This window comes from Photobacterium sanctipauli (genome assembly GCF_003026495.1).
Taxonomy (GTDB): Bacteria; Pseudomonadota; Gammaproteobacteria; order Enterobacterales; family Vibrionaceae; genus Photobacterium; species Photobacterium sanctipauli.
In genome coordinates this window covers 1-57,671 of the sequence record NZ_PYMA01000022.1, presented here as the reverse complement: position 1 = coordinate 57,671, position 57,671 = coordinate 1, and the positions used below count along the sequence as shown (strand labels likewise).

General features: G+C 52.2%; 50 protein-coding genes, 5 tRNA genes and 1 pseudogene (1 of these 56 running past the window's edge). 26 read left to right on the top strand and 30 right to left on the bottom strand.

Annotation, left to right across the window (positions count from 1 at the left end):
* Positions 1 to 716, top strand: partial view of a sodium:solute symporter family protein gene (locus C9I98_RS23580; protein ID WP_036825976.1) — the end only. Its footprint begins 988 nt before the window's first position; the window shows 716 of its 1,704 coding nt (coding positions 989-1,704); the start codon falls outside the window, past its left edge; its stop codon occupies positions 714 to 716.
* 93 nt (positions 717 to 809) lie between these two features.
* Here the strand turns inward: C9I98_RS23580 and C9I98_RS23575 are convergent, their stop codons facing one another.
* From C9I98_RS23575 to C9I98_RS23560, 4 genes are all read right to left on the bottom strand, one after another.
* A complete protein-coding gene (locus tag C9I98_RS23575) occupies positions 810 to 1,589 on the bottom strand; it encodes a hypothetical protein (protein WP_036825978.1) in 780 nt (259 codons plus the stop codon).
* A complete protein-coding gene (gene parM, locus C9I98_RS23570) occupies positions 1,582 to 2,628 on the bottom strand; it encodes a plasmid segregation protein ParM domain-containing protein (protein ID WP_036825981.1) in 1,047 nt (348 codons plus the stop codon). Before parM ends, C9I98_RS23575 begins: the two co-directional genes overlap by 8 nt.
* A 120-nt stretch (positions 2,629 to 2,748) precedes the next feature.
* Entirely contained in the window at positions 2,749 to 3,942 is a 1,194-nt protein-coding gene (fliB, locus tag C9I98_RS23565; protein ID WP_036825983.1) for a flagellin lysine-N-methylase, read from the bottom strand.
* Positions 3,943 to 3,944: 2 nt separating this feature from the next.
* Positions 3,945 to 4,619, bottom strand: coding sequence for an OmpA family protein (locus C9I98_RS23560; RefSeq protein ID WP_425440732.1), 675 nt, complete (start codon positions 4,617 to 4,619; stop codon positions 3,945 to 3,947).
* Between C9I98_RS23560 and C9I98_RS26950 the strand changes: the two genes are divergently transcribed.
* The 3 genes from C9I98_RS26950 to flhA are packed head-to-tail and all read left to right on the top strand — an operon-like array spanning position 4,591 to position 8,033.
* A complete protein-coding gene (locus tag C9I98_RS26950) occupies positions 4,591 to 4,791 on the top strand; it encodes a flagellar biosynthetic protein FliR (protein WP_036828848.1) in 201 nt (66 codons plus the stop codon). The two genes, C9I98_RS23560 and C9I98_RS26950, sit on opposite strands and share 29 nt — an antisense overlap.
* Positions 4,788 to 5,915, top strand: a complete 1,128-nt coding sequence (flhB, locus tag C9I98_RS23550; RefSeq protein WP_036824554.1) for a flagellar biosynthesis protein FlhB — start codon at positions 4,788 to 4,790, stop codon at positions 5,913 to 5,915. The genes C9I98_RS26950 and flhB overlap by 4 nt, the downstream gene beginning before the upstream one ends.
* A 15-nt stretch (positions 5,916 to 5,930) precedes the next feature.
* Positions 5,931 to 8,033: a flagellar biosynthesis protein FlhA gene (gene flhA / locus C9I98_RS23545; RefSeq protein WP_107272543.1), complete on the top strand. Its 2,103-nt coding sequence runs from the start codon at positions 5,931 to 5,933 to the stop codon at positions 8,031 to 8,033.
* Between the two features lie 80 nt (positions 8,034 to 8,113).
* On the opposite strand, the gene C9I98_RS23540 is transcribed toward flhA, so the two are convergent.
* Complete coding sequence (locus C9I98_RS23540; RefSeq protein WP_107272542.1) at positions 8,114 to 11,587, bottom strand: hybrid sensor histidine kinase/response regulator; 3,474 nt, start codon at positions 11,585 to 11,587, stop codon at positions 8,114 to 8,116.
* Positions 11,588 to 11,703: 116 nt separating this feature from the next.
* Positions 11,704 to 12,870, bottom strand: a complete 1,167-nt coding sequence (locus C9I98_RS23535) for a 3-phenylpropionate MFS transporter (protein ID WP_036831653.1) — start codon at positions 12,868 to 12,870, stop codon at positions 11,704 to 11,706.
* A gap of 196 nt (positions 12,871 to 13,066) precedes the next feature.
* Between C9I98_RS23535 and C9I98_RS23530 the strand changes: the two genes are divergently transcribed.
* From C9I98_RS23530 to C9I98_RS23475, 12 genes are all read left to right on the top strand, one after another.
* Positions 13,067 to 14,875, top strand: coding sequence for a DUF294 nucleotidyltransferase-like domain-containing protein (locus tag C9I98_RS23530; RefSeq protein WP_173424728.1), 1,809 nt, complete (start codon positions 13,067 to 13,069; stop codon positions 14,873 to 14,875).
* A 47-nt stretch (positions 14,876 to 14,922) separates the two neighbouring features.
* Complete coding sequence (locus tag C9I98_RS23525; RefSeq protein ID WP_036831658.1) at positions 14,923 to 15,552, top strand: 3'-5' exonuclease; 630 nt, start codon at positions 14,923 to 14,925, stop codon at positions 15,550 to 15,552.
* A 251-nt stretch (positions 15,553 to 15,803) separates the two neighbouring features.
* The gene (gene acs / locus C9I98_RS23520; protein ID WP_107272541.1) at positions 15,804 to 17,753 is read left to right on the top strand and encodes an acetate--CoA ligase; all 1,950 of its coding nucleotides are present in this window, start codon (positions 15,804 to 15,806) and stop codon (positions 17,751 to 17,753) included.
* A 360-nt stretch (positions 17,754 to 18,113) separates the two neighbouring features.
* The gene (gene aroQ, locus C9I98_RS23515; protein ID WP_036831662.1) at positions 18,114 to 18,569 is read left to right on the top strand and encodes a type II 3-dehydroquinate dehydratase; all 456 of its coding nucleotides are present in this window, start codon (positions 18,114 to 18,116) and stop codon (positions 18,567 to 18,569) included.
* Between the two features lie 20 nt (positions 18,570 to 18,589).
* Complete coding sequence (gene accB, locus C9I98_RS23510) at positions 18,590 to 19,048, top strand: acetyl-CoA carboxylase biotin carboxyl carrier protein (RefSeq protein ID WP_036831664.1); 459 nt, start codon at positions 18,590 to 18,592, stop codon at positions 19,046 to 19,048.
* 11 nt (positions 19,049 to 19,059) lie between these two features.
* Positions 19,060 to 20,403, top strand: coding sequence for an acetyl-CoA carboxylase biotin carboxylase subunit (accC, locus tag C9I98_RS23505; RefSeq protein WP_107272540.1), 1,344 nt, complete (start codon positions 19,060 to 19,062; stop codon positions 20,401 to 20,403).
* Positions 20,404 to 20,606: 203 nt separating this feature from the next.
* Positions 20,607 to 20,888, top strand: coding sequence for a YhdT family protein (locus C9I98_RS23500; protein WP_107272539.1), 282 nt, complete (start codon positions 20,607 to 20,609; stop codon positions 20,886 to 20,888).
* On the top strand, positions 20,881 to 22,338 hold the full coding sequence (gene panF / locus C9I98_RS23495) for a sodium/pantothenate symporter (protein ID WP_036829827.1): 1,458 nt from the start codon (positions 20,881 to 20,883) through the stop codon (positions 22,336 to 22,338). The genes C9I98_RS23500 and panF overlap by 8 nt, the downstream gene beginning before the upstream one ends.
* Positions 22,339 to 22,463: 125 nt before the next feature.
* Positions 22,464 to 23,348, top strand: coding sequence for a 50S ribosomal protein L11 methyltransferase (gene prmA / locus C9I98_RS23490; protein WP_107272538.1), 885 nt, complete (start codon positions 22,464 to 22,466; stop codon positions 23,346 to 23,348).
* A gap of 165 nt (positions 23,349 to 23,513) precedes the next feature.
* A complete protein-coding gene (gene dusB / locus C9I98_RS23485; RefSeq protein ID WP_036831358.1) occupies positions 23,514 to 24,479 on the top strand; it encodes a tRNA dihydrouridine synthase DusB in 966 nt (321 codons plus the stop codon).
* Positions 24,480 to 24,501: 22 nt separating this feature from the next.
* Entirely contained in the window at positions 24,502 to 24,798 is a 297-nt protein-coding gene (fis, locus tag C9I98_RS23480; protein WP_005372656.1) for a DNA-binding transcriptional regulator Fis, read from the top strand.
* A 218-nt stretch (positions 24,799 to 25,016) separates the two neighbouring features.
* Positions 25,017 to 25,529 carry a fasciclin domain-containing protein gene (locus C9I98_RS23475; RefSeq protein WP_036831357.1) on the top strand — a complete coding sequence of 171 codons (513 nt, stop codon included), beginning with the start codon at positions 25,017 to 25,019 and terminating at the stop codon, positions 25,527 to 25,529.
* Between the two features lie 73 nt (positions 25,530 to 25,602).
* On the opposite strand, the gene ppnP is transcribed toward C9I98_RS23475, so the two are convergent.
* A complete protein-coding gene (gene ppnP / locus C9I98_RS23470) occupies positions 25,603 to 25,884 on the bottom strand; it encodes a pyrimidine/purine nucleoside phosphorylase (RefSeq protein WP_036831356.1) in 282 nt (93 codons plus the stop codon).
* A gap of 103 nt (positions 25,885 to 25,987) precedes the next feature.
* Positions 25,988 to 26,464 (bottom strand): Zn(2+)-responsive transcriptional regulator, encoded by a 477-nt coding sequence (gene zntR, locus C9I98_RS23465; RefSeq protein ID WP_036831363.1) that lies wholly within the window; start codon positions 26,462 to 26,464, stop codon positions 25,988 to 25,990.
* A 208-nt stretch (positions 26,465 to 26,672) separates the two neighbouring features.
* Between zntR and purH the strand changes: the two genes are divergently transcribed.
* Positions 26,673 to 28,265: a bifunctional phosphoribosylaminoimidazolecarboxamide formyltransferase/IMP cyclohydrolase gene (gene purH, locus C9I98_RS23460; protein WP_036831355.1), complete on the top strand. Its 1,593-nt coding sequence runs from the start codon at positions 26,673 to 26,675 to the stop codon at positions 28,263 to 28,265.
* A 213-nt stretch (positions 28,266 to 28,478) separates the two neighbouring features.
* Positions 28,479 to 29,768, top strand: coding sequence for a phosphoribosylamine--glycine ligase (purD, locus tag C9I98_RS23455; protein ID WP_036831353.1), 1,290 nt, complete (start codon positions 28,479 to 28,481; stop codon positions 29,766 to 29,768).
* An 84-nt stretch (positions 29,769 to 29,852) separates the two neighbouring features.
* Here purD and C9I98_RS23450 read toward each other — a convergent pair whose 3' ends face one another.
* Together C9I98_RS23450 and hupA are read right to left on the bottom strand one after the other, a co-directional pair.
* The gene (locus tag C9I98_RS23450) at positions 29,853 to 30,551 is read right to left on the bottom strand and encodes a DUF1481 domain-containing protein (RefSeq protein ID WP_036831351.1); all 699 of its coding nucleotides are present in this window, start codon (positions 30,549 to 30,551) and stop codon (positions 29,853 to 29,855) included.
* Between the two features lie 39 nt (positions 30,552 to 30,590).
* Positions 30,591 to 30,863: a nucleoid-associated protein HU-alpha gene (hupA, locus tag C9I98_RS23445; protein ID WP_036831349.1), complete on the bottom strand. Its 273-nt coding sequence runs from the start codon at positions 30,861 to 30,863 to the stop codon at positions 30,591 to 30,593.
* A gap of 228 nt (positions 30,864 to 31,091) precedes the next feature.
* Between hupA and C9I98_RS23440 the strand changes: the two genes are divergently transcribed.
* Positions 31,092 to 32,147, top strand: coding sequence for a CNNM domain-containing protein (locus C9I98_RS23440; RefSeq protein ID WP_036831347.1), 1,056 nt, complete (start codon positions 31,092 to 31,094; stop codon positions 32,145 to 32,147).
* Between the two features lie 109 nt (positions 32,148 to 32,256).
* On the opposite strand, the gene C9I98_RS23435 is transcribed toward C9I98_RS23440, so the two are convergent.
* Positions 32,257 to 32,844, bottom strand: a complete 588-nt coding sequence (locus tag C9I98_RS23435; protein ID WP_036831344.1) for a YjaG family protein — start codon at positions 32,842 to 32,844, stop codon at positions 32,257 to 32,259.
* Positions 32,845 to 32,944: 100 nt separating this feature from the next.
* Here C9I98_RS23435 and C9I98_RS23430 point away from each other — a divergent pair, with 100 nt between their 5' ends.
* Together C9I98_RS23430 and C9I98_RS23425 are read left to right on the top strand one after the other, a co-directional pair.
* Positions 32,945 to 33,856 carry a D-2-hydroxyacid dehydrogenase gene (locus C9I98_RS23430; RefSeq protein ID WP_036831342.1) on the top strand — a complete coding sequence of 304 codons (912 nt, stop codon included), beginning with the start codon at positions 32,945 to 32,947 and terminating at the stop codon, positions 33,854 to 33,856.
* Between the two features lie 13 nt (positions 33,857 to 33,869).
* Positions 33,870 to 34,460, top strand: a complete 591-nt coding sequence (locus C9I98_RS23425; protein ID WP_107272537.1) for a uracil-DNA glycosylase family protein — start codon at positions 33,870 to 33,872, stop codon at positions 34,458 to 34,460.
* Between the two features lie 119 nt (positions 34,461 to 34,579).
* On the opposite strand, the gene hemE is transcribed toward C9I98_RS23425, so the two are convergent.
* The gene (hemE, locus tag C9I98_RS23420; RefSeq protein WP_036817346.1) at positions 34,580 to 35,647 is read right to left on the bottom strand and encodes a uroporphyrinogen decarboxylase; all 1,068 of its coding nucleotides are present in this window, start codon (positions 35,645 to 35,647) and stop codon (positions 34,580 to 34,582) included.
* A gap of 228 nt (positions 35,648 to 35,875) precedes the next feature.
* Positions 35,876 to 36,643 carry an NAD(+) diphosphatase gene (gene nudC, locus C9I98_RS23415; RefSeq protein WP_036817344.1) on the bottom strand — a complete coding sequence of 256 codons (768 nt, stop codon included), beginning with the start codon at positions 36,641 to 36,643 and terminating at the stop codon, positions 35,876 to 35,878.
* 187 nt (positions 36,644 to 36,830) lie between these two features.
* Between nudC and C9I98_RS23410 the strand changes: the two genes are divergently transcribed.
* Positions 36,831 to 37,313: an Rsd/AlgQ family anti-sigma factor gene (locus C9I98_RS23410; RefSeq protein ID WP_036817342.1), complete on the top strand. Its 483-nt coding sequence runs from the start codon at positions 36,831 to 36,833 to the stop codon at positions 37,311 to 37,313.
* A gap of 223 nt (positions 37,314 to 37,536) precedes the next feature.
* On the opposite strand, the gene rpoC is transcribed toward C9I98_RS23410, so the two are convergent.
* The 16 genes from rpoC to murB all read right to left on the bottom strand — a co-directional run bounded on the left by rpoC (position 37,537) and on the right by murB (position 54,212).
* Positions 37,537 to 41,754: a DNA-directed RNA polymerase subunit beta' gene (gene rpoC, locus C9I98_RS23405; protein WP_036817339.1), complete on the bottom strand. Its 4,218-nt coding sequence runs from the start codon at positions 41,752 to 41,754 to the stop codon at positions 37,537 to 37,539.
* Positions 41,755 to 41,853: 99 nt separating this feature from the next.
* Positions 41,854 to 45,879 (bottom strand): DNA-directed RNA polymerase subunit beta, encoded by a 4,026-nt coding sequence (gene rpoB, locus C9I98_RS23400; RefSeq protein WP_036817336.1) that lies wholly within the window; start codon positions 45,877 to 45,879, stop codon positions 41,854 to 41,856.
* A 224-nt stretch (positions 45,880 to 46,103) separates the two neighbouring features.
* Positions 46,104 to 46,469 (bottom strand): 50S ribosomal protein L7/L12, encoded by a 366-nt coding sequence (gene rplL / locus C9I98_RS23395; protein WP_036817334.1) that lies wholly within the window; start codon positions 46,467 to 46,469, stop codon positions 46,104 to 46,106.
* A gap of 61 nt (positions 46,470 to 46,530) precedes the next feature.
* A complete protein-coding gene (rplJ, locus tag C9I98_RS23390; RefSeq protein ID WP_036817332.1) occupies positions 46,531 to 47,025 on the bottom strand; it encodes a 50S ribosomal protein L10 in 495 nt (164 codons plus the stop codon).
* A gap of 259 nt (positions 47,026 to 47,284) precedes the next feature.
* On the bottom strand, positions 47,285 to 47,989 hold the full coding sequence (rplA, locus tag C9I98_RS23385; protein ID WP_036817331.1) for a 50S ribosomal protein L1: 705 nt from the start codon (positions 47,987 to 47,989) through the stop codon (positions 47,285 to 47,287).
* Between the two features lie 4 nt (positions 47,990 to 47,993).
* On the bottom strand, positions 47,994 to 48,422 hold the full coding sequence (gene rplK, locus C9I98_RS23380) for a 50S ribosomal protein L11 (protein WP_036817329.1): 429 nt from the start codon (positions 48,420 to 48,422) through the stop codon (positions 47,994 to 47,996).
* Between the two features lie 124 nt (positions 48,423 to 48,546).
* Entirely contained in the window at positions 48,547 to 49,092 is a 546-nt protein-coding gene (gene nusG, locus C9I98_RS23375) for a transcription termination/antitermination protein NusG (protein ID WP_036817326.1), read from the bottom strand.
* A gap of 12 nt (positions 49,093 to 49,104) precedes the next feature.
* Positions 49,105 to 49,482: a preprotein translocase subunit SecE gene (gene secE / locus C9I98_RS23370; RefSeq protein WP_036817323.1), complete on the bottom strand. Its 378-nt coding sequence runs from the start codon at positions 49,480 to 49,482 to the stop codon at positions 49,105 to 49,107.
* 215 nt (positions 49,483 to 49,697) lie between these two features.
* Positions 49,698 to 50,882 carry an elongation factor Tu gene (gene tuf, locus C9I98_RS23365; protein WP_107272536.1) on the bottom strand — a complete coding sequence of 395 codons (1,185 nt, stop codon included), beginning with the start codon at positions 50,880 to 50,882 and terminating at the stop codon, positions 49,698 to 49,700.
* Between the two features lie 104 nt (positions 50,883 to 50,986).
* Positions 50,987 to 51,062, bottom strand: a tRNA-Thr gene (locus C9I98_RS23360).
* 12 nt (positions 51,063 to 51,074) lie between these two features.
* Positions 51,075 to 51,149 (bottom strand) — tRNA-Gly (locus C9I98_RS23355).
* Positions 51,150 to 51,189: 40 nt separating this feature from the next.
* Positions 51,190 to 51,274, bottom strand: a tRNA-Tyr gene (locus C9I98_RS23350).
* Between the two features lie 35 nt (positions 51,275 to 51,309).
* Positions 51,310 to 51,385 (bottom strand) — tRNA-Thr (locus C9I98_RS23345).
* Between the two features lie 96 nt (positions 51,386 to 51,481).
* Positions 51,482 to 52,213 carry a type III pantothenate kinase gene (locus tag C9I98_RS23340; RefSeq protein ID WP_036817194.1) on the bottom strand — a complete coding sequence of 244 codons (732 nt, stop codon included), beginning with the start codon at positions 52,211 to 52,213 and terminating at the stop codon, positions 51,482 to 51,484.
* Positions 52,213 to 53,175, bottom strand: coding sequence for a bifunctional biotin--[acetyl-CoA-carboxylase] ligase/biotin operon repressor BirA (birA, locus tag C9I98_RS23335; RefSeq protein ID WP_036817193.1), 963 nt, complete (start codon positions 53,173 to 53,175; stop codon positions 52,213 to 52,215). Before birA ends, C9I98_RS23340 begins: the two co-directional genes overlap by 1 nt.
* Entirely contained in the window at positions 53,172 to 54,212 is a 1,041-nt protein-coding gene (gene murB, locus C9I98_RS23330; protein WP_036817191.1) for a UDP-N-acetylmuramate dehydrogenase, read from the bottom strand. Before murB ends, birA begins: the two co-directional genes overlap by 4 nt.
* Here murB and C9I98_RS23325 point away from each other — a divergent pair.
* The 4 genes and pseudogenes from C9I98_RS23325 to C9I98_RS26945 form a co-directional block, all read left to right on the top strand.
* Positions 54,211 to 54,714, top strand: a complete 504-nt coding sequence (locus tag C9I98_RS23325) for a GNAT family N-acetyltransferase (RefSeq protein ID WP_245907229.1) — start codon at positions 54,211 to 54,213, stop codon at positions 54,712 to 54,714. The two genes, murB and C9I98_RS23325, sit on opposite strands and share 2 nt — an antisense overlap.
* Before the next feature lie 129 nt (positions 54,715 to 54,843).
* The gene (gene pssA, locus C9I98_RS23320) at positions 54,844 to 56,193 is read left to right on the top strand and encodes a CDP-diacylglycerol--serine O-phosphatidyltransferase (protein ID WP_036817188.1); all 1,350 of its coding nucleotides are present in this window, start codon (positions 54,844 to 54,846) and stop codon (positions 56,191 to 56,193) included.
* A 9-nt stretch (positions 56,194 to 56,202) separates the two neighbouring features.
* Complete coding sequence (locus C9I98_RS23315) at positions 56,203 to 56,832, top strand: nicotinamidase (protein WP_036817186.1); 630 nt, start codon at positions 56,203 to 56,205, stop codon at positions 56,830 to 56,832.
* A gap of 200 nt (positions 56,833 to 57,032) precedes the next feature.
* Positions 57,033 to 57,230, top strand: a pseudogene (locus C9I98_RS26945) (IS630 family transposase); the annotation flags it as partial.
* A 319-nt stretch (positions 57,231 to 57,549) separates the two neighbouring features.
* Here the strand turns inward: C9I98_RS26945 and C9I98_RS23310 are convergent.
* Positions 57,550 to 57,626, bottom strand: a tRNA-Asp gene (locus C9I98_RS23310).
* Positions 57,627 to 57,671: the final 45 nt, after the last annotated feature.

The following is a 57,671-nucleotide window of genomic DNA, read 5'->3' as shown; positions in this document are numbered from 1 at the left end:
GGGAAAAAACGGGCCTAGTGAGCTGGGAAGACAAGAACGGCGACGGCAAGATGTTCTACTCGGGCGATGAGCGCAACGAAATGAACATCAACCGCGACATCATCGTACTGGCAAGCCCAGAGCTAGCCAAACTACCAAACTGGGTCGTTGCACTACTGGCAGCCGGTGGCCTGGCGGCAGCACTGTCAACCGCAGCAGGTCTGCTACTGGTGATCTCGACCTCGATATCGCACGACTTGCTCAAGAAAGGCTTCAAGCCCGATATGACCGATAAACAGGAACTGCTCGCCGCCCGTGTCGGTGCTGCGGTAGCGATTGTCGGTGCCGGATACCTGGGTATCAACCCACCGGGCTTCGTGGCACAGGTTGTGGCCTTCGCCTTCGGCCTAGCAGCAGCATCGTTCTTCCCAGCGATCATCTTGGGTATCTTCTACAAGAAGATGAACAAGGAAGGGGCGATTGCCGGTATGGTATCGGGTATCGTATTCACCGCGGCTTATATCATCTACTTCAAGTTCATCAACCCAGCGGCAAGCACGCCGGATAACTGGTGGTTCGGTATCAGCCCAGAGGGTATCGGTACGCTAGGTATGTGTGTGAACTTCGTCGTCTCTATTGTGGTGAACAAGTTCACTGCCGAAGTACCGACCGAAGTACAAGATATGGTTGAGTCAATCCGCTATCCGAAAGGGGCGGGCCAAGCCCACGACCACTAATCGGTAAGCAGGTAGAACCGCTATAGGTTCAATCCATAGCCCATAAAAAAACGGAGCCGCCCTGGCTCCGTTTCTTATTGCGGCAAAGCTTATTTAGAACAAGCCTTTCTTCTTGATTTTCTGCACGCTGGCAATCTGCTCGCTCAGGTTAACTTCCGGTGCCTTGTCTTTGGCTGGCGCGGTGTTGGCCGCCTGGGACTGGTTGTGCTGTAGCGAACGGATAAGCTGGCTCTGGGCGGAAATCATCGCCTTAAGCTCGGCTATTTCAGCCGCCTGGCTTTGCTGCTTCAACTCGGCTGCGATATCGGCCTTCAAGCTTGCCAGCGTCTCTTGCAACAAGGCAGGGTCAAGCGCTGCTGGTTGCTGGGCTTGCGCTTGTGCATCCGCTTGCGCCTGTCGCTCGGCTTGGGCCTGCAGCTCAACTTGGCTCATCATCTGCCCCACGCCATGCTGCACTTCTTGCTTCACGGCTGCCAGCTCAGACTTCAAATCCGAGGTCAACTCCAAGATCTGCGGCGACAGCTCAAGCGGTGCAGGCTGAACGGGTTCGGCCGCCGCCTCGCTTGGCAGCACCAAACCACATTGCTTGAGTTTTTGCGCCAGCATTGCCGTGTTGACATTGCTTTCCGACAGCACTTCAGCCAGCTGGCTGGTCAACGCCGGGCTGAGCAAATGCAAGAACAGGCCGGAAAGGTAGATATCCTTGTGCATGTGCAGGTTGCGATGCAACGCCGTACCGGCACTGGGGTTGGACACCAACTCCTTGCGCTCTTCGACCCAGCGCTGCATGATGCCGACCGCATAGCGGTCGGCAGGCGAGTTAACCGGATCGAGAAACAGCGAGCAGTTAACGCGCTTGAGCTGATTAGTCATCAGCAACCTCAACTAGGGTTTCAGGCGATACATCGAACGTAGCTTCGTCGGCGTGGTACATGCATAGCTCGCGCGCCAATGCCGACTGGGAATCGTTGATCAACACCACGCGATCGCCCAGTGTCGAGTAAGCGTCCAAAAGCGCAGGGTAAATCAACGACGCACCGCCGCCCACCAAGTAAACACGGTTAGGGTTCTTAGCAAACTTCTTCGCTTCGTGGGCGACCGCACTGCCCAGCTCGTTGATCTTGTTCTCGATCTTGGTCAGGATCGTGTCGATCTGCGACTCGTCGTTCACCACCTCGCGCACGAAGTCCATGTCGTTGCGGCGCTTGATCAGCTCGTTTGCCACCAGATAGCTGGCATCACTGTCTGCCGACGCCAATGCCTTGCGGGCTGCATCCGTTACCATGGACACGCCAATTTCCTTGTTGCCGTATACCGCCGACACATCATCGAACTCACCGACCACCACGCCCATATCCAGCGTGGTGCCGCCGCAGTCAACCACCAAGGAGCGGGTGAATTCGTTGCAGCTTGAATTCATCAGGGTCGACAGTACCGCCGGCACGCTTTCAGGCATTACCTGTACATCGACGATGTTGAACAGCTCGCCTTTGTTGAGGGCGATCTCGCGCATCAAGTTCTGGCGCTTCTTCTCGATGTTTTCCTCGTTGCGCTGGCAATCTTCCGAGTTGTAGAACTCGGTGATCGGCAGTGTCACTACCAAGGTCACCGCGCAAGGCTCAAGGCCGGTTTGCAGTAACGCATGGTGCACAGCCAGCAAGTTCAGATCATCGTACTGGTAGTCAACATGGGTGGTTTCCAGTGCCTTGTCCGAGGTCGCATCGTAAGTGTACTTGGTGGTGCCAATGGTGTAGTTGTAAACCTTTTTGTCACGACGCAATGCAGCACTCTTCCAGTCTTTACGAAAAGAGTTTGGAGAAACAATTGTTTTCAGCTGGTTATTTTCAATCCAACTTACTTTTACATTGGTAGAACCATCATCAACTGCAATTGTTAACGCAGAAACCGTCATAACTTATACTCACTAAATAACAACAGGCAAAGAAGCACCTTCGCCTTAAAATAAAACAAACCCAACTGTTATTTATTCAAAAAATATAACAGCAGCTAAACAGGCAACACCAACTATGAATTAATTGGCACTGACCTTAAGTAATATTAATGGCAACATCGCTTCTTCAACATTAAGGTGTTTATTAATAATTCCCTTAATGCCTGTTTCAAGGCGGACACCGTTGCTACGCGCCCGGTGGAAGCTTTGTACTGCATGGATAAGATCATTATCCTCAAGCTCCCGGCCTGATGCAATGGCCGTTAGCGCCCCTCGCAGCAAGAAGAAATCAATCACGAGTTCGCTAAATACCTCGTACATTCCCTTGGCTGGGAAGTCATGTTTGTACATGCCGTAGATGAAGTAATTGATCCATACATGGGGGTTGGCTTGAATATAATTTTGGTAATGACCGTCAAAGCCTTGAATTAAAATTTCTTTCTGGCGATTTAAATCATCACCGGCCAGGCCGAGTGTCGATACTAATTGCTGGTGGATTTTCATGATCCGATCCAATACCAGCTCGTGCTTATCAACCACACCCAAAGACAATTGGACATTAAATAGCTTAATTAAAAATGTCGCATGCAGCTCCACGGCACTATCCATATTATTAAACATGGACAAAAATTCACCATTGGTTATTTTCTCGATGCAATAAGACAAGGTGGTATTAAACTTATCCATATCGTCTTTGTGAGCATCTAGTTGCTTTAGTGCCATCCCCAACATAAACAGGCGGGCTTCCAGCGACACTTCTTCGAGCAGCAACACATCAATAAACAGCTGGCGAATGGCATCATAGTAGGCCGGACGGCGATAAGGGGCCGGTTTAAAGTTGGACTTAAACACCTCCTGCTCGCGGAATGTCATCGCCGACGGGTTCAGCAACACCTGGCGCACCGCCTCCGGGCACGACAGGGTCAGGCTACGCTCAACCTTATCACCGCGGGTTTGGCTCAAGCGCGGGTAGGTCTGGCAAGTATTCGACAAGCGGGTGTGGCCATGGGCGGCATGGACATCACACAAACCTTGGCTATCCCTGAACGGGCAAACACCCTTTTCTGCCAATTTTATTTTGGCATAGGCCGCACTGCCCGGCGTACGCTGGATAACCTCAAGCGACTTGGCCTTGAACGCGCTTTTTTCGGTCATAAAGCGATAGGTCGGCTTATCGATAGTGATATTCCAGCCATGACAGCAGTGATCTTCACACTGGTCGGCAATACAGGAAAACGTATCCACGAACTGCGGGATAACCTCAATTTGTCTCATGCTTAATTTACCATTGCTTCTAAACGCGATACCGGGCGGTTGGCCTCGGCATACTGGTGGGCTTGTTGAATCGCTTTGCCTTCCGGAGCACCGCTGCCACCCTTGCCAAATAGCATCGCCAATTGGGCATCGGCCTCGGGGGTGAGGATCATCAGTTCAATACGGCGGTTTTGGCCGTTGCGCGGATCTTGCTCGTCGAGCAGCATGCGCTCTGCCATCGCCGCCACCTGCAGTACGTTCGTTTCCGGCAGGCCCGAATCAACCAAAAACTGGCGTGCCACCAAGGCGCGATCACCCGATAGCTCCCAGTTGCTGTAAGCCGAGGAATGGAAGTGGGTATTATCGGTATGGCCGCTGATCACCAAGCGGTTGCGAATTTGCCCCAGGATCGGCGCCAGCTCGTACAGCATGTCTTCGAAAAACGGCGTCAGGGTGCTGCTGCCGCGCTGGAACATGTAGTTGTCCATGCTGTCTTGCAGCAAAATTCTTAAGCCCTGCGGCACCACTTCCAGCACCACGTTGCTATTGGCCGACAGTGCCTGCGCCATCTCTTCCACTTCCTTGGCCAACATCGCCAGTTGCGAGGTGGTGAGGTGCTTACCCTTGAGCATCGAATTCAACTCTTTACCGCGACCCGCGGTGACCGCCATGCTGCTGGTCAACAGTGCGTTCGGCATGATGAACCGCGCCGCGCCGCAGCTGAATGTGTTTGCCCTCGGCTTTCCGATGACCATGCTGCTGGGCTTGGTGTGCCTGCTGATCTCCAACTCCGGGCTACCCGAAAACTTCATCCGCTTTAGCGGCGAAACCCTGCAACTGATGCGCAACCTTGAGGGGGCGACGCCGTGAGCGAGAGTAGCAGCCAGGACAAAACGGAACAGCCCAGCCAACAGAAGCTGCGCAAGGCGCGCGAGGAAGGCAACCTCCCCCGCTCCAAGGAACTGGTAACGGCCTTGATGATCCTCGGCAGCGCGTTGCTGCTCAGCGCGTTCGCCAGCGAATTGGCAGACATGGTGCTGGAAATCACCCGCCGCAACATGGCACTGTCGAAGCAAGACGCGTTCGATGCCGATTTGATGCTCAGCCACCTTGGCGACAGTGCCATGAGCATGCTTGTCGTGGTCGCCCCGATGCTAGCATTGCTGATGGGGATCACCGTGCTCGCCAACCTTATTCGCGGCGGCTGGAACCTATCGGGGAAATCGGCCCAACCCAAGTTTTCCAAGCTCAACCCAATTAGCGGCGTCAAACGGATGTTCTCGCTTAAGTCACTGGTTGAGCTGATCAAAAGTATCCTCAAGGTGGGGCTGATCACTGCCACGCTGTATTGGCTAATCAGCAGCAACATCACCGATATCATTTCGATGCAGCGGGCGCCGCTCAACAGCGCCATCAGCCAAACATTGCAATTCCTTTGGCTGGGGCTGCTTAGCTACGGCTTGGCCTTGTTACTCATTGCCTTGCTCGAACTGCCTTATTCGAGCTGGGACTACACCAAGCAGCTCAAGATGACCAAACAAGAGGTCAAGGACGAGCACAAGAATACCGACGGCAACCCGGAAATTAAGGGCCGAATCCGCCAGCTGCAGCGCCAAATGGCACAAAAGCAAATGATGAAGACCGTGCCCCAGGCCGATGTGGTGATCACCAACCCGACCCACTATGCGGTGGCCTTGAAATACGATCTGGAAAAAGCCGGCGCGCCTTATGTGATAGCCAAGGCCGTCGACCATGCCGCCATCCAGATGCAAGGCATTGCCCGTCAACATAATACCCCTGTGGTTGAGATCCCGCCGTTGACCCGTGCGGTTTACTACTCAACCAACGAGTGGCAGGAAATCCCTGCTCCATTATACGTCGCTGTCGCCCATGTCCTGACCTTCGTGTTCCAAATGGAGCAATACAAGCAAGGACGCCAGCCAACCAAGCCTGAATTCCCCCGAGTCACCATTCCTCGGGAATTACGCCGTTAACGAAAATTGAGTGCCATGAAACAAAAACTTGCTTCAACGATGCAGCTCCTCGCCAAGGGGCAGTTAGGCATCCCACTGCTGCTCATGACCATCTTGGCCATGGTTATTTTGCCGATCCCGCCTTTGTTGCTGGATATGCTGTTCACCTTCAACATCGTACTGGCCCTGCTGGTGATGTTGGTCAGCGTATACAGCCAACGGCCGTTGGACTTTTCCGTCTTCCCGAGCATCTTGCTGGTCGCGACCTTGCTCCGACTGGCACTGAACGTGGCCTCAACCCGAGTGGTGCTGCTGGAAGGCCACCAAGGCGGCGATGCCGCCGGTAAGGTGATCCAAGCCTTCGGTGATGTGGTGATTGGCGGTAACTATGTCGTGGGTATGGTTATCTTCGTCATCCTGATGATCATCAACTTCGTGGTGGTGACCAAGGGTGGCGAGCGCATTTCCGAAGTCAGCGCCCGCTTTACGCTGGATGCCATGCCGGGCAAGCAGATGGCGATCGATGCCGACCTCAATGCGGGCATTATCGACCACAACGGTGCCAAGCACCGCCGCGAGGAAGTCGCCAAGGAAGCCGACTTCTACGGCTCGATGGACGGTGCTTCCAAGTTCGTCCGCGGTGATGCCATTGCCGGTATGCTGATCCTGTTTATCAACATTGTCGGTGGTATCAGTATCGGTGTATTCCAGCACGGGCTGAGCTTCGCCGACGCCTTCCAGACCTTTGCCCTGCTCACCATCGGTGACGGCTTGGTTGCCCAGATCCCGTCGCTACTCTTGGCGACCTCGGCGGCCATCATTGTTACCCGCGTGGCCGACAGCAACAACCTGTCGGATCAAATCACCAAGCAAGTGTTGGCTTCACCTACGGTCTTGTTCGTTGTCGCTGGTATCATGCTGATCCTTGGCCTGATCCCTGGTATGCCGCATTTGGCCTTCCTCAGCTTCAGCTTGGTAATGGGCTATGCCGGTTGGCGGATGACAAAATTGGGCGAGCCCGAAGTCAGCAACGAAGACTTGGTGCGCGCCGAGGAAATTGTCGAGGAAAACACCCAGCCGGAAAGCAAAGAGCTGATCACCGGCGACATTCCAATGGTCCACGCGATGAACCTCAGCGTCGGCTATCGGCTGGTCAGCTTGATTGACCGGCGCCAAGGAGCTGAATTGCTCACCCGCCTCTTGGGTATTCGCAAAACCCTGACCGAGCAACGCGGTTTTGTCATCCCGCAAATCCATATTCGCGACGACTTGGCGCTGGAAGCCAACCAGTACCAAATTTCGGTGAGGGGCGCGCAGGTGGTGAGCGCCGAAGTCGAAATCGATAAGCTACTGGCCATCAACCCGGGACAGGTATTCGGCAATGTCGACGGTATCCTGACCAAGGACCCGGCCTACGGCATGGAAGCAGTGTGGATATCGGCTGCCGACAAAGACAAAGCAGTGAACTTGGGCTATACCGTGGTGGATCACTCAACCATCATTTCCACCCATGTCAGCAAGGTGATTAACGACTATATCGAAGATATTCTCAGCCCAGAAGAAGTCAACGGACTGCTTGAGCGCTTGGCAACGCTCAACAGCAAACTCGCCGACGACTTGCAGCAGAAGCTCAGCAACCAACAGCTGCTTCGGGTATTTAGGCAACTGACTATCGACGGCGTCCCGCTAACCGATATTGTCACCATCGCCAACTCGCTGGTTGAGTCTGCCGAGTTATCCAAAGACCCAATCCTGCTGGCTGCCGACATTCGCTGCGTCCTGCGCCGGGTGATCCTCAACGGCCTGATTGGTACCCGTCCGGATGTGCCGGCGATCACCCTTTCGCCGGAGCTGGAAAACATTCTGATCGGTGCCCTGAACCAAGCCCAGGCTGGCGGGCACGTCCAACTGGACGGCTTCACCCTTGAGCCGGGCGTGATTGAAAAGCTGCAGCGCAGCTTGCCGGAAGCCTTGGATAACCTGCGCCTAAATGGCCATCCGGCTGTCTTGCTCGTGATGCCGCAACTAAGGCCGCTGCTGTCCCGTTATGCCCGGGTGTGCGCCCGAGGCCTGAATGTCTTGTCTTTCAACGAGATCCCGGACGACCGCAGTGTTTCCGTGGTCGGCCACCTCGGCTAGTTCAGCCACACTTGAACCCCAACGACCAACGGGCTGCTTCGGCAGCCCGTTGGTGTATTCAGGTTCACAACCAAGGTTGCCTACACCTTGCTTTCCGGGGCCTTACTCTGATTATGCTGGTTTAACAGCGCCCTCAGCTTCAACGGTTTGACCGGCTTACTGATGAACGCAAAACCATGCCCGGTGATCATCTGGCGGGTTTCGTCGGTACGGTCGGCACTGATCACCGCCCCCCTGAAGGTTTTGCCCAGCCGCAAGCTACACTGCTGCAACACCTGCAAGCCGGTTTGCTCATTGGCCAAATGGTAGTCGCTCAGCACAAAGTCCGGCTTCCAGCCATCATCGAGCTGCTTCATGGCACAGGCAACAGACTCCGCCAGGCGGATTTCACAGCCCCAGCGGGAAAGCAGGGTTTCCATGCCCAACAAAATGTCTTGTTCGTTATCCACGCACAGCACTTTCAACCCCGCCAGCGGCGCGGCCGCTTTGCCCTCTGCCCCCTTCGCGGCAGCTGCCGGCTTGATTAGCACACCCCGCTGAACCGCCAAGCCAAATACCGTCCCCTGATCCGGCCATGAGCGCAGTTTCAAGTCATGTTCAAGCACCCGGCTGATGCCTTTGGCTATCGCCAGGCCAAGCCCCAGGCCATGATCGAGCCCGCTCCGTTCGATACGGGTAAATTCATCGAAAATATGGGCCTGCTTCGATTCGGGGATCCCCGGCCCGTTATCCCACACTTCAATGTGTAGTTGGCCACCACGGCGGCGGGTACCCAGTACCACCTTGCCGTGGGGGTTATAGCGAAACGCATTGGTGAGGAAGTTTTGCAATGCCCGGCGCAGCAATTTCGGATCAGAGACAATGACCGCATCGCTATTGACCACCTCGAAGGTGATCCCCTGCTGGCGGGCCAAGGCACCAAATTCGGCACTCAATGTCCCGAGCACCTCGCTAACCTTAAAGGCATGCACGTTCACTTGCAGCTTGCCGGCCTCCAACCGCGACACATCGAGCAAATCACCAATCAAATCTTCCGCCGCCCCAAGGGCACTTTCGATATGGCGGGCCAGCTTGGCACTTTCCTGATCTTGGGCGACCTCTGAAAGCGACGAGGAAAACAGCCTTGCCGCGTTGAGCGGCTGCATTAAATCATGGCTTACCGCAGCCAAGAAGCGCCCTTTTGAATGCGCTTGCTGCTCCGCTTGCTGGGTCGCGCTCACCAGTTGGCGGTTGAGCTGCTCCAGCTCGCTGGTGCGCAGCTTCACCCGCTCTTCCAAATTTTCGTTGGCTTCCTTGAGCGCCTGCTCGGCATTGCGGAATTCTGTAATGTCGGTAAAGCTCATCACAAACCCGCCGCCGGGCATCGGGTTGCCCTGCACTTCAATCACCTGGCCGTCCGGCCTGATCCGCGAGGAAGTGTGGGCGGTGCCGCGCTGCAAGTGCTCGACCCTTTTGGCCACGTGAAACTCGGGATCGCCCGGCCCGCATAACCCCAGCTCGGCATTATGCCGGATCACATCGGCAATCGGCCGCCCAACCTGGATCAACCCTTGCGGGAAGGTGAAGAGTTCGAGATACCGCTGGTTCCACGCCACCAGCCGGAGTTGCTTGTCCACCACGGCAATGCCCTGGCTAATGTGCTCGATGGCCCCTTGCAACAAGCCTCGGCTGAAATCAAACAACTCGGAGGCCTCATCAACAATCGTCGCCACCTCTTCAAGCTGCATATTTCTGCCCTGCAACGCCGAAGTAAGTACCAACCTAGCAGACGAAGCCCCAAACACCCCGGCCAGTACCCGCTCGGTATGGCGGATCAGGCTGGCAGGCGCCTGTTGCTGAGGGTCGAGAATTTGATACTGCTGCTCAGCATATTGGCTAAAGGCGTTACGAACCCGCTTGCGGCCCACAAAGCGGGCGGCTAGCATTTCGAGCTCGGCCACGGTAACCCGGGTTTGGTAGAGGCTTGCGTCCTCGGTTTCCGGCAACGGGGCCCCGACAAACGAAGCCGCTTGCAAGCGTTCGGTCAGGGTTGACCGGGTCATCACAGAGACGGCCACATACAAGGATACGTTGATCACCAAGCTCAGCAGCATGCCCCAGTCAACCGAGGTCAGCTCCTTGAGCACCGGCCATGACGGCGGCGCCAACAACCACAACAAGAAGTTGGTGTCTGCCGTGCCGGCCAGCATGTTGGTCTGCCCCATCATGGTGATGCCCCAAATACTCACCCCACCCAGCAACCCGGCATAGACCCCCTTGCGGTTACCGGTCCGCCAGTAAATCCCGCCCAGCAACGCTGGCGCAAATTGGGCGATGGCCGCAAACGACAACAGGCCGATGGCCGACAGCGAAGGGATATTACCCAACACTTGGTAAAAGCCCCACGCCGCAAGCAACAGCAGTAATATCAAGCCACGGCGAATATTGAGCAAGATCCCCGAAAAAGCACTGAAGTTACGCCCCGACACCCGCAGGCGGCGCAACAACAAAGGCAGCACCAAATCATTGGAAACCATGATTGCCAATGCGATAGTGGACACAATCACCATGCCGCTAGCGGCAGAGGTACCGCCGACAAAGGCGAGCAACGCGATGCTATCGGCACCTTGCAACAGGGGCAGGTTAATCACATAGGTATCGGCTGCCACCTGGGGCAATAGCGCCTGGCCCGCCAGTGCCAACGGCACCACGAAAATTCCCATCAACACCAAATACAGCGGGAAGACCCAGCGGGCCTTATGCAGATCCTGCGCCCGGCTATTTTCCACCACGATGGTATGGAACTGGCGTGGCAAACAAATGATCGCCGCCATAGTCAGCAAGGTATGGATTAATAAGCTGCCGGTGTTAGGCACGGCAGGTTGCATCAGCTCTTTGCTGACAGCACCAAGGCTGGGCACCTCCACCAGCAAGCTCACCGCAAACACCCCCACCACCAGGAACGCCGCCAGTTTAACCAGGGACTCGAACGCCACCGCCATCATCATGCCGCGATGGTGCTCGGTGGTATCGATATGGCGGGTACCGAACAACACGGTAAACGCGGCCAGTGCCAGCGTGACCAACCAGGCAATGTCAACCGCCTCGCCATCGCTTGCGCCACTGCGACCAAGATCGGGGGCAAGTTGCTCCAACCCCATCGTAATACCGCGAAGCTGTAGCGCGATATAGGGCAAGATCCCCGCCACCGCGATCAGGGTGACCATGACCGCCAAGCCTTGGGATTTACCGTAACGTGCGGCAATAAAGTCGGCAATAGAGGTAATATGCTCGCGCTTGGCGATCAGAATAAGTCTGGCAAGAATGCGCCAACCGAGGGTGAAGACAATGATCGGGGCAACATAGATAGGTAGAAAAGACCAAATATCCCGGCTCGCCTGTCCGACGGTGCCATAAAAGGTCCAAGAGGTGCAGTACACTGCAATTGAAAGGCTATATATCCACGGCCGCCAACCCGCCATCCACTTCGGTTTCTTGTCGCCATACCATGCGATAAGAAACAGCAAGCCGAGGTAGACCAGCGAAACCGGCACCACTATCCATCCTTGTGCCATTGTTAATCCCTGATTAATGCTTTGTATGCAGCAGTGTAACGAAACTACTGGCGCTCACCAATCCGCGGGATCACAGTTCTGGCTGCCACCGCAAGCGGTCGCAGCCAGTTTTTCAATTAGTTATGCCTAACAATGCTTCGGCGTGGCGTGACATCGATTTTCATCAACAGGGCCGGCACGCCCATCAAAGCCATCAACCAGAAGATATTGGCGCCCCAAAGGCCATACAACCAGCCGCTCAATGCCGTGACCAGCGCCATGAATGCGCCCATCGGCAAGGCATTATACAGCGCCTGCAGTGCCACCATCTGGTTGCTCTGCGCCTGCTGGATATAGCGGATGGTTGCCAGGTGCGCCCCTGCGAAAGTAATACCATGCAGCGCCTGAGAGGCCACCAACATTGGCAGCTCCGTCATGCTGGCCGTGATCCCCCAACGGATCAACACGCCAACCGCGGCCAGGCGGAACATACCAGCGACACTCCAACCCGCGAACAAGCGCTTGCTCAAGGCAAAAATCGCCACTTCGGCCACCACACTGAAGCTCCACAGGTAGCCAATCACATCCTCGCTGTAACCAACTTCCTTCCAGTAAATCGCACTGAAGCTGTAATAGGCAGCATGGCTACCTTGCAGCAAGGCAATAATGGTCAGGAAGCGGATCACTTCCGGGTTGCGCAGCATTGCCATCAACGCAGGGCGCGGCTGGTTATGACTATTAGGCTCAGAGGCAGGCAAAACCGTTGGGGTACGCATCGAAAACAACAGCATAGCCACCAAGCCCGCGGCGGCAACCCACGGGATCACCGCCGGGCTATATTTGGCTGCCAATAAGCCGACGACAGTTGAACCGGCAATAAAGGCAATCGACCCCCACAGTCGGGTACGACCATAGTCTAAGTGATCGCCCTTGGAGTAATAGTTTGCCAAAGCATCGGACAGTGGCACGATTGGCCCCACCATGGCGTTGTACACCACCGTCATCACTGCCAATGCCCACAAGCTGCCACCGCAATAGATATAGGCAATACAGCTGATAAGGGCAGCCACCCCGAACCAACGCAAGGCCGGGATCAGGTGCTCCACCTTGTGAATACGTGGTGTGATCACCAAGTTCGCGATACAGCGAACCCCCAGCCCCAACCCAAGCAACAAACCGATATTGGAGGCGCTGACATCCAAGTGGGCAAACCAAAGTGCCCAAAACGGCAGGTATACACCGTAATTAAAGAAAAAACCGAACAGATATTGCGATGTCCATCCGTAGGGGCTGCTGCGAACCATGCCTTGTCCTACTGTAGAGAAATGAGAGTGGCGCCTATTATGCCTATATCCACCTATTCCCCCAACGAAATAATGCTGGGAGCGCAGTTCCCCTTTTTATCTTCTGGGATCGCCGACATAGACTAAAGTCGTCTGGAGCTTTGGCACTAACCAGCAGACACTGTAGCGATGGGAGTCCCTTAAACTGCCGCGGGAGATCATCATGTCCGAGACTTTCGATATTACACTGCCGCCCTTTGACCGCCTGACACCAGAGCAGCAGCACACCTTGATAAACGCACTGGACGTTGCCTATTTTCGCCAGGGCGAAACCTTGCTTGAAGCCAACCAACCAAGCGAGCAGCTGCATATCATCATCAAGGGCAGTGTCGAAGAAAGTGCCCCCGATGGCGGGGAGGTGTTCGCCCATTACACCGCGGACGACATGTTTGATGTACGCGCCCAACTGGAACACCAATGCCGCCATAACTACACCGCGCTGGAAGATACCCTGTGCTATTTGTTACCCAAGGATGTCTTTCTCTCGCTGTACCAAGGCAACGGCCAGTTCGCGGCCTACTTTGATAGCAACCTGGCCCGCCGCCAGCAATTGCTCGAAGAGGCCCAGCGCCAGCAAAACCTTGCCGAGTTTATCCTGACCAAGGTTGACGACGACAGCATCCAGCCTTGCTTGGTATTAGCGCGACAAACCACGCTGGATGAAGCCACCAGGCAACTCAAAAAAATGGGGATGGATGCCGCCCTGGTTGAAGCCGGCGACGGCCAGCCCTACGGTATTGTCACCCGCACCAACTTGCTTCACGCCCTGATCTTTGATGATTTGCCCAAATCGGTCCCTATTGGCGATGTGGCTACGGCCCCGGTGATCAGCGTCGATAAAGGGGATTACCTGTTCAACGCCATGCTCGCGATGACCCGCAGCAAGGTAAAGCGGGTCTCGGTATTGGATGACGGCGAGATTGTCGGCATGCTCGACCTGACCCAGGTCTTGAGCCTGTTCTCCACCCACTCGCATGTGCTAACGCTGCGTATTGCCCGCGCCAACTCGATAGAAGAGCTCGCCCTTGCCGCCGGCAGCCAGGCCCGCTTGGTCGAGACGCTCTTTAACAACGGTATCCACACCCGCTTTGTGATGGAGCTTATCGCCACGGTTAACGAGCAAATCATCGAAAAGGCCTTCCAGCTTACCGTACCGCAAGTGATGCAGAACCACTGCTGCTTGGTGGTGATGGGCTCCGAGGGGCGCGGCGAGCAAATTCTCAAGAGCGATCAGGACAATGCCCTGATCCTCGAAGACGGCGTCGAATGGCCAGCACTGGCCGCCACGATGGCAACCCTCATCGAAACCCTGCATCAACTGGGCTACCCGCTTTGCCCGGGCAATGTCATGGTCAACAACCCGAAATGGGTCAAGAGCCAAAGTGAGTGGTTACAAACTGTCGATGGCATCACCGGCCGCGGCAATGATAACGACATGATGGATTTGGCCATTTTGGCCGACAGCCATGCCATTGCCGGTAACAAGGCACTGCTATCCCCTATCAAGCAACGGCTGCACCAGCAAATGGCTTCGCAGGAGCTGTTGCTTACCACCTTCACCCGCCCCGTATTGCGCTTTAGCGTCCCGTTGACCTTATTCGGCAAGCTCAAGGCGAACAAGGATGGGCTGGATATCAAGCAGGGGGGGATTTTCCCGATTGTCCACGGCACCCGTGCCTTGGCGCTCGAGCACGGCATAGAGCCCAACAACACCTTCGAGCGGCTGGCGCAATTGGTCGAGCACAAGGTGCTAGAGTCCAGCACCGCCTCCAACCTGAGCGAGGCCTTGAAGCTATTCATCAAATTACGCTTGCGCCAACAGCTCGACCACCCGGCCGGCGGCTTGCAACAACACCTCGACGTCGGACGGCTCAACCGTACCGACCGCGACCTGCTCCGCCACAGCCTGCATGTCGTCAAAAAGTTTAAAGAGTGGCTGGGATACCACTACCAAATCAGGGATTGACCGGACGAGCTGGCCCGCTCGCCATCCAAATTGAAGGATTAGTTGTTATGAATTTCTTACATCGTTGGTGGTACCAACACAAGCTAAGGCACAGCCCATACCGCGAACTGTTCGACCGTTACCAGGGCGAGGAGCTGGTGTCGCTCGACTGCGAAACCACCAGCCTGGATCCCCATAGCGCCGAGTTGGTGACCATTGCGGCTACGCGCATCAAGGCCAACCGGATCCTGACCAGCCAATCCATCCACCTGACCTTGCGCGCGCCCTCCAGCCTGGATGCGGGATCGGTCACCGTACACCGGTTACGCCACCAAGATCTCAACCAGGGGCTGGACGAAGTGCAAGCGCTCGACAAGCTACTCGATTTTATCGGCAACCGGCCATTGGTTGGCTACCACATCCGCTATGACAAAACGATCCTCGATCGCTATTTCCGCCGCCACTACGGCTTTAGCCTGCCCAACAAAATGGTGGAGGTTAGCCACCTCTACCACGAGCAGCTTGAGCGCCAGTTGCCCAACGCCTATTTCGACCTTAGCCTCGAGGCAATAAGCCGCCACCTCGACCTGCCGGTTCCGCCGCGCCATGATGCCCTGCAAGACACCATCACCGCGGCGATGATCTACGTTCGCCTCAAGCATGGCGACATGCCAAGCCCCTCGGTACCCACCTACTAATTGCCCCGATCCATTACCGCATGGCTGGCAACAGGCTGGTTATTGCGGGGCAACCTTAGGTCCAGCGCAAGTTTTCCCTTGAAAACTCACTGCAACAACAAACACTTGGCTATTTTTTCGCCCTATCATCCTAAAGTCTAATTGAGACTGAAGGCAAACTGTTGGAAGTTAGTACCACGCAAGCAAAAAATACCTGCATACAGAATAATCCGGTCCAAATAGGGACAACAGCGGAACACAAGGAGAATAGGATGAGTGAAGTTCACGTGTATCCAGTAAATCAGGACATTGCAGCTAAGGCCCACGTTACTGACGAGCAATACCGCGAGATGTACCAGCAGTCCGTCATCAACCCAGAAGGGTTCTGGCGCGAGCACGGCCAAATTGTCGACTGGATCACCCCGTTTTCCAAAGTGAAAAACACCTCTTTCGATACTGGCCACGTCAACATCAAGTGGTTCGAAGATGGCCAGCTGAATGTCTCAGCCAACTGCCTTGACCGCCATCTTGCCACCCGCGGCGACCAGCCGGCCATCATCTGGGAAGGCGACGATCCAAACGACGATGCCACCCTGACCTACAACGAACTCCATGAGCAAGTGTGTAAGTTTGCCAACGCCCTGAAGAGCCAAGGCGTTCGCAAAGGCGACGTAGTCTGCCTGTACATGCCAATGGTGGCCGAGGCCGCAGTGGCGATGCTAGCTTGTACCCGTATCGGTGCCGTTCACACCATCGTATTCGGTGGTTTCTCACCTGAAGCATTGGCCGGCCGTATTATCGACTCCAATGCCAAAGTCGTCGTTACCGCCGATGAGGGCGTGCGTGGCGGCCGCGCCGTACCACTGAAGAAAAATGTTGACGATGCCCTTGCCAACCCGGAAGTCACCAGCATCGAGAAAGTCGTGGTACTGAAGCGTACCGGCGGCAACGTTGAGTGGGACAGCGAGCGCGACGTATGGTGGCACGATGCCACGGCAGTCGCCTCAAGCAACTGCGAGCCAGAAGCGATGAACGCGGAAGACCCGCTGTTTATCCTTTACACCTCGGGTTCAACCGGCAAGCCAAAAGGCGTGCTCCACACCACGGGCGGCTACCTGGTTTACGCGACCATGACCTTCAAGTACGTCTTCGACTACCAAGAAGGCGATGTTTACTGGTGTACCGCCGATGTGGGTTGGATCACCGGCCACAGCTACCTGGTGTACGGCCCATTGGCGAACGGCGCAACCACCTTGCTATTTGAAGGCGTGCCAAACTACCCAAGCACCAGCCGCATGAGCGAAGTCGTCGACAAGCACCAGGTGAATATCCTTTACACCGCACCAACCGCTATCCGCGCCCTGATGGCCAAGGGCGATGAAGCCATTGCCGGCACCAGCCGCTCTTCACTGCGCGTGATGGGCTCGGTCGGCGAGCCAATCAACCCGGAAGCATGGGAGTGGTACCACCGCACCATCGGTGACAGCCGTTGCCCAATCGTTGATACCTGGTGGCAGACCGAAACAGGCGGCATCCTGATCACTCCGCTACCGGGCGCGACGGCATTGAAGCCTGGCTCGGCAACCCGTCCGTTCTTCGGCGTCCAGCCAGCCTTGGTGGATAACATGGGCAACATCCTAGACGGTGCCACCGAGGGCAACTTGGTGATGATCGACTCATGGCCAGGACAGATGCGCACGCTGTGGGGCGATCACGACCGCTTCGAGCAAACCTACTTCTCGACCTTCCAGGGCATGTACTTCACCGGCGACGGTGCCCGTCGCGACGAAGATGGCTACTTCTGGATCACCGGCCGTGTTGATGACGTGCTCAATATTTCCGGCCACCGTATGGGAACGGCAGAAATCGAATCGGCACTGGTTGCCTTCGACAAGATTGCCGAGGCCGCTATCGTCGGTGTGCCGCACGATATCAAGGGCCAAGCGATTTACGCCTACATCACGCTAAATGCAGGCGAGATCCCAAGTGCCGAGCTGCACAAGGAAGTGAAAGAGTGGGTACGCAAAGAGATCGGCCCAATCGCCACACCGGACTTCCTGCACTGGACCGATGCACTGCCTAAGACCCGCTCGGGTAAAATCATGCGCCGTATCCTGCGTAAGATTGCCACCGGCGACACCGCGACACTGGGCGATACCTCGACCCTCGCCGACCCAAGCGTGGTAGACAAGCTGATTGCCGAGAAGCAAAAGGTGCTGTAAGTCACATTAAAATAGCCAAAAGCCGCCGTCAGGCGGCTTTTTTGATCCACCGCTAAAAGTTACAAAACGGTAATAATTAGCTATTGTCTAACGTCCGTTAGTCAAGCATGATGGATTTCACACCACAGAGAACAAGACTTTACGTCGCTATCTAGCTTTCTCTACCTTGCCGAACAGCGTACAAGTGTATCGATAAAAATTGGTGATTAGACCAGTATTTTGCTGCGATTTGCGGTGAATTCTCTATAATTGCTCATCAAGCATGTTTTGGCAGATAAAAACGGACCACACGGAAGCAACTTTGCAAGTTTCTGCATGTTGTTAGAGTAAAACCTCAAAAACAAGTGATATAACGTCAAGATGTCGACCGTTCAACGCATATTACTCATCAACGGCCCTAACCTGAACCTACTAGGTTTACGTGAGCCGGGACACTACGGCCAGCAATCACTGGCTCAAATCGTGACGCATTTAACTGCCAAAGCAACTGAACTTGGCGTGGAATTAGACCACATCCAATCAAACGCAGAACATGTGCTGATCGATGCAATCCACCAAGCCCATGGCAAAGTAGATTTCATCATCATCAATCCGGCCGCATTTACGCACACCAGCGTAGCGCTCCGCGATGCCCTGCTAGGGGTCAGCATCCCGTTTATTGAAGTGCATCTATCTAACGTCCATGCTCGGGAGCCATTCCGCCATCATTCTTACCTGTCAGATAAAGCAGTAGGGGTGATTTGTGGCTTGGGCCCTGATGGTTATGAATTCGCCCTGCAAGCCGCGGTCAACCGCCTGCAAGCAGACGCTAACTAAACATTATAAGAGAAAGATAAATGGATATTCGTAAAATCAAAAAACTGATTGAGCTAGTTGAAGAATCTGGTATCGCCGAGCTTGAAATCTCTGAAGGCGAAGAGTCGGTACGCATCAGCCGTGCGACAGCACCTATTGCACCGGTAGCAACGCAAGTTGTTGCGGCGCCAGCACCGGTTGCAGCGCCAGCTCCTGCGGCGGCAGAAGCACCAGCAGCGGCACCTGCCGCGCCAGCAGCTCCAGCAGGCCATCAAGTTCTTTCTCCAATGGTGGGTAGCTTCTACCGTGCACCAAGCCCTGACGCGAAGCCATTCGTAGAAGTAGGCCAAGCGGTCAACGTTGGCGATACCCTATGTATCGTTGAAGCTATGAAGATGATGAACCAAATCGAAGCAGACAAGGCTGGTACCGTTGTGGCTATCCTTGCTGAAGACGGTGACGCAGTCGAGTTCGACCAGCCTCTAGTTATCATCGAGTAATCGAGGCCCTTATGTTAGATAAATTAGTAATCGCTAACCGTGGCGAAATTGCACTGCGTATCTTACGTGCGTGTAAAGAGCTAGGTATCAAAACTGTCGCGGTTCACTCTACCGCCGACCGCGATCTGAAGCACGTACTGCTTGCTGACGAAGCTATCTGTATCGGTCCTGCGAAAGGCACCGAAAGTTACCTGAACATCCCTCGCATCATCAGTGCGGCGGAAATCACAGGCGCAGTTGCTATCCACCCTGGCTACGGCTTCCTGTCTGAGAATGCCGACTTTGCCGAGCAGGTCGAGCGTTCAGGCTTCATCTTCGTAGGCCCGAAAGCAGAAACCATCCGTATCATGGGCGACAAAGTTGCTGCGATCACCGCGATGAAAAAAGCTGGCGTACCGTGTGTACCAGGCTCCGACGGCCCGCTTGATGACGACGAAACGAAAAACAAAGCCTTCGCTAAGCGTATTGGCTACCCAGTGATCATCAAAGCCTCTGGCGGCGGTGGTGGCCGTGGTATGCGTGTTGTTCGCAGCGAGTCTGAGCTTATCGAAGCGATCGCGATGACCCGTGCCGAAGCACTGGCGGCCTTCAACAACGACATGGTTTACATGGAGAAATTCCTGGAAAACCCACGCCACATCGAAGTACAGGTCTTGGCTGACGGCCAAGGCGGCGCCATCCACCTAGGTGAGCGTGACTGTTCGATGCAGCGTCGTCACCAGAAAGTCGTTGAAGAAGCACCGGCTCCGGGTATCACTGCAGAAATGCGTAAGTACATCGGTGAGCGTTGTACCCGCGCATGTCTAGAAATCGGCTACCGCGGCGCAGGTACTTTCGAGTTCCTATACGAAAACGGCGAGTTCTACTTCATTGAAATGAACACCCGTATTCAGGTTGAGCACCCAGTAACCGAGATGGTGACCGGCGTCGACCTGATCAAAGAGCAGCTTCGCATCGCAGCTGGCCAGCCGTTGTCTTACACCCAAGACGACATCAAGATCAGCGGCCACGCTGTTGAGTGCCGTATCAATGCGGAAGATCCAGAGCGTTTCCTACCTTGCCCGGGCAAGATCGAACGCTTCCATGCACCGGGCGGCATGGGCGTACGTTGGGAATCTCACATCTACACCGGCTACTCGGTTCCGCCGTACTACGATTCAATGATCGGCAAGCTGATCACTTTCGGTGAAAACCGCGACGTTGCCATTGCCCGCATGAAGAACGCGCTGGGCGAGATGATCATTGACGGCATCAAGACCAACGTACCGCTTCAGCAAGAGATCATGGCAGACGAGAACTTCCAGCACGGTGGTGCGAACATCCACTACCTCGAGAAGAAACTTGGCCTGCAGTAAGCTATTGCTGCGCTGACCCCATACATCCAATAGGCTACTTCGGTAGCCTATTTTGTTATCTGCCAACCCAAATCGCCTGCTTTCTGGCACTCCCAGCCAAGTTTTGCCACAATACCCTCCTTTTATTTGTATGAAGATTAAGCGTTGTATGCGAAATCAATAGGTTGATCGCAATTACCGCTCAATTCACTGGATCCAACACCATGAAAACGCTGTCTGCACGCTACCGCCAGGCCCATAAAGAGGCCAAATGGGCGATAGGCCTGGCCCTGGCCTATTTTGCTTGGTGGTACTTTTCTGCTTACGCCTTTGCCCCTAACGGGGTTGAAGAAGCCCTGCCCGAGCTCTACTGGGGATTTCCACTGTGGTTTCTGCTCGCTTGCATTATCGGCCCTGTTCTCTTCACAATTCTCTGCGGCCTAATGGTGAAATACGTCTACCAAGACATGCCACTCGATGTCGAAAAGGAGGACGGCCATGAATAGCCAACTGCTTATCCCGCTCGTACTCTATCTGGCCGCCGTGTTTGCCTTGGCCATGTATACCCGCCGCCACCGCAACAGCGGCAACGGCTTTCTGAGCGAATACCTGGTTGGCAACCGCAGCATGGGCGGCTTTGTCCTCGCCATGACACTCGCGGCCACCTATGCCAGCGCCAGTTCGTTTATCGGCGGGCCGGGTGCGGCCTATAAAATGGGATTGGGCTGGGTGCTGCTGGCCATGATCCAACTACCCGCGGCCTGGCTGACCCTCGGGGTGCTGGGCAAGAAGTTTGCCATTGAGGCAAGGCGCCACAACGCCCTGACCCTCAACGACATCCTGTATTCCCGCTACAAGAACCGGGCGGTGGTCGTCTTCGCCTCCCTGGCGCTGCTGCTGGCCTTCTTCGGTACCATGGTGGTGCAGTTTGTCGGCGGGGCCCGCTTGCTCCAAACCGTCACCGGCTTGTCCTATTCCCACGGCCTGATGATGTTTGCCATCACCGTTGGCGTCTACACCACCATTGGTGGCTTCCGCGCCGTGGTCATGACCGACACCGTACAGGGGATCATGATGATCATCGGTACGATCGCCCTGCTGGTCGGGATCGTTCACGCCGGCGGCAGTGTTGGCGAGTTGGTTAGCGGCCTACACCAGATAGACCCGGCCTTGGTCACCCCGTTTGGACCGGATAATTTCCTCAGCCAGCCGTTCATGCTCAGCTTTTGGGTCTTGGTCTGCTTCGGGGTCATTGGCCTTCCCCATGCCGCGGTGCGCTGCATGTCCTATAAATCCACCAAATCGCTCCACCGCGGCATGGTGATCAGTACCGCTATGGTGGCCTTCCTCATGTTGGGAATGCACCTAGCAGGCGCTTTTGGCCGCGCTATCGTGCCGGATATTGCCAGCCCCGACCAAATCATGCCGACGCTGATGATGACGGTACTGCCGCCAGTGGTTGCCGGGGTGTTCCTCGCCGGGCCGATGGCCGCCATTATGTCGACCATCGACTCGCAACTGATCCAAGCCTCGGCCACGCTGCTGAAAGATTTGTACCTCAACTACATCAACCCGAAGGCAGCCCAGGGGCCGAATGCAGACAGCAAACTGTCGAAGCTATCACTTTGGGTCACCGGCATTTTCTCGGCACTGGTGTTTGTTGCCGCCACCAACCCGCCGGATATGATCATTTGGCTCAACCTGCTTGCCTTCGGTGGTATGCAAGCCGTGTTCCTGTGGCCTTTGGTGTTGGGGCTTTACTGGAAGAAGGCCTCGGCGGCCGGCGCCTTTGCCTCGATGGTAGTAGGCCTGGCGTGCTACATCGGCCTATCGGTGGCCAAGCCAGATCTGGGCGGTATCCACGCCATTGTGCCAACATTGGCTATCAGCCTGGTGGCATTCATTCTCGGTAGCCTCGCCAAGCCAGTCAGGTTGCCTAGCCCGCAGCAGGTCTAACCCGCCTCTGTCATGCCACTTTGCCGGAAGATAGCACCTTAGGGTGCTATCTTTTTTTATACTGGCTAAAAATCATGCTAGACTCCGCCCCCTTGAACCGTAGCCAACCAAAAAGCGAATAAACCATGCCTTGGATTCAAATTAAACTGAACGCAACTGCTGAGAATGCTGAAGCTATCGGCGACATGCTAATGGAAGAGACTGGTGCCCTATCAGTGACTTTCCTGGATGCCCAAGATACGCCAGTATTTGAGCCGCTGCCGGGTGAAACCCGCCTCTGGGGTGATACCGACGTTGTTGGCCTGTACGACGCAGAAACCGATATGAATGTTGTATTGGAGATGCTAAAGAACAGCCCGCTGATCGCTGACGACTTTGCCCACAAAGTTGAGCAGCTAGAAGACAAGGACTGGGAACGCGAATGGATGGAAAACTTCCACCCAATGCGCTTCGGCCGTCGCCTATGGATTTGTCCAAGCTGGCGCGAAGTACCGGAACCTGACGCGGTAAACGTGATGTTGGATCCGGGCCTTGCTTTTGGTACGGGTACCCACCCAACCACCTCGCTATGCCTTGAGTGGCTAGACGGCCAAGACCTAAGCGGCAAAACCGTTATCGACTTTGGCTGTGGCTCGGGCATTCTGGCCATTGCTGCCATCAAGCTAGGTGCGGCGAAGGTGATCGGTATCGATATCGACCCTCAGGCGATCATCGCTTCCCGCGATAATGCCGAGCGCAATGGCGTGGCCGACCAACTGGAACTATTCCTGCCCCAAGATCAGCCAGAAGGCATCCAGGCCGATGTTGTGGTTGCCAACATCCTAGCCGGCCCGCTGCGCGAGCTATCGCCAGTGATCAAAGGACTGGTGAAAGACGGTGGCCAACTGGCGATTTCCGGCGTACTGGAAACCCAAGCCGAAGACGTGTCGACTTACTACAGCGACGAGCTAACGCTTGACCCGGTTGCAGTCCGTGAAGACTGGTGCCGTATTGCAGGCCAAAAAGCCTAATTACGGCAGGCAAAGCGCAAAAAATTTCTGTTTACGAATTAGTCAATTGATTGAAAAAAGTACAGTTTTGTAATTCAAAAACTAAATGCTCAATTATTGGCCTTTTCACGAAGGGAAAAAATGCGTAAAATGCGCGCCCTTACTGGCATAGTCAGGAATAGACGTTTGAAGATCGGTCCATATCAACTTAAAAACCAGCTGATAGTCGCGCCCATGGCAGGTGTGACCGATCGGCCATTTCGCGAACTTTGCTTGCGCTACGGTGCTGGCATGGCTGTTAGCGAGATGATGTCGTCGAATCCAGACCTGTGGAAAACCGCCAAGTCCCAGAACCGCATGGTTCACGAAGGCGAGTCAGGGATCCGCTCGGTGCAAATCGCCGGCGCAGATCCCAAGCTGATGGCCGAAGCGGCGCAATTCAGTGTTGAGAACGGTGCGCAAATCATCGATATCAACATGGGTTGCCCTGCTAAGAAGGTCAACAAGCGCCTGGCAGGCTCCGCCCTGCTGCAGTACCCGGCACTGATCGAAGAAATCCTTCGCACCGTGGTGGATGCTGTTGATGTACCGGTCACGTTGAAAACACGTACCGGCTGGGATTTGGAAAACCGAAACTGCGTCGATATTGCCAAACTTGCCGAACAATGTGGCATCCAGGCACTGGCCCTGCACGGCAGAACCAAGGCTTGTATGTACAAGGGCGAGGCAGAATACGATTACATCAAAGCAGCGAAAGAGGCGATCTCGATTCCTGTGATAGCGAACGGTGATATCGACTCACCGGAAAAGGCTCGCTTTGTACTGGATTACACCGGTGCCGATGCTTTGATGATTGGACGTCCTGCGCAAGGTCGTCCGTGGATTTTCCAAGAGATCCACCATTACTTAACAACTGGCGAACACCTACCAGCTCCGTCTATGGATGAAGTTGGGGGCATTATGCTGGGTCACGTTCAGGAATTACACCGTTTCTACGGTGAGTACCTAGGCCTGCGCATTGCGCGCAAACATGTGTCTTGGTACTTGAAAGAACATGCACCCGCTGGTGATTTCCGCCGAACCTTCAACGCTATCGAAGATGCCCAACAGCAACTCGATGCGCTGCAAGGCTACTTCGAAAACGTTGCATAAATACTAGAAGAGCTTACAGAATATGTTCGAACAAAATCTGACTTCCGAAGCATTAACAGTGACAACTGTAACTTCACAAGACCAAATCACACAGAAGCCACTACGTGACTCTGTTAAAGCGTCGCTAAAAAACTACCTGGCTCAGCTAAACGGTCAGGAAGTCGATGATCTGTACGAGCTAGTGCTTGCTGAGGTTGAGCAGCCACTACTGGACACTATCATGCAGTACACTCGCGGTAACCAAACTCGCGCTGCAACCATGATGGGTATCAACCGCGGTACTCTTCGTAAGAAGCTGAAAAAATACGGCATGAACTAATTGATAGTTTATCCCTAGTTTCCAAGGCCTGGCGGATGTCAGGCCTTTTTTGTATCAGGCTACCGTCAACGCCCTGCCCACCTTCTGCCTAACAAACCTGCCATCGCTGTATAAGCCGCTATTCTCAGTATTGACCAAGCCCTTGGCTGACACACTGAACCATACTGTGTTTCGGAACGTACCATCGCTTTGTGGATCCCAAATAGAAGGTCATTTCAATGAACAGTATTATCCGTTGCTTCACAATCGCTATTGCCACCCTATTGCTATCGGCCACCAGCTTTGCCGCCCATCACGAGGACAAGGCAGCGCAGGCGGAAAAGAACCTGGTTCAGGTTGCCGCCAACAACAGTGACTTCCAGACCCTGGTCATGGCGATCAAGGCAGCAGACTTGGTGGAAACATTGGAGGGTAAAGGACCGTTTACGGTTCTCGCGCCATTGGATGAAGCTTTCGAGAAGCTGCCGGAAGGGGCACTGGCTCAATTGCTCGACCCTGAGAATAAAGACAAGCTTCAGGCGGTATTAACCTACCATGTGCTGCCAGGCGCGCTGAGCGCAGAGGAAGTCGCCAAGCTCAAACTGCCTGAAACCATACAGGGTGGAACGCTGACCGTTGAAAATACCGATGGCGACCTCACCATCAACGGCGCCAAGGTCTTGATCCCGGATGTGGAGGCCAGCAACGGCATTATCCATATCATTGACACCGTTTTGATCCCCGCCGAGTAGCCTCGACATATTCGACAACGGCGCAAAAACAAAAAAGCTTCGCGATGCGAAGCTTTTTCCTTGTTGCTCAACGCTATAAGTAGTCGCAAAGGTAGGCTGTCGGCGCCTCAACCTTCACTTCGAACGACGAATCGCCCGGCACTTCGAAATCGTCACCGGCACCGTAGGTTTCCCAGTCGATATGGCCCGGCAGTTTAACCGTCAACGCCCCTTTAACCACCGTCATACGCTCAGGCGCGGCAGTACCAAAGGTATACTCACCCGGTGCCATGACACCCACACTGGTGCGCTCGCCGGAAGTTTCAAAGCCGATGGACTTCACTTGCCCATCAAAGTATTCATTCACTTTTAACATGATCATCCTTATCAATTTCAACGTGATAGTTTGACGCTACCACAGTTATGCCTTTATTCCCTATAGAATTATCCAGACTCTGTGACATTCCCTATGCCCACGGTCAGCCCTCCCGCCCCGAGCACGATGCGCGGTTGGCGCAGCACTGCCCCTCTTGGGCGGTATCCTGCTCTTCATGCTCATCCCCCAGCGCCTCGAGAATAGAGCAATGGCTGGCATCGTCGTCGCTATGGCCGCAGCAGGCATCGTTGATTTTCTTCAGTGCTGTGCGGATGCGTTGCAGCTCTGCCATTTTCTTGTCAACCTCATCCAGCTTGGCTTGGGTGATAGCCTTTACCTCGGCACAGCTGTGCTGGCTGGCCTCAAGGCGGATATCCAGCAGCTCGCGGATCTCATCCAAGCTCAGGCCGATGGCCTTGGCGCGCAAGATAAACTTGATACGCGACAAGTCATCCTCGCTGTATAAGCGGTAACCGCTATCGCTGCGCCCGGCCGGCACCAACAAACCATTCTTTTCATAGAACCTCAGCGTATCGCTGCTGACCTCGCACTGTTTCGCCAGCTGCCCTATCAAATACATATCGACCTTTTTTTCCTTTCGGCGCAAACCAAAAGCAAACGTTTGCGCAACGATAAAATTCATGTAAAATATGCCGCGTAGATCACGAAACGCCACCAACGGCAAACTCTGCTTCTTCGATTCTAGCCGAGGGTATTTACCAAAATCTAGCCCATTTAGATGCTGGCTTTTGGCAAATATTCCCCCGTGTATAAAAGAGATGGTTGCAATGGAAAACGCTCGCCCTATCCGCCGCGCGCTAATTAGCGTGTCAGACAAAACTGGTATTGTTGAATTCGCACAAGCTCTTGCCGACCGCGGTGTCGACATCCTATCAACGGGTGGCACTGCCCGCCTGCTTGCTGAGCAAGGTATCAAGGTTACTGAAGTCTCGGACCACACTGGCTTCCCTGAGATGATGGACGGACGTGTTAAAACCCTTCACCCGAAAATCCACGGTGGCGTACTAGGCCGTCGCGGCACTGACGACGACGTGATGAGCGAGCACGGTATTGCCCCTATCGACATGGTTGTGGTGAACCTGTACCCGTTTGCGGCCACGGTTGCCAACCCTGATTGCACACTGGAAGATGCGGTTGAGAACATTGATATCGGCGGCCCGACAATGGTTCGCTCGGCGGCGAAAAACCATAAAGATGTCACTATCATCGTTAACGCCCACGACTACGATCGCGTACTGACCGAGCTGGCTGCCAACGAGGGCTCGCTGACCCACGCGACCCGCTTTGATCTTGCTATCGCTGCCTTCGAGCACACTGCGGCCTACGACGGCATGATCGCCAACTACTTCGGTACCATGGTGCCATCCTACGGCGACAACAAAGAAGGCGACGAGGAGTCGAAGTTCCCACGCACCTTCAACCAGCAGTTCGAGAAGAAGCAAGACATGCGCTACGGTGAGAACAGCCACCAAGCCGCGGCTTTCTATGTTGAAAGCAACCCGGAAGAAGCTTCTGTTGCAACCGCCCGCCAAATCCAAGGCAAGGCACTGTCATACAACAACATCGCCGATACCGATGCTGCACTTGAGTGTGTAAAAGAATTCGACCAGCCAGCCTGTGTTATCGTCAAGCACGCCAACCCATGCGGCGTGGCGTTGGGTGACAACATTCTTGAAGCCTACGACCGTGCTTACAAAACCGACCCAACATCGGCATTCGGCGGTATCATCGCCTTCAATCAAGAGCTAGACGCCACGACTGCGCAAGCAATCGTTGACCGCCAGTTCGTTGAAGTGATCATCGCGCCAAGTGTATCGGCAGACGCGGTTGACGTGGTGGCAGCGAAGAAAAACGTTCGCCTGCTGGAGTGTGGTGAGTGGTCAAGCAAAACAACGGGCTACGACGTTAAGCGCGTTAACGGCGGCCTGCTTGTCCAAGACCGCGACCAAGGTATGGTTTCGCAGGACGATTTGAAAGTCGTATCCAAGCGCCAGCCAAGCGAAGAAGAGCTGCGTGACGCCCTGTTCTGCTGGAAAGTGGCGAAGTACGTGAAGTCTAACGCGATTGTTTACGCCAAGGGCAATATGACTATCGGCGTGGGCGCGGGCCAGATGAGCCGCGTTTACTCAGCGAAGATTGCCGGTATCAAGGCCGCTGACGAGAACCTAGAAGTGGCAGGTAGCGTGATGGCATCGGATGCCTTCTTCCCGTTCCGCGACGGTATCGACGCCGCCGCTGAAGCAGGTATCAAGTGTGTTATCCAGCCGGGTGGCTCGATGCGTGACCAAGAAGTGATTGATGCGGCCGACGAGCACGGCATGGCGATGATCTTTACCGGCATGCGCCACTTCCGCCACTAATCACACAAGCCTAGGGTTTACCTAGGCTTTATCATATTTAGGTTTAGCCTTTACTCATCACGCGATATGACTAAAGGCTTTCATGATTTTAATGCACAGCCATTTTTCAGAGGTCAAGGAAAGCACACCCTATTTTATAGGCGCTCATATAGTGATAAATGAGCATGCATGACACCGAGTTCTGGAAAATGGCGCAGCAGTAAGGGATTAAAGATGAATGTATTGATTATTGGTGCTGGCGGCCGCGAGCACGCACTGGGCTGGAAAGCCGCACAAAACCCTAACGTTGACACCGTTTACGTTGCACCGGGTAATGCCGGTACCGCCCTTGAACCCAAGCTTGAGAATGTGGCTATCGGTGTTGAGGACATCGAAGCCTTGGTTGCCTTTGCCAAGGAAAAAGCCATTGAGCTCACTATCGTTGGCCCTGAGGCACCTTTGGTGATCGGTGTGGTTGATGCGTTCCGCGAAGCTGGCTTGCCAATCTTCGGCCCAACTCAAGCGGCGGCACAGCTGGAAGGCTCAAAGGCCTTCACCAAGGACTTCCTTGCCCGCCACAAAATCCCAACCGGCGCCTACGCCAACTTCACCGAAATCGAGCCAGCCCTCGCTTATGTGCGCGAGCAGGGTGCACCTATCGTGGTTAAGGCTGATGGCCTAGCCGCGGGCAAGGGCGTTATCGTCGCCATGACCCTGGAAGAGGCAGAAGACGCGATCAAGGACATGCTGGCTGGCAATGCCTTCGGCGAAGCGGGTAGCCGCGTGGTTATCGAAGAGTTTCTGGAAGGCGAGGAAGCCAGCTTCATCGTCATGGTTGACGGTGCAAGCGTATTGCCAATGGCCACCAGCCAAGACCACAAGCGTGTCGGCGACAAGGACACTGGCCCTAACACCGGTGGTATGGGCGCTTACTCGCCAGCCCCTGTTGTCACCCCTGAAATCCACGAGCGCATTCTGGAAGAGGTAATTTACCCAACCGTTCGCGGCATGGATGCAGAAGGCCACCCATACACAGGCTTCCTGTACGCCGGCCTGATGATTGCCGCAGACGGCACCCCTAAGGTGATCGAGTACAACTGCCGCTTCGGCGATCCGGAAACCCAGCCAATTATGATGCGCATGGAGTCTGATCTGGTCGAACTATGCCTAATGGCCATTGACGAGAAATTGGACCAGGCAGAATCGAAGTGGGACCCTCGCGCGTCTATCGGTGTTGTACTGGCCGCAGGCGGCTACCCGGCAAGCTATGGCAAGGGTGACGTGATCAGCCTTCCGGCCGAGCAAGCTGAAGGACAGAAAATCTTCCATGCCGGCACGGCCAACAACGAAGCGGGTGATATCGTGACCAACGGTGGCCGCGTACTTTGTGCCACGGCACTGGGCAACACGGTTTCCGAAGCCCAGCAACGTGCTTACGCGCTGACCAAGCAGGTTAGCTGGAACGGCATGTTCCACCGCAACGACATCGGCTACCGTGCCATTGCCCGCGAGCAAGAAGCCTAACTCATCTAAGATGAAGCAAGCCGATAGCAAAAACGCGCCATAAGGCGCGTTTTTTCATTCTTTGGCTAATCACCTTCCCGACACTTAGTCGAGCAATACCGGCGCCCCTAGGCAAGCTGGCTGGGTGTTGTTTAGCATCAACAGCTCGCTGGCAGTCAGGGCATTGCGGCGCACTTTGCCCGTGACCATCATGTAGCCCTGCTGCTGCATAGCGTTATACTGCTGCAGTGCGTAATCGGGCAATGCCGGGCTGAATGTCACTTCCAGTTGCTTATCATCCCCGCAGCGATAAAAGGTACCCTGACGCCAGTATCCTTGGATCAGCGACTGGTCATCCCGGCGTTGGGCCCTGACTGCATCGATCCCGCGTTGCGCTTCCTCGCGCAGCTGGGCAAGCTCGACATTGGTCAAGGGGATCACTTCATCGCCCACGTTGTAGCGCTGGAAAACGGCGCTGCCACGGGTATCGTAGCGCACATGGAGGGTGAACGGCTTTAATGTTTGCTCATCAAGCTGCTTGCCCTCACGCTTGATTTCTCTGAGTTTTCCCTCTCGCCAGCGGTAATCCGACAAATAGTAGCCATAATCCCCTGCCATAACGCGCTCAGCGAGCTTTACAGGGCGGTTCTGCTGTGAGGTATACCAATAGAGTGATGTGGTGTCACCAAGGCTCTGACCGCCGATATGGGTCAAAATTGGCGTAATGGTGTTTTCAGGAACGGTGGGGTTGGAGGCACATCCCGCTAATAGCGTGATGGTAAGAATGGTCAATAAGCGCTTCATGAAAAACTCCGCCAGATAAGGTACCTGGCGGAGTATAGATTATTTCACTGCGTCTTTCAGTGCTTTACCCGCTACGAATGCAGGAACGTTTGCAGCTGCAATCTGGATTTCCTGACCAGTTTGTGGGTTACGGCCAGTACGCGCAGCGCGGTGGTTTACTTTAAAAGTACCAAAGCCAATCAGTTGAACCTGATCACCTTCCTTAAGCGCATCAGTGATACCGTCTAGAGTTGACTCTAGTGCAACTTTCGCTTGAGCTTTAGAAAGATCTGCTTTTTCAGCGATCAGGTCAATAAGTTGGGTCTTGTTCATTAGGTTTCCCTTCTAAGGTTTTTTTCTTTAGACGCATCAACTCTAATTCAAAAGAAGCCCGTGTGGCAAAGGTTTGTCGGCTATCATGTGCTTATCTGCGGGCTCTTTAACCATAAACTGAGCGCAAGTTCACAAAATGTTACTAATCTAGTAAGTGAAATAGTTGTATTTATTCGCTCGAAGCCCGATTAATATAAGCGTTATCCGTTAACTATTACTAAGGTAAACATGATACTCCTTACGATTTACATCGCTATCGCGATTGGTGTTTCGTTCATTTGTTCAGTCCTAGAAGCTGTTCTACTCAGTATTTCCCCTAGCTACATTGGTACTTTGCGCCAGCAAGGTCACCCTGCCGCCGACCGCTTGGCTGCACTAAAAGACAATATCGACCGCCCACTGGCATCGATCCTGACATTGAATACCATTGCCCACACCATTGGTGCGGCAACTGCAGGTGCACAGGCGACTGTCGTATTCGGTAGCCAATGGCTGGGTGTTTTCTCCGGGGTACTGACTATCGGTATCTTGTTATTCTCGGAAATTATTCCTAAGACTATCGGTGCAACCTACTGGCGCCAATTGGGTCCGTTGACTGCAACGACCCTTCGCTGGATGGTGTGGGCACTTACCCCGTTTGTGTGGGTTTCAGAGCAAATCACCCGCCGCCTATCACGCGGCCATGAGGCACCGAAATTACGCGACGAACTATCGGCAATGGCAATGCTGGCGATTGAGTCTGGCGAGTTGGCGGAAGGCGAGTCAAAAATCATGACCAACCTGCTGCAATTCCGCGATGTGAGCGTCACCAAGATCATGACGCCGCGCCCGGTACTGTTCCGCGTCGAAGCCGAGCAGCCGATTAACGAGTTCCTGTCAAACCACAAGGACAGCCCGTTTTCGCGCCCGCTGGTCTACAGCGAGCAGAAAGACAATATCCTGGGCTTTGTTCACCGCCTTGAGCTGTTTGCCGAAAGCCAGGCGGGCCGTGGCCAACAAGAATTGGGTACCCTGATGCGCCCGCTGCCGGTGATCATGAACACCTCAAGCGTACCAAAAGCCTTCGAGCAGCTAATGCAAGAACGCTCCCAGCTAATTTTGGTGGTAGACGAATACGGTACGGTGCAAGGCCTGGTGACCATGGAAGATATCTTCGAGCATTTGGTTGGAGAGGAAATTGTCGACGAAGCCGACAAGAACACCGACATGCAGCAGCTGGCCTACCAGCGCTGGGAAAAGTGGAAGAAAACCCACGGTGTGATTGAAAGCAAGGACGACGAATAACCGTCATTGCCTGCTAGCCAAGCATTGGCTGGCAACAAAAAAAGTAAACAAAAACAAAGGGGCATTCAGCCCCTTTGTTATTTTTAATTTTCGACCGCGCGGCTAATCGCTAAAGCGCAATGCCGATATTGCTGATCGGCTCTTCACGCAACTCTTGGCGCAGCCCCTTGATCAACTCGATATCGCGCCTTTCCGCTTCTTTCAATGCGCGGAAGATAGCCCACTGCATATCCCACTCAGCACAGATCGCTTCGTTCTCTTTTTGGTTGTCATTGGTGATCTCTTCACCGGTCTGAGCAAACTCCAAGTCGGCCACCGTCTCTGCCGAAAGCGAGCTTAGCTTCACTAGCGTTTCCAACATCAAATCACGGTCGAGCATCGCATGGAGCAAATCAGCCAATGCCACGCAGGCATCGATGGCCGGGTTCACCGCGTAAAGATCATAATCTTCGCTGCTCGGTACCAGCTCTTCCAGCTTCTCCAGCTGGTTTTCAAAATTAATCTTGGCCGTTTTGACCGTTAGGATCTCCCAAATACTGTCCAGAATCGAACGGTACTTTTGCGCGTCGGCAAACTCGGTTTCCTGACAAAAGAACGCATAATTGGGGTACATTCTTTCACAAAGGGAAACCATAAAGGTAATGTGTTGCCACGGTTCTAGTTTTTCTAAACGAAGCTGAACAGGATTTTTTAGCATGGGATCGTCTGCAATAGTGATTTGACCCGGATCTTACTGGGATCCCCCAGCCACTTCAACATGTGAACAAGGGATAACACCCTCGAGTCAAAGGAAATATATGAACAAAGTCTTGGTTGTCTCTCTCCAGCAGGCGATCTACGAAAACTTACTGGAAAATGCATGCTTGCCCGGCCTTGAGCTCACCCAAGATCCCGAGCAGGCGTCAATAATTCTAGCCGATCCGCCGAAGGTTGCTGGGCAACTTGGCCACTACCCGCAATTGCGCTGGCTCCAATCCACCTTTGCCGGTATCGATGCCCTGACCCAACCGGGCTTGCGCAGGGATTACGCCCTCACCAATATCAAGGGCTGCTTCGGCCAACTGATAGCCGAGTACGTACTCGGCCTATTGCTAGGCCACCAGCGCCATTTCGCCACTTACCGCCAGCAGCAGGCCAGCCAAACCTGGCAACCCAAGCCTTACCAAACCATTGCCGGACAAACCATGGTTATTCTGGGTACCGGCAGTATTGGCAGCCACCTCGCGCGAGTCGCTACCGCATTCGGCCTCAGGGTGGTTGGCGTGAACCGCTCGGGACAAGCAAACAGCCCGGCTTTCGACACCGTCTACTCGCTAGCGCAATTACCCATGGCTCTAGCACAGGCAGACATACTGGTCTCGACCCTGCCGGCCACCCAGGACACCGACAACCTACTCGATGCCGCCCACCTTGCGCGGTGCAGCGGCAGCTTGCTGTTCAATGTCGGCCGCGGCAATGCCGTATGCGAGCAGGGGCTGCTCTCCGCCCTCGACAGCGGCGCCGTTGAGCATGCCTTCCTCGATGTATTCAAGCAAGAGCCCCTACCTAGCGACAGTCCGCTATGGCAGCACCCTGGTATCACCCTCACCCCACACATTGCCGCAGAGAGCTTCCCAGAGCAGGTGATGGCCATCTTTTGCGATAATTATCACCGCTGGCGCCAATCACAGCCACTCCAGTATCAAGTTGATTTCGAGCGCGGCTATTAGCGAGGTAACTCCCATGGCAAAACAATCACTGGATAGCCTGTTGGATCAAATCCAACAATGCCGGATCTGCCAAGATCATCTCCCGCTCGGCCCAAGGCCGGTGATCCAGGCAGCGAGCAATGCCAAGCTGATGATAATCGGCCAAGCGCCGGGCACCAAGGTGCACGAGACGGGTATCCCATGGAACGACCCAAGCGGCGACCGCCTCCGCCTCTGGCTCGACCTCGATCGCGAGACCTTCTATGATGCCGAGCAAATTGCCATTATGCCGATGGGGCTTTGCTACCCCGGCAGGGGAAAATCCGGCGATTTGCCGCCCCGCCCCGAATGCGCCCCCCACTGGCACCCGCAGGTGCTGCCGCTGTTACCCAATATCGGCATGACACTGCTTATCGGCCAATACGCCCAACAGCGCTACCTTGCCGACAAACCAAAGACCCTGACCGAGACGGTCAAGGCTTGGCGGCAATGGGCACCGCGTTATATCCCGATGCCCCACCCCTCGCCGCGCAATACCCTGTGGCTCAAGCGCAACCCGTGGTTCGAGGAAGAAGTCGTGCCGTATATCCGCGAATACGTCCACCAGCAACTCGAGAAGAAATAAACGGCAGGTGCTGTGGTGCTGTAAAAAAAATCCCCGAGGCTAGCTCGAGGATTCTCTCAATATGGCGCGGCTTTTAACCCCACAGGGACTTAGAGCCATAGCACCGCTTTCAACCGCCCTTACTTATGGTACGGCTTTGACAGCTCATGTACCGCATCCACGAACACGCCTGCGTTCTCAGGCGGTACATCCAGGTGGATACCGTGGCCAAGGTTGAAGACGTGGCCAGTGCCTTCGTCGCCGTAACCTTCAAGGATGGTTGCTACTTCCTGACGGATACGCTCAGGCTGGGCGTATAGCATCGATGGATCCATATTCCCCTGCAGGGCCACTTTGTCACCCACACGACGCTTGGCATCGGCAATATTGATGGTCCAGTCAAGGCCAACCGCATCACAACCCGTTGCGGCGATTTGCTCAAGCCACATACCACCGTTCTTGGTAAATAGGGTAACAGGTACGCGACGACCGTCGTTTTCGCGGATCAGGCCATCCACAATCTTGTGCATGTAGCGTAGCGAAAACTCGTTGTAATCACGCGGGGTCAATACGCCGCCCCAAGTGTCGAATACCATCACAGATTGGGCGCCGGCCTTGATCTGGGCATTCAGGTACTCAACAACGCTGTCGGCAAGCTTATCCAATAGCAGATGCAGGGTTTGCGGCTCGGCATACATCATTTTCTTGATCTTGGTGAACGCTTTTGAGCTACCACCTTCAACCATGTAAGTCGCCAGCGTCCACGGGCTGCCCGAGAAGCCGATTAGCGGTACTTCACCCTGCAAATCTTTGCGGATTTGGCGAACCGCGTTCATCACATACTGAAGCTCGCCTTCTGGATCCGGCAGGCCGATTTTATCGACATCCGCTTTGCAAGTGATAGGACGCTCGAACTTAGGTCCTTCGCCAGCTTCGAAGTATAGCCCCAGACCCATCGCATCTGGGATGGTCAAAATGTCCGAAAACAAAATCGCCGCATCTAGCGGGAAACGGCGTAGCGGCTGTAGTGTTACCTCGCTCGCTAGCTCAGCATTCTTACACAGCGACATGAAGTCTCCGGCTACGCTACGGGTTGCACGGTATTCTGGCAGGTATCGACCTGCTTGGCGCATCATCCATACTGGCGTGCAATCTACCGGCTGCTTAAGCAGGGCACGTAGGTAGCGGTCGTTCTTTAATTCGCTCATTTGGGGCTCCATGGATTAATTCTGCGGGTATTGTATCACTCCGGGCTAACAACAAAAGAGTCCATTTGTTAACCGGATCAAGTTTATAGCAACAATCTATTCACCATATTTGCCGCAGCAATAGTAGTCGTGGTACAAAATCTGCGCGCTAGCAATAATAACAATGACTTTGCTTGTAGAAGGCAAAATAACTGCACCTTACCCCTCCTCACGGAGGGTTTTTTTATCCTAATTTTCAGCCATCAGTACCAGGGTTTGCTCGATCAGTGCCCGGGCAATGGTACCCGGCGGGGCAAGCTCAGGCAGCTCCCCGGCCGAGGCCCATACCGCATCGCTCAGCTCTTCATAGTCAGGCTTAAGTTCACCGGCTTGATAATCGGCCAAAAAGCCCATCATTAAGTTCGACGGAAACGCCCATGGCTGGCTGCCGAAGTAACGGATATTGGTTACCACTATGCCGGTTTCTTCCTCCACCTCGCGGGCCACGCACTGCTCCAGCGTCTCCCCCGCCTCAACAAACCCCGCAATCACGGTATACATTCCCGTCTTGTGGCGAGGGTGTTGGGCCAACAGGATCTTATCGTCTTTTCGCACTGCCACGATGACACACGGGGAAAGGCGGGGATAATGATGGCTATTGCACTGGCTGCACACCATGGCCAGCTCTTTGGTGCCCAATTGGCACTCTGCCCCGCACTGGGCGCAATAACGCTGGCTATGGCGCATATGGGAAAGCTGGCAGGCCTTCCCCGCTAGGTTGAACAACGCCCCATCCAGTGCCAGTAATTCCCTCTGGCTATAGAGCGGCTCAAGCACCGTTTCGCCAACAACATCAAGCCAATAAACCGGGTGGCCTTGGTATTCACCAATTTTAATGGCCCCTTTGCTATCAATCGGCAGCGCATCCGACGAAACCAGCGGAAGTGTGCGGTTCGGCAGATACAACGCGCGATCTTTCACTAGGCACCAATAGGCTAATTCTTGCTTTTTTAACATCAATGTTACATCCATCCTTGCAGGGTATCGTTTTTACTGGCAATCTAAACTTAGTAACGGAAGTGAATCCGTGATAGCTCGTCCAGTCACTTTGCTGCGAGTTATATTACAAGGTACTCTTTTATAAGAGATAACAGGTATCGTTTCCAGTCCCCTAACGGGTACTGTAGATCATGAGGGCATGGTCATGTTAAGTAAATTCGAGCAAGTACAAAAACAATGGGGCGGCACCAGTGACGTTATAGACCACTGGTTGATGTCGCGACAGCAATTGCTAATCGATTACTGCAAGTTAGCCGGTCTTCCCCCGTTCGAGCAAAACAATCGTCAGCTTCCAACGTCATCCCAACTGCAACTCTTCAGCCAAGAACTGGTCGACTATATCTCTGAAGGTCATTTCAAGATTTACGATATGGTCATGGAGCGCTGGAATGCGACTGGCTACTCGCCAACAGAAGAAATTTCGCAGCTTTACGCACAAATCACCCAAACCACCGATCCCCTGCTGAACTTCACCGAGAAGTACACCGAACTCGGCGAAGACAGCGAGCTCGAAGACTTTGATTCCGATCTCTCCAGTATTGGTGAGCTGATCGAGATCCGCTTCGCGCTGGAAGATGGTTTAATCGAACTGATCAGCGAAAGCCTAGCCTGCCCGCCGGGCGCCTAGCCATTCGCTGCAACCGCCCTCCCACCAGCCTGACACCGCGGCAGGCTGGCTTGGCTTTTTACGCCTTTGATACCCACCACCTTTTCCTTACCGCCCAACCCATTGCCTTTTTAACACGCGCTAAAACCAACCTGGATACGTATTTATGTAGGCCGCTATAAATCGCAGGCAATAAAAAAGGGCACCCGAAGGTACCCTTTTATGTCGATTCGATAACTAAGGCTTAGTTCTCGTCGCTTAGGCCTGCATTCAGAAGTGCAGCAAGATCTTGTGAAGCTTGCTCTGCATCTACCTGAGGTGCTACTGGCTCTAGCTCTGCATCGCGCTGACGCTGACGCTCCTGGTGGTAGGCAAAACCTGTACCCGCAGGGATCAGACGACCCACGATTACGTTCTCTTTCAGGCCACGTAGTTCGTCACGCTTACCAGAAACCGCAGCTTCTGTTAGTACGCGCGTCGTTTCCTGGAACGATGCCGCAGAGATGAACGATTCAGTCGCTAGCGATGCCTTGGTGATACCTAGTAGGTCACGCTCGTAAGACGCTGGTAGCTTACCTTCAGCTTCAAGCTTACGGTTAGCAATGGTCACGCGAGAGTACTCTAGCTGCTCACCAGGTAGGAACTCAGAATCACCAGACGATAGGATGGTTACCTTACGTAGCATCTGACGAACGATAGTCTCGATGTGCTTATCGTTAATCTTAACGCCCTGTAGACGGTAAACTTCCTGAACCTCGTTCACAATGTATTCTGCTACTGCGTGTACACCACGTAGGCGCAGGATATCGTGTGGAGCCTCTGGACCATCGGCGATTACATCACCCTTCTCAACCTTCTCACCTTCGAATACGTTCAGCTGACGCCATTTCGGCACCATCTCTTCGTATGCGTTACCTTCAGCAGGTGTGATGATTAGGCGACGCTTACCTTTCGTTTCTTTACCGAACGAAACAGTACCTGTGATTTCCGCTAGGATTGCAGGCTCTTTAGGCTTACGTGCTTCGAATAGGTCAGCAACTCGTGGTAGACCACCGGTGATATCTTTAGTACCGCCAGATGCCTGTGGGATACGAGCTAGCGTATCACCGATACCAACCATTGCGCCGTCTTCTAGCTGGATGATTGCCTTACCCGGTAGGAAGTACTGAGCTGGCATTTCAGTGCCGGCGATCATTACATCGTTACCGCTTTCGTCAACAAGCTTAACTGTTGGACGCATGTCTTTACCCGCACCAGTACGCTCTGCTGCGTCTAGTACAGTGATCATAGACAGACCTGTTAGCTCATCAGTCTGACGAGAAACAGTAACGCCATCAATCAGGTCAACAAACTGAACACGACCCGCTACTTCAGTGATGATTGGCATTGTGTGCGGGTCCCAGTTAGCGATTACATCGCCAGCCTTCACTTCCGCGCCATCACCCTTCGATAGGTGTGAACCGTATGGCAGTTTGTAGTTCTCTTTAGTACGGCCGAATTCGTCGATAACGCTCATTTCAGTCGCACGAGAGGTAATAACTAGCTTGCCTTCGTTGTTGGTTACGAACTTAGCATTGTGAAGTTTCACAGAACCGTTGTTCTTAACCTGGATGCTGTTCTCAGCAGCCGCTGCCGATGCCGCACCACCGATGTGGAACGTACGCATCGTAAGCTGTGTACCCGGCTCACCGATTGACTGAGCAGCAACAACACCTACTGCCTCACCCTGGTTAACCAAGTGGCCACGTGCTAGGTCACGACCGTAACAGTTCTTACAACAACCGAAGTCGTTTTCACATGTTACTACAGAACGTACTTTCACCTGGTCAACAGAGTTTGCTTCCAGGATGTCACACCACTTCTCGTCAAGCAGCGTGTTACGCGGAGCAAGTACTTCGTCGGTACCCGGCTTGATAACGTCTTCTGCAACCACACGGCCAAGAACACGATCACCTAGCTGCTCTTTAACATCACCACCCTCGATTAGAGGCATCATGGTGATACCTTCGTGCGTACCACAGTCGTCAGACGTGATTACCACATCCTGCGCAACGTCTACTAGACGACGTGTTAGGTAACCGGAGTTCGCTGTCTTAAGTGCGGTATCCGCAAGACCCTTACGAGCACCGTGAGTAGAGATGAAGTACTGTAGTACGTTCAGACCTTCACGGAAGTTCGCGGTGATCGGTGTTTCGATGATTGAGCCATCCGGCTTAGCCATCAGACCACGCATACCCGCTAGCTGACGGATCTGAGCGGCAGAACCACGAGCACCTGAGTCGGCCATCATGTATACGCTGTTGAACGACTTCTGCTGTTCTTCTTCGCCGTCACGGTTGATAACGGTATCGAAAGACAGGTTATCCATCATCGCTTTAGCAACCTGCTCGTTCGCCGTTGCCCAGATATCGATAACTTTGTTGTAGCGCTCACCCGCGGTTACAAGACCAGACTGGAACTGCTCCTGGATCTCAGCAACTTCGGCTTCAGCTTCGGCGATCTTGGTGTATTTCGCTTCTGGTACAACCATATCGTCGATACCAACAGACACACCAGATAGTGCCGCGTAAGCAAAACCTGTGTACATGATCTGGTCAGCAAAGATAACAGTATCTTTCATGCCCAGCTCACGGTAACAAGTGTTAAGCAGTTTAGAGATCTGCTTCTTACCCAGTGCTTCGGTGTTTACAAGGCTGTATGGAAGACCTTTCGGTACGATAGTCCATAGCATTGCACGACCAACAGTCGTATCAACCAGCTTAGTGTCAGCAACTAGGTTGCCTTGCTCGTCAGCTTGGTATTCAGTGATACGCACTTTAACGCGAGCGTGTAGCTCAGCATTACCGGTACGGTAAGCTTTTTCAGCTTCAGCAGAACCTTCAAGGTACATGCCTTCGCCTTTCGCGTTGATCTTTTCACGAGTCATGTAGTAAAGACCCAATACAACGTCCTGAGAAGGTACGATGATCGGATCACCAGATGCTGGTGAAAGGATGTTGTTGGTAGACATCATCAGTGCACGAGCTTCAAGCTGTGCTTCCAGAGTTAGGGGTACGTGTACCGCCATCTGGTCACCATCGAAGTCGGCGTTATATGCCGCACACACTAGTGGGTGAAGCTGAATCGCTTTACCTTCGATTAGTACTGGTTCGAATGCCTGAATACCTAGACGGTGCAGCGTTGGTGCACGGTTAAGCATTACTGGGTGTTCGCGGATCACTTCGTCTAGGATATCCCAAACAACAGCTTCTTCGCGCTCTACCATCTTCTTAGCAGCTTTGATTGTAGTCGCCAGACCACGTGTCTCTAGCTTGCCGTAGATGAATGGCTTAAATAGCTCAAGTGCCATCTTCTTAGGAAGACCACACTGATGCAGGCGTAGGTATGGACCTACGGTGATAACAGAACGACCCGAGTAGTCAACACGCTTACCAAGTAGGTTCTGACGGAAGCGACCCTGCTTACCTTTGATCATGTCAGCCAAAGATTTCAGAGGACGCTTGTTAGAACCAGTGATAGCGCGGCCACGGCGACCGTTATCTAGCAATGCATCAACAGACTCCTGAAGCATACGTTTTTCGTTACGTACGATGATATCAGGAGCAGCCAGGTCTAGAAGACGCTTCAGACGGTTGTTACGGTTGATTACGCGACGGTACAGATCGTTAAGATCTGAAGTTGCGAAACGACCACCATCTAGCGGTACCAACGGACGTAGATCCGGCGGCAGAACTGGCAGTACAGACAGGATCATCCACTCTGGGTTGTTACCTGACTGTAGGAATGCTTCTACAAGCTTAAGGCGCTTGGTTAGTTTCTTACGCTTAGTTTCAGAGTTAGTTTCTTCTAGCTCTTCGCGCATTAGTTCGATTTCGGCACTCAGGTCCATGTTGGCCAGCAATGCTTTAACCGCTTCTGCACCCATCTTAGCGTCGAATTCGTCGCCCCACTCTTCAAGTGCATCCAGGTACTGCTCTTCTGACAGCAGCTGGCTACGCTCAAGGTTGGTCATACCTGGTTCGATTACTACGTATGATTCGAAGTAAAGTACACGCTCGATGTCACGTAGCGGCATGTCCATTAACAGACCGATACGAGATGGCAGTGACTTAAGGAACCAGATGTGGGCTACAGGTGAAGCTAGCTCGATGTGACCCATACGCTCACGACGTACCTTGGTCTGAGTAACTTCAACACCACATTTTTCACAGATAACACCACGGTGCTTCAGGCGCTTGTACTTGCCACAAAGACACTCGTAGTCTTTTACCGGGCCAAAGATACGTGCACAGAAAAGACCGTCACGCTCAGGCTTAAAAGTACGGTAGTTGATGGTTTCTGGTTTTTTAACTTCACCGAAAGACCATGAACGGATCATGTCAGGTGAAGCAAGACCGATTTTGATTGCATCAAATTCTTCAGTCTTGTGTTGTGCTTTCAGAAACTTAAGTAAGTCTTTCACATTCGGCTCCTGTGAGGAGTTGACCCATAAAGGCACCAGTCTGCTGGTGCCTTCATATTTATACCGGAGTAACTAATAAATCTTGGTATGAACCGAGGCTTATTCGTCTTCCAGCTCGATGTTGATACCCAACGAGCGGATTTCTTTCAACAATACGTTGAACGATTCCGGCATACCAGGTTCCATACGATGGTCGCCATCGACGATGTTCTTGTACATCTTCGTACGGCCGTTAACGTCATCCGACTTAACAGTTAGCATTTCCTGTAGGGTGTAAGCTGCGCCATATGCTTCTAGCGCCCACACTTCCATCTCACCGAAACGCTGACCACCGAACTGAGCTTTACCACCCAGCGGCTGCTGAGTAACAAGGCTGTAAGAACCGGTAGAACGGGCATGCATCTTGTCATCAACCAAGTGGTTTAGTTTCAGCATGTACATGTAACCAACAGTTACAGGACGCTCAAACGCATCACCGGTACGACCGTCAAACAGTGTCAGCTGACCAGACTCAGGTAGATCACCCAGCTTCAGCAGCTCTTTGATCGATGCTTCAGGCGCACCGTCAAATACTGGTGTAGCGATAGGCAGACCGTTACGTAGGTTCTTGATCAGAGTACGTACTTCTTCGTCAGACAGCGCTGCGATGTCTACTTTCTGGCGAGTATCGCCTAAATCGTAAACCTTCTGCAGGAAGTTACGGAACTGGTGTAGTTCCTGCTGCTGCTTCAGCATCTCGTTCAGCTTGTCACCGATACCTTTCGCCGCAAGACCCAAGTGAGTCTCAAGGATCTGACCGATGTTCATACGAGACGGTACACCCAGTGGGTTCAGTACGATATCAACAGTTTGACCTTTTTCATCGTACGGCATGTCTTCAACAGGACAAATCTTAGAGATTACACCCTTGTTACCGTGACGACCCGCCATCTTATCACCAGGCTGGATGCGACGCTTAACAGCTAGGTATACTTTAACAATCTTAAGTACGCCCGGCGCTAGGTCATCACCCTGAGTGATCTTACGACGCTTAGTCTCAAACTTCTTATCGAACTCAGCTTTCAGTTCATCATACTGCTCTGCAAGCTGCTCCAGCTGGTTCTGCTGGCCTTCGTCGTCAAGAGTCTGTGCAAACAGCTTCTCGCGGTCCATCGAAAGTAGTTTATCTTCGCTGTAACCCGCAGAAAGTAGAAGCGTACGAACACGTGCAAGAAGACCACCCTCAAGGATCTGGAATTCTTCCGTGATATCTTTCTTCGCTTCTTTCAGCTGCATCTCTTCAATTTCAAGCGCACGCTTGTCTTTTTCTACGCCATCGCGGGTAAATACCTGAACGTCGATGATCGTACCAGACACAGAGTTTGGTACACGTAGTGAAGAGTCTTTAACATCAGATGCTTTTTCACCGAAGATAGCACGTAGTAGCTTCTCTTCAGGTGTTAGCTGAGTTTCGCCCTTAGGCGTCACTTTACCAACTAGGATGTCGCCACCCTTAACTTCTGCACCGATGTAAACGATACCTGACTCATCCAGCTTAGAAAGTGCTGCTTCACCCACGTTAGGGATGTCGGCAGTAATTTCTTCAGCACCCAGCTTAGTATCACGCGCCACACAAGAAAGCTCTTGGATGTGGATAGTTGTTAGGCGATCTTCCTGAACAACACGCTCTGAAACTAGGATGGAATCCTCAAAGTTGTAACCGTTCCAAGGCATGAACGCGATACGCATGTTCTGGCCAAGGGCTAGTTCACCAAGGTCGGTAGAAGGACCATCAGCAAGTACGTCACCGCGAGCCACAGGCTCACCCGGCATCACTGTAGGACGCTGGTTGATACATGTGTTCTGGTTAGAACGGGTGTACTTGGTCAGGTTGTAGATGTCGATACCCGCTTCGCCTGGTACTAGCTCATCTTCGTTAACTTTGATAACGATACGAGAAGCATCCACAGACTGAACAGTACCGCCACGCTTAGCAACAGCGGTTACACCTGAGTCAACGGCTACGTTACGCTCAATACCAGTACCTACTAGCGGCTTGTCAGCGCGTAGCGTTGGTACTGCCTGACGTTGCATGTTCGCACCCATAAGGGCACGGTTCGCATCATCGTGCTCTAGGAATGGGATCAGAGATGCCGCCACAGATACAACCTGGTTGGTTGCAACGTCCATGTACTGAACATGGTCGCGTGGGTGCAAGCCTGAGTCACCTTTCTGACGAGCAGTGATCAGTTCATCAGAGAATGAACCATCGTCGTTTAGGGCTGCGTTAGCCTGAGCAATAACGTACTGGCCTTCTTCGATAGCAGATAGGTATTCGATTTCTTCGGTTACCTTGCCATCAACCACTTTACGGTATGGAGTTTCCAAGAAACCGTAAGGGTTACACTGAGCAAACGCTGACAGTGAGTTGATTAGACCGATGTTTGGACCTTCAGGCGTTTCGATAGGACATAGACGACCGTAGTGGGTCGCGTGTACGTCTCGAACTTCGAAGCCTGCACGCTCACGAGTCAGACCACCTGGACCAAGCGCCGAGATACGACGTTTGTGAGTAACTTCTGACAGTGGGTTGTTCTGGTCCATAAACTGAGACAGCTGAGAAGAGCCAAAGAACTCTTTAACTGCCGCAGAAATTGGTTTGGCATTAATTAGGTCCTGAGGCATTACTGCATCAAGATCGCCAAGGCTTAGGCGCTCTTTAACAGCACGCTCAACACGTACTAAACCAACACGGAATTGGTTTTCTGCCATTTCACCAACAGAACGGATACGACGGTTACCTAGGTGGTCGATATCATCAACTTCACCTTTACCGTTACGGATATCGATTAGGCGACGCATCACATCAATGATGTCTGCGTGGTCTAGCGTGCCCGCACCCGTTGTTTCGTCACGCTGAAGTGAGCTATTGAACTTCATACGGCCCACAGCAGATAGATCGTAGCGCTCTTCAGAGAAGAACAGGCTTTCGAACAACTGCTCAGCAGCTTCGCGTGTTGGTGGCTCGCCCGGACGCATCATGCGGTAGATTTCTACTAGCGCACTTAGACGGTCAGTCGTGCTGTCGACACGGATGGTGTCAGACATGTACGGACCAAAGTCCAGGTCGTTTGTGAATAGCACTTCAAGAGACTTGTGGCCCGCTTGTGAAAGCAGAGCTAGCGCCTCTAGGCTCAATTCTTGGTTCGCCGCTGCGATAAGCTCGCCGGTTTCTTCGTTCACGTAATCACGTGCAGCGATTTTACCCACGATGTATTCAACAGGCACTTCAATGTGATCAACACCGTCTTTGCCAAGCTGGCGAATATGACGAGCGGTGATACGGCGGCCCTGTTCTACGTAAACCTTACCGTTCGCTTCAATGTTGAAACTTGCTGTTTCACCACGTAGGCGCTCAGGTACTAGCTCCATAACCAAAGACTTGCCCTGTACTTCGAAGTTTACTTTCTCGAAGAACATGTCAAGGATCTGCTCGGTTGTGTAGCCTAGAGCACGAAGAATGATAGAAGCAGGAAGCTTACGACGACGGTCGATACGTACGAATACGTTATCCTTAGGATCAAATTCGAAATCCAACCATGAACCACGGTATGGGATTACGCGTGCGTTATAAAGCACTTTACCTGAGGAGTGGGTTTTACCCTTATCGCTGTCGAAGAAGACACCCGGGCTACGGTGCAGCTGGGATACGATAACCCTCTCGGTACCGTTAATAACGAATGTACCGTTATCAGTCATGAGCGGAATTTCGCCCATGTAAACTTCTTGTTCTTTAATGTCTTTAACTGTGCCAGCTGGCGCGTCTTTGTCGTACATAACAAGACGAAGCTTCACACGCAAAGGTGCAGAGTAAGTTACGCCACGAATCTGACATTCTTTAACATCGAAGACCGGCTCACCGAGACGATAGCTAACGTATTGCAGCTCGGAATTGCCGTTATAGCTCTGAATTGGAAAAACAGAACGAAAGGCAGCTTCTAGACCGTAATGCCCTTCTGGATCCTGCTCGATGAATTTTTTAAAAGACTCAAGCTGGATCGACAGCAAGTATGGAACATCCAAAACTTGTGGACGCTTACCAAAATCCTTACGGATACGCTTTTTCTCGGTATAAGAGTAAACCATAGGTTCCTCAGATCGCTGATAAGTGATCCAAACTGCTCAAAACGAGGAGCAGTGACTAATAACACTGTTTATTGTAGGAACAGCTCCGCGAAAGCAGGACTGTTTTTTGCATGGAGAGTGGTTAGAAAACAATGTGAAAACACCACTGCCCTACAGCGCAAAAAGGCCGGTGGCTTTTTAGCCACCAGCCATTAGCCAATTAAGGCTAAGAAATTAAGTAATGATTACTTAACTTCAACAGAAGCACCAGCTTCTTCTAGCTGAGCTTTAAGAGCTTCAGCTTCAGCTTTGTCAACACCTTCTTTCAGAGGTGCTGGAGCGCCGTCTACAAGACCTTTAGCTTCTTTAAGACCTAGGCCAGTCGCGCCACGTACAGCTTTGATAGTCGCAACTTTGTTAGGACCAGCAGCTGTTAGGATTACGTCAAATTCAGTCTGCTCTTCAGCTGCTTCTGCAGCTGCGCCGCCCGCTACTACTGCTGCTGCAGCTGTAACGCCGAATTTTTCTTCCATAGCTTCGATTAGCTCAACAACCTGCATTACAGACATTTCTGCAACTGCGTCTAGGATTTGCTCGTTAGTGATAGACATAACAATTCTCTTTAAAAGTCAACAATTAGTTTAAATAGCAATCAATGAAAAGCAAGGGCGATTAAGCCGCAGCTTCTTCTTTCTGATCGCGAACAGCTGCGATAGTACGTACCAGCTTACCAGCAGACGCTTCTTTCATGCACATCATTAGGCGTGCAATTGCTTCGTCGTATGTTGGTAGAGTTGCTAGTACTTCAACGTCAGCAACAGCGCCTTCGAATGCAGCCGCTTTGATCTCGAAATCTTTGTTCTCTTTAGCGAAGTCTTTGAAAAGACGCGCTGCAGCACCTGGGTGCTCGTTAGAGAAACCGATTAGTGTAGGACCTACGAAAGTCTCAGTAAGACATTCGAAATCAGTACCTTCCACTGCACGACGTGCAAGTGTGTTACGAACAACTTTCAGGTAAACGCCGTTTTCACGAGCTTGTTTACGTAGAGAAGTCATCGCACCCACAGCAACGCCACGAGAGTCAGCAACAACTGCAGACAGGGCACCATTGGCAGCTTCGTTGACTTCAGCAACAATTGCTTTTTTGTCTTGAAGGTTCAATGCCATTGGATTTGCTCCTGGATTATGCCGGGTTCCCCCGGACAGTACACCACTCACTGCCGGTATGGCAGGAGAGTTATTACGGCGCAGATCCAAGAAAGACATACATCAATCATGTTCTGGCACCGTCTACGTAGGTAGTTATTAAGTCTTTGCTCGATGAGCTCGACGCCTACGGTCTTGGACGAAGGCTGTGATATAAATCACAACCTCAGCCATGAATTCGGAAACGCCAGATTATACACTAAAATGACGTTTCTGCAAATTACTGTGCGTTAGTTTCCAGAGTGTTCTGGTCTAGCGCTACACCTGCACCCATAGTGGTAGAGATGCTTACTTTCTTGATGAAAGTACCTTTAGCTGAAGAAGGCTTAGCTTTCTTCAGAGCAACTAGAAGAGCTTCTAGGTTCTCTTTTAGTTGAGCAGCATCGAAGTCCACTTTACCGATAGTAGTGTGGATGATGCCGTTTTTGTCGTTACGGTAACGAACCTGACCAGCTTTCGCGTTCTTAACAGCGTCAGCAACGTTAGGAGTTACAGTACCAACTTTAGGGTTTGGCATAAGACCGCGTGGACCAAGGATAGTACCAAGCTGACCTACAACGCGCATTGCATCTGGAGATGCGATAACTACGTCGAAGTTCATTTCGCCTTTCTTAACCTGATCAGCTAGTTCTTCCATACCTACTAGGTCAGCGCCAGCTTCTTTAGCAGCTTCAGCGTTCGCACCCTGAGTGAATACCGCTACGCGGATTTCACGGCCAGTACCGTGTGGTAGTACAGTTGCACCACGTACGTTCTGGTCAGATTTACGAGCATCGATGCCAAGGTTAACAGCAACGTCAACACTTTCAGTGAATTTAGCAGTAGCTAATTCTTTTAGAAGAGCAACAGCTTCGTTGATGTCGTACTCACGTGCAACGTCAACTTTTTCGCGGATTACGCGCATACGCTTAGTTAGTTTTGCCATTGTCTTAACCCTCTACCACTAGACCCATTGAACGAGCAGTACCAGCAATCGAACGCTTCATAGCTTCGATGTCAGCACCAGTCATGTCCGCAGCTTTAGTTTCTGCGATCTCTTGGATCTGAGCGTCAGTTACAGTACCAACTTTCTCAGTGTTCGGACGGCCAGAACCAGACTTAACGCCAGCAGCTTTCTTAAGAAGAACAGCAGCAGGTGGAGTCTTAGTTACGAACGTGAAAGAACGGTCGTTGTATACTGTGATAACAACAGGAATCGGAAGACCTTTCTCGATTGAGTCAGTCTTAGCGTTGAACGCTTTACAGAATTCCATGATGTTCACACCGTGCTGACCTAGAGCAGGACCAACCGGTGGACTTGGGTTTGCTGCACCAGCTGCAACCTGCAGCTTGATGTAAGCTTCTACTTTTTTAGCCATTGCTATTTACCTTAATTTGGGTTCAAACGTCTATTCTCTAGAAATAGACTCCCCGTCTAACGAAAGGGCGCGAAATTATAGTCCAATTTCACGCCCCTGACAACTATAACTGATTATAATTTGATCAGCTTTTTTCTACCTGGCCAAACTCCAGTTCAACTGGGGTTGCACGACCAAAGATCGATACAGATACTTTCAGGCGACTCTTGTCGTAGTCGACTTCTTCTACCACACCGTTAAAGTCTGCAAACGGGCCGTCGATAACACGGACCACTTCACCTGGCTCGAACACAGTTTTGTGAACTGGTGATTCGCTCGCTTTTTCTAGACGATTAAGAATAGCATCTGCTTCTTTATCCGAGATAGGAGCTGGGCGATCTGAAGTACCGCCAATGAACCCCATTACACGAGGAATACTACGTACCAGATGCCATGTCTCGTCGTTCATCACCATCTGTACAAGCACATAACCAGGGAAGAACTTACGTTCGCTCTTACGGCGCTGGCCAGCACGCACTTCCACCACTTCTTCAGTCGGTACCAGTACTTCTTCGAAGTACTCTTCCATGCCATGCATTTTGATATGCTCACGTAGAGATTGGGCAACTCGACCTTCAAAGCCAGAGAATGCCTGCACTACATACCATCGTTTTTTTGGAGCTTCGCTCATGAACTCTTACCTCTACACACCGGTAACTAGGCGGACTAGACGGACCATGATGCCGTCGATACCCCATAAGGCTAACGCCATAATGACAGTGACTGCTAATACGATAAAGGTTGTCTGCGTAGCTTCCTGACGAGTAGGCCATACCACCTTGCGGACTTCCATGCGCGATTCGCGGGCGAACGTGATCGCGGTTTTACCTTTTGCTGTTAGTGCGGCAATACCACCCGCTGCTGCCACTAGGACAACAACTGCAGCAGCACGTAGCACTACAGAAACATCACTGTACAGGTAATTACCAACAACAGCGGCAGCTAGCAAAGCAAATACAACGACCCACTTCAGGCCATCCATACTGCTAGAGCTGCTTTGGTTTTCGGCATTCGCTTTCATACAACCAACCTGTAACTAGTCTCAATATAGACGAAAATAACCCCGCATTGGCGAGGCTAATTATGAAGGAAAGCAATAAAGCTTTAATTACATTAAAAAAACTTCATAGTAATGATTTTTTTTCTGCATTCTTGTGCAAAAAACACTCGACATCAAGATATAGCGCAGAAAAAGGGCATCAAATGATGCCCTTTTTAGTAGCTGGTCGTCAAATATTATTCAACGATCTTAGCAACAACACCAGCACCTACTGTGCGGCCGCCTTCACGGATAGCGAAGCGTAGACCTTCGTCCATCGCGATAGGAGCGATTAGAGTAACAACCATCTGGATGTTGTCACCAGGCATTACCATTTCAACGCCTTCTGGTAGTTCGATAGTACCAGTTACGTCAGTTGTACGGAAGTAGAACTGTGGACGGTAGCCTTTGAAGAATGGCGTGTGACGGCCACCTTCGTCTTTAGATAGTACGTATACTTCTGATTCGAAAGTAGTGTGCGGAGTGATTGAACCTGGCTTAGCAAGAACCTGACCACGCTCAACTTCGTCACGCTTAGTACCACGTAGTAGAACACCAACGTTCTCACCAGCACGGCCTTCGTCAAGAAGCTTACGGAACATCTCAACACCAGTACAAGTCGTTGTAGTGGTCTCTTTGATACCGATGATTTCTACTTCGTCACCTACAGTGATGATACCCTGCTCAACACGACCAGTTACAACAGTACCACGGCCCTGGATTGAGAATACATCTTCGATAGGTAGGATGAACGGACGATCGATCGCACGCTCTGGCTCTGGGATGTAAGAATCTAGCGCTTCAGCTAGCTCAACGATCTTGTCTTCCCACTCTTTCTCGCCGTTTAGAGCGCCAAGAGCAGAACCCATGATTACTGGGCAGTCGTCACCTGGGAATTCGTACTCAGATAGAAGTTCACGAACTTCCATTTCTACTAGTTCTAGAAGCTCTTCGTCATCAACCATGTCACACTTGTTCATGAACACGATGATGTATGGGATACCAACCTGACGGCCTAGTAGGATGTGCTCACGAGTCTGAGGCATTGGGCCATCAGTTGCAGCAACAACTAGGATACCACCGTCCATCTGCGCAGCACCGGTGATCATGTTTTTAACGTAATCGGCGTGTCCTGGGCAGTCTACGTGTGCGTAGTGACGAGTTGGAGTATCGTACTCTACGTGAGAAGTAGAGATTGTGATACCACGCTCGCGCTCTTCTGGAGCGTTATCGATAGATGCGAAGTCTTTAGCCTCACCACCGTATACTTTTGATAGAGTAGTACAGATAGCAGCAGTTAGAGTAGTTTTACCGTGGTCAACGTGGCCGATAGTACCAACGTTAACGTGCGGTTTAGTACGTTCAAATTTTTCTTTAGACATGGATAGTCCCTCTAGGCACGGTATTTGGTGGCATTACGACCACACAACCAATCATGGGTTTGTAGAGTATATATCAAAAGGATTGAACTGACTTGAAGAGAGAGTGGTGCTAATAGACGGATTTGAACCGTCGACCTCACCCTTACCAAGGGTGCGCTCTACCAACTGAGCTATATCAGCACACAAGAAGTATGGAGCGGGCAGCGGGAATCGAACCCGCATCATCAGCTTGGAAGGCTGAGGTAATAGCCATTATACGATGCCCGCGAAACTCGTCACTCGTTAAGCTATTTCAATCTATTGAAAATGGTGGAGGGAGATGGATTCGAACCATCGAAGGCAGAGCCGTCAGATTTACAGTCTGATCCCTTTGGCCACTCGGGAACCCCTCCAAATTTTTATGCACTTTCACTCATTTAGGAGAAAGTGGTGCCGACTACCGGAATCGAACTGGTGACCTACTGATTACAAGTCAGTTGCTCTACCTACTGAGCTAAGTCGGCTCAAGTGCTGCGCATTCTAGAGAACTTACGAAAGCCTTGCAATACCTTTAGCCAGTTTTTTTTGCGAGTTTTTACCTCCCGCTGAAAAAAACACCACTATCGACATTTTGCATACAAAGCAAGGCCTTCCAGCACCAGCTCCGAACGGTGGCTGTATTGTTTGCCCCATGATGTAGGCAAGTGGCGAACGCCGCCCCCACATAGGATCACTTCAGGCTCAGATTTCAGTTTTTCACGTGCTTGCGACAGGCCAAATTCAATCAAGCCGACCAAAGCTGCACGGCAGCCATTTTTCAAACCGTCGGCGGTATTATCGGCAAACACCAGTTCATCATTATGGTCGCGGTCAGAAAAGACTTTGGTCGTGTTTTCTAACACAGACTTCATCATCAGTTGGTAGCCAGGCGCTATCCAACCGCCGAGGTGCTTACCTTCTTCCGACATGACGTCAAAAGTAAGTGCCGTACCGATATCAACAATCACTGTCGGCTTTTTAAATTCTTGGCGAATAGCAACGAGCGTTAGCCAGCGATCCACGCCAAGGTATTGGTATTCGCTGTAGGCGTTTTTGACACCAAAGTCTTTTTTCAGTGTTTTAACCTGCAAGACGGGAATATTTGCCAACTGGGAAATACGCTGGATTGAGTTATCAACCTCAACCGGCCCCACACTAGCAAACACAATTCTGGTGATTCCCTTCTCCAGCAGTGGTTCCAATACCATTTCAAGCTTACGGCTTGGGTAACGTCCCAAAAGCTCAAAACTACCGTCTTCAAATAACTGGGCAACCTTGACGTAGGTATTACCCGCTTCAATCAAAATCTGCATTAACAACCTCTAAGGCTGATTTCTCCACCGATGTAAGGGGTGATCCCCTCATCGGTTTCAAGTAATAGCGCCCCCTGACCATTGATACCGCGGGCAATTCCTTCGACCACACGCTCACCAATTAATAATTTCACAGGGCGATCCAAAAAGTTATCTAAACGATTCCATCGCTCAATAAAGCCTTCAAGCCCGATGGCTTCATACTGAGCCAGCGTTTGTTGCAGCTGCTTTATCAAAGTTGCAGCTAAGGTGTTTCGCTCAGGGAGAGAATCACAGGCTTGTGACAAGTTGGTCCACGCCTGTCCAATATCAGCCCCTTCGAGTTCGGGCATCTTGATATTCAGTCCCATGCCTATCACTAGATGGGCAGCATCACCCGCTTGGCCGGTCATCTCAATGAGGATCCCTGCAAGTTTCTTGTCATCGAGGTAGATATCATTGGGCCATTTCACCCGAACACCTTCGGCTCCCAATGACTCCAAGGCCTCAGCAATGGCGACACCAACGACCAGGCTCAGCCCCATCGCCGCCGCCATACCGGCATCCAAACGCCAGTACATCGAAAGGTACAGGTTACTGCCAAACGGCGATAACCACTGGCGGCCTCGGCGGCCACGTCCAGCCTGCTGGTATTCAGCCAGGCAAGTTGCCCCACTTGGCAAGGTACCAACCCGATCCAACAAATATTGGTTGGTTGAATCAATAACAGGAATAACATCCAAGTTCGCGCACTTTACCTGAGCTAGAATCTTATCGCAATCAAGCAGTTCCAGTTTTGCTGGTAGGCAATAGCCTTTCCCTTGCACACGATACACATCCAATCCCCAGGACTGCAGGATTTTTATTTGCTTGCTAATGGCAGCTCGCGATATACCAAGCTTCTCACCCAGTGCCTCGCCGGAGTGGAATGTACCATCGGATAATAATGAGATCAGGGCAAGTCGCGTGCTATGCTCTTTCATCGATTAAACTCCGCTAAAGAAGTCTCTGCTGTCGCAGCAATAAATCGCACTTCATGCTCAAGGGTTATGTTGAATTTTGACTCAACACTATTCACAACATGTTGAGCCAAGGCTATCACGTCATCAGCCGAGGCATCATGATAATTCACTAACACCAAAGCTTGATTATCATGCACTCTTGCCCCACCAATTTGAAAGCCTTTCAAGCCACACTGATCAATCAACCATCCAGCAGCCACTTTCACCTCACCATTTGGTTGCTGGTAGCAAGGCATGTTTGGTGACTGATTGGTCAGCGTTGCTGCGTGTTCAGCACTGATCACCGGGTTCTTGAAAAAACTACCCGCGTTCCCCATTTCGGCAGGATCAGGCAACTTACTTTGGCGAACCGCACAAACCTCATGGAAGATATCTCTGGCCGAAACGGTTTTTGCATCGAACTTAGCCAGAGGGCCGTAAGTGATATTCGGGCTCCACGCTTTCGTGAGCTCAATACCTACCGCAGTAATGGCGTGCGAGTTTTTTAGCGCATGCTTAAATACCGAGTCTCGATAACCAAACAGGCATTCACTGGCAGAGAGGCGCTGAGACTTACCTGTCGCCAACTCCACAACATCGACATATTGGCAAACATCCTGAAGCTCAACACCATAGGCGCCAATATTCTGGATAGGGGATGAGCCAACACAACCAGGGATCAAGGCGAGGTTCTCAAGACCCGGGATATTATTTTCAACCGTTGTTTTAACCAGTTGGTGCCAGTCTTCCCCGGATCCGACATGCAATAGGTATGAAGAGCTTGTCTCAGTAATTTCAATTCCTTTTATTCTATTGAGAATAATTAGGCCGGCATATGGCTCACAAAAAAGCAAATTGCTCCCCTGCCCAACAATGAGCTTAGGGACACCACGGTATTCCTCTGCCTGCCAGATTAAAGCAAGCTCATCAGCGGTTTCAGCTTCTACTATTTTATCCGCATCCACATCGATACCGAATGTGTGAAAAGGTACGAGCGACCTATCCTGCAAAACTTTCATGCTATTTATGACCTATACCTTTTATACTAAGCACTGCATTTTAACTGATTCAATCACGCGGCGCAGTGTTTTCACCATGACCAATATAAGATTCCATCCTTTGGAGCCATTACGGTTTCCCCTGATTAACCGCCTATACAAAGCCCATTATCCAGCTGGTAAAGCAAAAAAGGATGAAGTCATCTGGATAGGTGAAAATAACACTGGTATTCAATGTTGTGTCAGATTTAAGCAATTTGATAGCTATCAATTACTTACTGGCATGTTTGTCTTGCCAACCATGAGAGGTCAAGGGCTGGGGTTGGCGCTAGCAGATGCATGCGTACCTCAATTTAAAACGAAGACATGTTTCTGCTTTGCCTTCTCACATCTAGAAAACTTCTATCATCAAGCACACTTCAAAACCATCGAAGATAATGAACTCCCAGAGCCGCTACAAAGCAGAATCAAGCGTTACCGGCAATCAGGCAAAAACCTCATTGCAATGCAGTATGCACACTAATTTACATTTAATGTATCTATCCGTGAACTAAGCCAACACCGTAATTAATAGTCAATCGCTATTTTCTGGTATAATTGCTCTCTTAATTCACAGATTCCTCCTACTTTAGGTCGCGTAAACGAGGCGATAATGGATTCAGCTATTGCTAACAAGCAACGCATTGAGCAACTGCCATGTATTGCACACAAGCCAGAAGATTTAGAGACACTTCTTGATGCAGGATCGTTCCGTGAACGTCTCCACACAGAGATCTCCAGCTCTAAAAACCGTATTTATCTGGTTGCCCTTTACTTACAAGATGATGAAGCAGGTAGAGGCATTCTAACTGCACTTTATGAAGCCAAGCAGGCAAACCCTGAACTTGATATTAAAGTGCTTGTTGATTGGCACCGAGCCCAACGCGGCCTGATTGGGGCAGCCCAATCAGATGGCAATGCCGCACTTTACAGAGAGTTTTCTGAAAAATACCAACACCAGATTGATATTCTCGGTGTTCCTGTTCGTAACCGTGAGGTCTTTGGTGTCTTGCACCTAAAAGGCTTTGTTATTGATGATAAAGTCATATACAGCGGAGCGAGCCTCAATGATGTCTATCTCGCCCAGCACCAACGCTACCGCTACGACCGCTACCATGTTCTGCATAATGCGAAACTAGCCGATAGCATGGCAACGTTTATTGTGGAGACCTTGGTCAACAGCGATGCCGTTAACTGCCTGAGCCAGAGCCACCGCCCTGAAACTAGAATGCTGAAGGGTGCAATCAAAGATCTGCGCCTGAAATTACAAAGAGCTAGTTATCAGTTTGCTCCTGAAGCGGTTTCTAGTAGCGAGGTAGGCCTTACCCCGCTCGTTGGACTTGGTAAGCGTAAAAACAAGCTTAACCAACATATTTGCACTTTGATTGCCAGCGCCAAATCTGAGCTGACTATCTGTACGCCGTATTTCAACTTCCCAAGAAGTATTAGCCGCGAAGTCAAAAGGGCCCTTCGACGTGGCGTTAAGGTCACGATTGTGGTTGGTGATAAGACAGCAAATGATTTCTACATTCCGCCAAGTGAGCCTTTCAAGACAATTGCCGGGCTACCGTACCTGTACGAAGTAAACCTGCGTCACTTTGCTAAACAAAATGAAGCCGCAATTGCTCGTCGCCAACTTGCTATCCACCTATGGAAGCATAATGACAATAGCTTCCACTTAAAAGGTGTGTGGGTAGATCGTAGCTATATGCTGATCACCGGTAACAACCTAAACCCAAGAGCTTGGAAGCTTGATCTTGAAAATGCCATTTTGGTTCATGATAAGAACCAGCTACTGGCAGAGCAGAAGCAACAAGAACTCGAATGTATACTGCAGCATACGCAACTTATTGGCAGTTATAAGTTCATCGATAAGATTGACGCATACCCAGCCCCGGTAAGAAAATTAATTAAGCGTATCCGCCGGATCAAAGCCGACCATATCCTGAACCAGATTCTTTAGGTGCATAGTATGACCATCGCAGCGATTGATGTAGATCCTCAGAAAACATTCACTCCCTTGTGCCCAGATGAACTTCCGGTCCAAGAAGGTGACTTGATAGGGCCTGCACTCAATGCACAAGCCTTACTGGCTGACTTTCGCGTACTAACCAAAGACGCACACCCGAGAGGGGCTGTTTGGTCTGTCGATAAACACGAGGAAATGTTGAAGCCTCTTGATTATCCTAATGCAGACCTAACCTGGGTCAGCCATGCGGTTCCTGGAACGAAAGGATTTGAAACAATCCCTCAGCTTCCTTCGATCACAGACTATGATCATGTTATTTGGAAAGGGATCGAGCCAGATCTTCATCCATATGGAGCCTGCTTCCATGATCTTCATGAACAATTGAGCACTGGTCTAATTGAGTGGCTGCAAGCAAAGCATGTTACCACTGTGCTAGTTGGCGGTTTAGCAACAGATTACTGTGTCAAGACAACAGCCTTACAGCTACAAGCTACCGGGTTATTTAAGGTCATCGTCAATCTTGATACTTGTCGTGGCATCGCACCAGATACCACAACTCAAGCATGCAAAGAGATGGCAACGGCAGGCATTACTGTTGCTAATAACCTCTCAGAGGTCAAAAGCTTCCTATAAATACAACTCATCGGGTGGGATAACCCACCCTTTCTTTTTTCAGCCCCAATAACCTACAGTTGCACTTTCTCTTCTATCCCTTCAGTCTAACTCTCTTTAAGTACTTCAAGCATTCAAGCTAGCTAAATCGTTCCAAGTACTTATTACTGTATCGTCGATACTAGACCGTAGCTTTATTATTGAGGCTATCCTTAGCGATTACACGGCCTAGAGCTGTACAGCAGCAGTTCGATTATGCCTACTTGTTTAGCTCCGTTTGTCCAAGCCGAGGGGTCTGCGAAGCGATTGTTGTACCTTGGAGCAACAAAGAGATCATGAGTGAACATTTAAAGCAGATATCGAGGGCAACTCATACAGGCCGTTATGCTGTTGTCATTATGGATGGTGCAGGCTGGCATGGAACCAGTTTTTAGCAAGTAGCGAAAGGGTATCGAAAATGTGTTCGAGGAAGTAGATAAACCTGACCAGTTAATTTTCCAGATTGGTATCAGAAATTCCCAAGTCGAGCGACGGGAAGCCTAGCCTGATGTTTCTTGAACACCAAACGTAAAAAAGCCCAAGTCGTAAGACTTGGGCTTAGTATAAGTGGCGGAGCAGCCGGGCTGGCGCTCCAGTGGGACTCAAAGCGCACGGCCAGTGCCGCGACCAAAGTGCTGCGCACTTTTAGGATGTGTAGAATGCAAAAAGCCCCGTCTTTCGACGAGGCTTCTTAATAAGTGGCGGAGCGGACGGGACTCGAACCCGCGACCCCCGGCGTGACAGGCCGGTATTCTAACCAACTGAACTACCGCTCCACTCAAACCACCGCATGGTTATTGCGGTGATCTAAATTGGAAGCC

What these genes read in the sequence shown, in the direction of transcription:
- pssA (WP_036817188.1), top strand. Translation starts at nt 54,844, where the DNA reads ATGGATTCAGCTATTGCTAACAAGCAACGCATTGAGCAACTGCCATGT.
- acs (WP_107272541.1), top strand. Translation starts at nt 15,804, where the DNA reads ATGAGTGAAGTTCACGTGTATCCAGTAAATCAGGACATTGCAGCTAAG.
- C9I98_RS23440 (WP_036831347.1), top strand. Translation starts at nt 31,092, where the DNA reads ATGATACTCCTTACGATTTACATCGCTATCGCGATTGGTGTTTCGTTC.
- C9I98_RS23500 (WP_107272539.1), top strand. Translation starts at nt 20,607, where the DNA reads ATGAAAACGCTGTCTGCACGCTACCGCCAGGCCCATAAAGAGGCCAAA.
- nusG (WP_036817326.1), bottom strand. Translation starts at nt 49,092, where the DNA reads ATGAGCGAAGCTCCAAAAAAACGATGGTATGTAGTGCAGGCATTCTCT.
- purD (WP_036831353.1), top strand. Translation starts at nt 28,479, where the DNA reads ATGAATGTATTGATTATTGGTGCTGGCGGCCGCGAGCACGCACTGGGC.
- C9I98_RS23525 (WP_036831658.1), top strand. Translation starts at nt 14,923, where the DNA reads ATGAATTTCTTACATCGTTGGTGGTACCAACACAAGCTAAGGCACAGC.
- flhA (WP_107272543.1), top strand. Translation starts at nt 5,931, where the DNA reads ATGAAACAAAAACTTGCTTCAACGATGCAGCTCCTCGCCAAGGGGCAG.
- purH (WP_036831355.1), top strand. Translation starts at nt 26,673, where the DNA reads ATGGAAAACGCTCGCCCTATCCGCCGCGCGCTAATTAGCGTGTCAGAC.
- rplK (WP_036817329.1), bottom strand. Translation starts at nt 48,422, where the DNA reads ATGGCTAAAAAAGTAGAAGCTTACATCAAGCTGCAGGTTGCAGCTGGT.
- C9I98_RS23315 (WP_036817186.1), top strand. Translation starts at nt 56,203, where the DNA reads ATGACCATCGCAGCGATTGATGTAGATCCTCAGAAAACATTCACTCCC.
- birA (WP_036817193.1), bottom strand. Translation starts at nt 53,175, where the DNA reads ATGAAAGAGCATAGCACGCGACTTGCCCTGATCTCATTATTATCCGAT.
- C9I98_RS23575 (WP_036825978.1), bottom strand. Translation starts at nt 1,589, where the DNA reads ATGACTAATCAGCTCAAGCGCGTTAACTGCTCGCTGTTTCTCGATCCG.
- C9I98_RS23560 (WP_425440732.1), bottom strand. Translation starts at nt 4,619, where the DNA reads ATGCCGAACGCACTGTTGACCAGCAGCATGGCGGTCACCGCGGGTCGC.
- rplL (WP_036817334.1), bottom strand. Translation starts at nt 46,469, where the DNA reads ATGTCTATCACTAACGAGCAAATCCTAGACGCAGTTGCAGAAATGTCT.
- rpoB (WP_036817336.1), bottom strand. Translation starts at nt 45,879, where the DNA reads ATGGTTTACTCTTATACCGAGAAAAAGCGTATCCGTAAGGATTTTGGT.
- C9I98_RS23425 (WP_107272537.1), top strand. Translation starts at nt 33,870, where the DNA reads ATGGCAAAACAATCACTGGATAGCCTGTTGGATCAAATCCAACAATGC.
- rplJ (WP_036817332.1), bottom strand. Translation starts at nt 47,025, where the DNA reads ATGGCATTGAACCTTCAAGACAAAAAAGCAATTGTTGCTGAAGTCAAC.
- accB (WP_036831664.1), top strand. Translation starts at nt 18,590, where the DNA reads ATGGATATTCGTAAAATCAAAAAACTGATTGAGCTAGTTGAAGAATCT.
- zntR (WP_036831363.1), bottom strand. Translation starts at nt 26,464, where the DNA reads ATGTATTTGATAGGGCAGCTGGCGAAACAGTGCGAGGTCAGCAGCGAT.
- fis (WP_005372656.1), top strand. Translation starts at nt 24,502, where the DNA reads ATGTTCGAACAAAATCTGACTTCCGAAGCATTAACAGTGACAACTGTA.
- C9I98_RS23325 (WP_245907229.1), top strand. Translation starts at nt 54,211, where the DNA reads ATGCTATTTATGACCTATACCTTTTATACTAAGCACTGCATTTTAACT.
- C9I98_RS23475 (WP_036831357.1), top strand. Translation starts at nt 25,017, where the DNA reads ATGAACAGTATTATCCGTTGCTTCACAATCGCTATTGCCACCCTATTG.
- C9I98_RS23540 (WP_107272542.1), bottom strand. Translation starts at nt 11,587, where the DNA reads ATGGCACAAGGATGGATAGTGGTGCCGGTTTCGCTGGTCTACCTCGGC.
- C9I98_RS23340 (WP_036817194.1), bottom strand. Translation starts at nt 52,213, where the DNA reads ATGCAGATTTTGATTGAAGCGGGTAATACCTACGTCAAGGTTGCCCAG.
- C9I98_RS23430 (WP_036831342.1), top strand. Translation starts at nt 32,945, where the DNA reads ATGAACAAAGTCTTGGTTGTCTCTCTCCAGCAGGCGATCTACGAAAAC.
- panF (WP_036829827.1), top strand. Translation starts at nt 20,881, where the DNA reads ATGAATAGCCAACTGCTTATCCCGCTCGTACTCTATCTGGCCGCCGTG.
- nudC (WP_036817344.1), bottom strand. Translation starts at nt 36,643, where the DNA reads ATGTTAAAAAAGCAAGAATTAGCCTATTGGTGCCTAGTGAAAGATCGC.
- prmA (WP_107272538.1), top strand. Translation starts at nt 22,464, where the DNA reads ATGCCTTGGATTCAAATTAAACTGAACGCAACTGCTGAGAATGCTGAA.
- secE (WP_036817323.1), bottom strand. Translation starts at nt 49,482, where the DNA reads ATGAAAGCGAATGCCGAAAACCAAAGCAGCTCTAGCAGTATGGATGGC.
- fliB (WP_036825983.1), bottom strand. Translation starts at nt 3,942, where the DNA reads ATGAGACAAATTGAGGTTATCCCGCAGTTCGTGGATACGTTTTCCTGT.
- rplA (WP_036817331.1), bottom strand. Translation starts at nt 47,989, where the DNA reads ATGGCAAAACTAACTAAGCGTATGCGCGTAATCCGCGAAAAAGTTGAC.
- C9I98_RS23450 (WP_036831351.1), bottom strand. Translation starts at nt 30,551, where the DNA reads ATGAAGCGCTTATTGACCATTCTTACCATCACGCTATTAGCGGGATGT.
- parM (WP_036825981.1), bottom strand. Translation starts at nt 2,628, where the DNA reads ATGACGGTTTCTGCGTTAACAATTGCAGTTGATGATGGTTCTACCAAT.
- murB (WP_036817191.1), bottom strand. Translation starts at nt 54,212, where the DNA reads ATGAAAGTTTTGCAGGATAGGTCGCTCGTACCTTTTCACACATTCGGT.
- C9I98_RS23435 (WP_036831344.1), bottom strand. Translation starts at nt 32,844, where the DNA reads ATGCTAAAAAATCCTGTTCAGCTTCGTTTAGAAAAACTAGAACCGTGG.
- tuf (WP_107272536.1), bottom strand. Translation starts at nt 50,882, where the DNA reads ATGTCTAAAGAAAAATTTGAACGTACTAAACCGCACGTTAACGTTGGT.
- ppnP (WP_036831356.1), bottom strand. Translation starts at nt 25,884, where the DNA reads ATGTTAAAAGTGAATGAATACTTTGATGGGCAAGTGAAGTCCATCGGC.
- hupA (WP_036831349.1), bottom strand. Translation starts at nt 30,863, where the DNA reads ATGAACAAGACCCAACTTATTGACCTGATCGCTGAAAAAGCAGATCTT.
- aroQ (WP_036831662.1), top strand. Translation starts at nt 18,114, where the DNA reads ATGTCGACCGTTCAACGCATATTACTCATCAACGGCCCTAACCTGAAC.
- hemE (WP_036817346.1), bottom strand. Translation starts at nt 35,647, where the DNA reads ATGAGCGAATTAAAGAACGACCGCTACCTACGTGCCCTGCTTAAGCAG.
- C9I98_RS23535 (WP_036831653.1), bottom strand. Translation starts at nt 12,870, where the DNA reads ATGGTTCGCAGCAGCCCCTACGGATGGACATCGCAATATCTGTTCGGT.
- C9I98_RS23410 (WP_036817342.1), top strand. Translation starts at nt 36,831, where the DNA reads ATGTTAAGTAAATTCGAGCAAGTACAAAAACAATGGGGCGGCACCAGT.
- accC (WP_107272540.1), top strand. Translation starts at nt 19,060, where the DNA reads ATGTTAGATAAATTAGTAATCGCTAACCGTGGCGAAATTGCACTGCGT.
- C9I98_RS26950 (WP_036828848.1), top strand. Translation starts at nt 4,591, where the DNA reads ATGCTGCTGGTCAACAGTGCGTTCGGCATGATGAACCGCGCCGCGCCG.